This window comes from Halanaerocella petrolearia (genome assembly GCF_054657875.1).
The window spans coordinates 115,343-171,393 of record NZ_BAAHXW010000001.1; the positions used below are offsets into that span (position 1 = coordinate 115,343).

The following is a 56,051-nucleotide window of genomic DNA, read 5'->3' on the forward strand; positions in this document are numbered from 1 at the left end:
TTATGATAAGATGATCTCTTATCATAAGCAGCAAGAGGCTGAGGTTACAATTGCTACTAAAGAAGTTGCTTGGGAAGAAACATCTCAATTTGGTATTTTAAATGTTAATCAGGAAGGACAGGTAATTGATTTTATAGAAAAGCCAGAAAAACCAATAAGTAATTTGGCTTCTATGGGGGTTTATGTCTTTAATACAGATGTTTTATTAGAGAAACTAGATCTTTTTTCAAAGAAAGAGGACTTAGATTTTGGTTATCATATTATTCCTAATTTAATTAATGAAAATTATGTATCGGCTTATAAACATAATGGTTTTTGGCGTGATGTAGGAACTTTAAAGTCATTTTGGGAGACTAATTTAGATTTAACTGTGCCTGTACCAGATATGAATCTGTATAATCAAGATTGGAAGATTCATACTAGAAGTAAAGAAAAGCCACCAGTTAAGTTTGGCCCGCAAGGAGAAGTAAATGAAAGTTTAGTTTCTAATGGTTGTATTATTAATGGTAGAGTAGAAAATTCTGTTCTATCTCCTGGTGTAGTGGTAGAAGAAGGAGCCTTAGTTAGAGATTCAGTTATTTTTAGTAATACAATAATCAAAAAAGATGCTATTGTCTGTCAGGGGATAATTGACAAAAATGTAGTGATTGGTAATAATTCACATGTAGGTTTTGGTAATGATTTAACCCCCAACCATAAAGCACCTAAGAAACTACAGTGTGGTCTAAATGTAATCGGAAAAGGAGCTAAAATACCATCTAACACTCAAATAGGTCGTAACTGTAGAATATTCTCTAATGTTGATAGGGATGACTTTGCTGATTCAGTTATTAATAGTGGTAATACAGTAAAAAGTAGATAGGTTTGTTTTTATTTATAAAAAATAATATTGTAGTATAGAGAAAATCCCAGATAGATAGATCTCAAGTGGAGTCTACCTATCTGGGATTATTTTATTTCTTATTTGACTTTTAATAATTAGTATGTTATCTTTTATATTGCTTTAATATATTAAAGTATTAAACAGAAAGGGGATAATTATGAATTCGGTACTTATATCAGTTTCAACAATGATTCTACTTAGCCTAGCTAATCTAAATGTAATTTTAGCTCTATTAGTTGCTGCTATTGTAGGAGGGGTAACAGGAGGACTAACCTTAACTAAGACAATGAATACTTTGATTAGTGGTATGGGAGCCAACTCTGAAACCGCGCTAAGTTATATTTTATTAGGTGCTTTAGCGGTAGCAGTACAACAGACTGGGATAGTAACTTTATTAAGCAATAGTTTAAGCAAGATTGTAGGTGATAGAAAGAAATTTTTTGTATTGTTAATTGCTGCTTTTGCTTCTTTATCCCAAAATCTAATTCCAGTGCATATTGCTTTTATTCCTATTTTAATTCCACCATTACTGGAGTTATTTAATAAGTTAAAGATTGATCGGCGAGCAGTAGCTTCAGCGTTAACTTTTGGTCTGCAGGCGCCTTATATGGCGATTCCAGCAGGTTTTGGTCTTATATTCCATAAAATTATTCGTGATGAAATGGCTGCTAATGGGATGCAAGTTAGTCTAGGAGATATTGCAGGAGTAATCTGGATTCCAGTTTTAGGAATGGCTATTGGTTTATTAGTTGCTATTTTTGTTACTTATAATGATGATCGTGAATATGATTTTGAAGTTGATTTAGCTAAACAAGAAGTAGCAGCTACTAGCGAAGAAGATGTTAGTTGGAATTCAGAGCACTTATTTTCTTTAGTAGCTTTAGCTACAGCATTAGTTATTCAATTACAACTTGATTCTTTACCTTTAGGAGCATTGATAGGTCTAGGTATTATGGTTATAACTGGTAGTATTGATTGGCATAAGCTAGATGGCTTAATTGAGTCTGGTGTTAAAATGATGGGAGTTATTGCTTTTGTAATGTTAATAGCTGCTGGGTATGGTGATGTAATTAGAGCTACTGGTGGAGTAGATACTATTGTACAGTCAGTAACAGCTTTGATTGGTGGTAGTAAATTAGTAGGTGGCTTACTTATGTTAGTAGTAGGATTACTTGTTACTATGGGAATTGGTACTTCCTTTGGTACGATTCCAATTATTGCTGCTATTTATGTACCATTGGCCCAATCATTAGGCTTTAGTCCATTAGCTACAATTGTTTTAATTGGAACAGCAGGTGCTTTAGGAGATGCTGGTTCTCCAGCTTCTGATAGTACTCTTGGTCCAACTGCTGGACTAAATGCTGATGGACAACACGATCATATCTGGGATACTTGTGTACCAACTTTCTTACATTATAATATACCATTGATCTTATTTGCGTGGCTAGGAGCTTTAGTTTTATAGCTATTATTGTAAAGTAGCAGGATCTTTTCCTGCTACTTGTTTATTTTTTGTTAGTTGTTATTAACTGTGAGTCGTGAGCTAAATCAAAACCACAAAATAGCTCGTATATCTTAAAATGATGATTTTTATAAGATTTAGATGCAGTGGTTTGGAGTTAGCTCATAGCACATGGCAGACGACTTATAGCTTTATATTAATAATCTCTATTCTAAAACAGGAGTTTTAAGTTTTATACTGAAATATATAATAAGAAAGTCTGACGTCTAACAATGATTTGATTCTATCTTTTTGAATTAATTTTCTTTAAATTTTCATAAAATAAAAAGGTAGAATTATTAAAGGAGGAGTTTATTTATGCCAATTCATATTGAAGCAGAACCAGAAGAAGTAGCAGATATTGTTTTGTTACCAGGTAATCCTCAACGAGCAGAGTATATGGCACAGAAGTTTCTAGATGATCCTAAGTTGTATACTGATTATAGAGAGATGTATGGTTATACTGGAACTTTTAATGGAGTAGAGGTCTCTATCCAGACAACTGGAATGGGAGTTCCGTCAATTGGCATTATGTTAGAAGAGCTTAATATGTTAGGAGCTGAAACCTTAATTAGAGTTGGAACTTCTGGAGCTTTAAATGATGATTTAGAGCAAGCTGACTTAATTATTGGACAGTCTGCTGCTACAGTAGGTACGACAATTAATAAGTTAAGCCAAGATGTTACTTTAGCACCGCCTGCAGACTTTGAGTTGATTAAAAACTTATATGAAAGTGCTACTGATTTAGATATGCCAGCGCATGTTGGAGAGATTGTTACTTCTGATTACTTCTATGGTAAGACAGAGAAGTATACTGAAGAGTTAAAGCGATTAGCTGATCGTGGTGTTTTAGCTGTAGAGATGGAGACTGCTGCTTTATATAATATTGCAGCTAAATATGGATTAAGGGCAGCTACTGTACTTACAGTCTCTGATCATGTCTTCAATCAAGTTAGAGCAGATAAAGAGAAGATTCAACAAGGTGTTGACAGAATGACAGAGATGGTACTTGATACAGTAACTAAGTTGTATAGATAAAATAACTAGTAATGAGTAATCAGTGACAAGTAATAAGAAATTGAAGGGCCAGCTATAGAGCTGGTCTTCTTTTATGATTTTATAATCGTGAAAATTTTATCTAATCATCTAATTGTTGACAAGTCAAATAAAAAAATATATAATATTATTAAGATAAAATTTATTTATTTTACAACAAACATTGTATTATTTAAATATAATGATAAAGAGTAATTTATAGAGGTTAAGAATAATATTATAATTTATAAGGAGGTAAAATATATGCGACAAACAGGATTGATAGGTTTTATTGGACGTTGGATTTGGCTTTTAATAGTAACATTTTTAGTAGTAGGTTGGCAATATCCTATTATTGGAACTGCAGCACTGATCTGTATGTTGGCTCCAGTGATAGTAGCTACTTGGAAAGATGGTAGAGTTTGGTGTGGAGCTTTATGTCCCCGAGGGAGTTTTAATGATAATTTATTAGCTAAAATCAGCCGTAGTGCAAAAATTCCTAAGTTGTTTAAAACAGGCTACTTCCGAATATCTTTCTTTATTTTCTTAGTCTATAATTTTGTAGTAGGGATTATCAATGCTCAAGGAGATTTAGTTAAAATTGGATTTGTATTCTATAAGATTATATTTATCACAACAGTTATTACCGTTTTATTAGGTATTATTTTTCATGAAAGAACGTGGTGTTCTTTCTGTCCAATGGGTTCATTATCAGCTCTGGTTATTAAATTAAAGCGTAATCTAAGCAGGGTTAAAGATGAGATCAAGCAAAAACCTAAGAGAATCAAAGTAGATAAAGACAAATGTGTAAATTGTGACTTATGTACTAAAGAATGTCCTATGGGGCTAGAACCTTATGACTTTACTGGAGATAATGATAAGGATTTAGATTGTCTACACTGTGAAAAATGTGTCTATTCTTGTCCAGTAGATGCTTTAACAAGAGAATAAGATAAAATAGCTATTAGTTAGAATTCTGCTAATAGCTATTTTAGTTTAAATTTATTTTAAAGGAGGGATGAAGATGGTCTTTACTAAGATAAAAGAAGATCAATTTTCAAGAGAGGTATTAGAGACTAGTCAACCAGTTTTATTGGAGTTTTCTTATAATTACTGTTCAGCTTGTCAAGAAGTGAAAGATTTTTTAGCAACAGCTATAGATAATGATAATCTGAAACTGTTAGAATTAGATATCTCAGCCAGTAAAAAGATATCTCTTAAATATGATGTTAATCAAGCTCCAACTCTACTATTATTTCAAAATGGTAAGTTAGTAGCTAAACATATTGGTTATATTGATCAACATGAATTAAGTGAGTTATTAAATCATTTGTCTTTGTGGAGTAGAGTTAAGGAAAAAATTAAGAAAATTATAATAAACTAGATGATTATTAATTATTCCCTTTAATTTAGTTCATAATATATGATGAATAATGTAAGGGGGAGTTAGATTGAGAAACAAAGTTAGAATTCACTATGACAATGGAAATGAATTTATTAAACCCTACCTGTGGATTTGGACTTTAGGTACAGGAGGTAGAGAACTTGAAGTTTCTCCAACCGGTCAAGATAAATATGGAATTTATTATGATGTAGCAATTAATAGAAATGATTTCAATTTTAAATTTAAGGATGTTGGTGAAAGAGGAGTTGTTTGGGAAGATGATGAAAATAATAGAATCTATAATGCTGGATTAGGAAGAGAGATATGGTGTAAAGCTGGTATTCACAATGTCTATAGTGTCAAACCTGCCCAATCAGTAGGACATATTAGTGAAGTATATAATAAAATTCAAGAGTTAATACCAGAAAATAATTTTTATCTACCTCAAACTGATGTATCTGATTTTGAAATTTCTTCTTTGCTAGGGGCTCATAAGTTAACTGATGGCTCGATTAGTTTTGCTTTTTTTCATCCTAGAGCAGGAAAGGTTTATTTGAGTTCTAATCTTAATGACTTCCAGACGCCTAATCGCTGTCAAGATTGTACTTATAAAATAGAGGATAGACTAATTGAACTTGATTTATATCAAGGTTTCTATAATCAACCTAATATCTGGTGGGTTAGAATTCCAGCCGATGAGATTAAAGATGAAAAAGTTGAAGAAATAGAATATAAGTTTTATGTACAAGGTGGAACTGGAGGAAATGAAAGGTTAGTTTATGATCCTTATACTAGAGTATATAGTGATGATTCTGAGCTTAGTAACTGTGTTGTTGTAGATCCTACAAAATTTGAATGGACAGATGATAAGTGGACTACTCCTGATATAAGTCAATTGATTATTTATGAATTGAATGTGTATGGTTTTACTGATGGTGATTCTGATATTCCACTAGAGGAGCAAAGCACTTTTAAAGGGATAACTAGAAGGATAGAAGATGGATATTTTGATGATCTAGGTATCACTGCTTTAGCTTTAATGCCTACTTCAGAGGCCTGGAGCCATTTTGGTTTAGGTTATGACCCTTGTAGTTTTATGTCTGTAGAAAGGGATTTTGGTTCGCCTGATGATTTTAGAGAGTTAATCAATACAGCTCATGAACATGGTTTAGCTGTAATTATGGATCAGGTATTTAATCATACCTCCAATCAATTTAATCCTCTCTGGAATCTAATTGATGATGACTCCAATCCTGGAGGACTCTACTTTGCAGGCGAGACTAAATGGGGTAATAGATTAGATACTAGTCGAGATGAAGTCAATAATATGTTAATTGATTCTTGTAAGATGTTTATTGAAGAGTATCATGTTGATGGATTTCGTTTTGATGCCACTCATACTAATTATTTAGACCATAAACTATTATACCAGATTCAAGATAAGATTAGAAATTCTGGATTTAAGTCAGATGCTATTTTAATTGCTGAAAATCTACCTAATCAATCTGACTTGAATTTTGAAGGCTTTAATGGTTATGCCCAATGGGCTGATTTATTTCATGATAAACTGAAGGCTTTATTGCGAGAAGGTAGATTTAGAAGTTGGTGTGATGATAATACAGATAATTTAGGAGATATGTTCTACTTCTGTAAGAATCAATTTGCTGACCATACTAATAATGTAATTAATTATAGTGAAAGCCATGATGAACCAAGTATTAGATATGAAGTAGAGACTAATGATATTTTAGACTGCGATATTAAGGATCGAAAGGCTCGGTTAGCCATGCTGGCTACTATGACTGCTTTAGGACAGCCAATGATTTATATGGGCCAAGAATTTGGAGTTAACCGTGAGTCTAATGTAATAGATATTGACACAGTTACTCCTGATCCTAACTGTCCAGATTATGAGTATAATAGTTTTTATAATTGGACTCAACAGTTAATTAATCTACGTAAAAGATATGATGCCTTAAAGGTTTCAGGTAGTAATCCTGCTGAAACAGGCAACTTTAGGTGGATGGTTGGCCCATGGATGTCTAGAAAACAAGGAGCCAATAAAAAAGTAATTGGTTGGATTGGAAAAGTAGATAATGAACAGATACTAGTTATGATTAATTTTGAAAAAGAAGAAGTAGCAGTTGATCTGCATTTTGCAGATGCTGGATCTTGGGTGAAGTTGGCTGATATTGAACAGGTCAATGATCTACCACCTAATGGTACTAAAGATCCTACAGATAATGATACACTTAAAGTAGTAGATAATATTTTTTATGATTTTAAATTGCCTCCTTATAGTGGTTTTATTTATAAAGGGTTTTCTGGACGCAGTTAAGTGCGTCCTTCTTTATTTATATGTCTTCTTTTATTTAAGGCTAAAAGCAGGAACTTAACTATAAAAGTTTAAATAGATAAAAATGAAGGTTAGATTAAAGATGATGATAAAGGAGGCATGAATTTAGTAATGCAAGATAGAGAAGATTTAATTTTTGCTTTAGATATTGGGACTAGAACAATAGTAGGATTGATTTTAGAGCCTAGAGGAGAAGACTTTATAATTAAGGGCTCTGAAGTTATAGAACATAATAAGAGATCAATGTTAGATGGACAGATACATAATGTTATGGAAGTAGCCAATCAAGTTAAAAAGATTAAAGAAACGCTAGAAGATAGATATCAAGTTGAGCTGAGAAAAGTAGGAGTTGCAGCAGCAGGTAGAGCTTTAAAGACTATTCAAGCCCATTATGGAACTGAATTTAAGAGTAAAAAAGAAGTTACTGCAGAAGATATGAGAGTATTAGAGTTTGGGGCAGTACAGCAAGCTCAGAATAAATTACAGTCTCAAGAAGAAGAAAAGGCTAATAGTTATCATTTTGTAGGGTATACAGTCTTACAGAATAAACTAGATGAGATTAAAGTCAGTAATTTAATTGGACAGCGAGGTAAAGAGATTACAGTAGATGTAGTAGCAACTTTCTTGCCACGAATTGTAGTAGATTCATTATTAACAGTAATTAGAGAAGCTGATTTAGAGGTAGAACATCTGACTTTAGAACCAATTGCCGCCTCAAATTTGATTATTCCTCGCCAAATGCATGGTTTTAATTTAGCGTTAGTAGATATTGGAGCTGGAACATCAGATATTGCAGTTACTAAAGAAGGAGCAATTATTGGTTATGAAATGGTTCCTGTTGCTGGAGATGAAATAACAGAAGCTATTTGTGAAGAATATATGGTTGATTATCATACGGCAGAGAGGATAAAGAGAGGTCTATGGAATGAAGAAGAAATAGAAGCTAAAAATATCTTAGACCAGACTATTACTTTAAGAGCTAGTGATGTAGTCAAAGAGATTAAAGATAAGATTGGTAAGTTAGCTAGACTAATAAGTCAAGCCATTTTACAGTTAAATGGTAGTCAACCTCAAGCAGTAATGTGTATTGGGGGTGGAAGTCTGACTCCTTTGTTGAAACAGAAACTATCAGCTGAATTAGATCTACCTGAGGCAAGAATAGGAGTCAAAGATATAGATAATGTTGATGAAGTAAAGGGCCAAATTGAAGATTTATCTGGTAGCCAAGCCATTACCCCTTTAGGAATAGCAGTTAGTTGTTATCGTAATTTAAATCGGGCCAACTTCCTTGATGTAGAATTGAATGGTGACTTGATACACTTATTTACTTTGACTGAACCTAAAGTATCTGATGCTTTATTGGCAGCAGAGATTGATGTCAGTAACCTTAAAGCCAGTCCTGGCATGGCTTTAACAGTTGAAGTAGCAGGTGAACTGAAGGTAATTAAAGGTACAATGGGAACTAAAGGTGAGTTAAAAGTTAATGGTGAAGAAGCTGAAATTGATACTCAAATTGAGAATAGAGATCAGATTAGGGTTACTTTAGGTCAATCAGGAGAGTCTGGACAAGGAGTAGTTGCTGATGTAGTACCTGATTTTCCAATACGAAAGATAGAAGTCAATGGAGAGGAAGTGTCAGTTGAACCTCAATATCATATGAATGGAGAAGAGGTTTCTTTAGATACTGAACTTAAAGATCGGGCAGAGATTGAATATAAAGTTCCTCAAACTATTAAAGAGATAGTAACAGAAGTTTTAGAACTAGATATTAGTGATTTATCTAAAAATAAGATTACATATACTCTTAATGGGACAGAAGAAAGCTATAGTTGGCAAAATTATAATTTGCTATTAAATGATCAACCAGTAACTTGGGAAGTAGAAGTTAATGATGGAGATAAGATAGAGTTTAATACTGGTATAGGAGAAGAATTACAGATTAGAGATATTTTAGAAGATGATCTAGAAGAAAACTTATTAATTACCTTTAATAATCGTCAGATAGAAGTACCAGTTAAAAACTATCAATTATTAAAAAATGACCAACAAGCTAATAAAGAGGATTATATTCAACAAGGAGATAAAATTGAATACCAACCAGAAGGTATTAGGTTGAATCAATTATTAGAGTATATTAATTATCAAGTTCCAAAGTCTTTATTAGAAGGGAATCTAGTAATAGAGAAGAATGGTCAGACTGCTAAATTGACTGAAGTTCTAGCTGATGGCGATGAAGTAAAACTATATGTCTCTAAAGAAGGGAAAAATAAACTTATTTAATAAGGCATAACTAAAGGATGAATTAGGGAAGGGCTAAGGGAAGGAAGTTGGCCCTTAGCTATTCTTTCATAAAAAAGTCAAAATAAATGAAGGGTTTATCTGTTTTAACTATAAATATTAATATAGACACTATTATATAATAATACTAATTTTTATAAAAAATTTAAAATAAAAGAAGGAGTTAAGATTTTAGTCTATAAATATATAGATAGTACTATTAATTTTTTATAAGATAGTTTTTAATTTAATTATGTAATTTACCTCTATAACTTTATATTATCTATAACCTGGTAAATTTATTTTGTGCAATCGCTTGCATAATTAGAGATTGTATTTTCTTTGAAGGGGGTGGTAGTAGAAGTAGTAGCAACAGAATTAGAAATTCATTAATCATTAAATGGAATATTATTCATTAAATCAAGGAGGAGATAAGTGATGTTTAGAGGTAAAAAAATAACAAATTTTGCCCTTAGTCTGGTAGTAGTAGGTCTGGTTATGGCATTAGCAACTGGAGGAGCTTATGCAAAAGATGACTCTGATAAGTCTGTTGAAGAGAGGTTGGCCCAATTAGAAGAGAAGTTAGCTATGCAGCAAGATGGATTTGAGTATCATGGTTATGCTCGTTCAGGATATGCAGTATCTGCTAATGGTGGAGCAGCTAAACAACCCCTTGGACATCTTTTTGGTTCATTCCGTCTAGGAAATGAATATGGTACTTATGTTGAGCAAGTATTCTCTAACAAGTGGACTGCTAAAGATGGCTCGTGGATGAAGAATCAATTTCTTTTAGCTCATAGTAATGGAAGTGATTCAGTTTGGAATGATGGAGTTGCTCTTAGAGAAGCGTTTGTAGAAGGCGGTAACTTTGATTTCGCTCCAGAAGGTACTTCATTCTGGGCTGGACAGAGATTCTATGGTCGTGATGATATTCATATTACTGATTTCTATTGGCGTGATATGAGTGGTACTGGTGCAGGGATTAAAGGACTTAAGACAGATCTAGGAACAATGGATATTGCTTTCATTGGTCAGAGTAGTGGTGATGTTAAAACAGATTTAGGAGAGATTTCGCAACAGAATATTGACCTTCGTTTAAAAGGAGTAAAAGCCTTAGGTGGCTCTATAGATTTTGAAGTTACTCCATCTTGGTCAGCTGATAATAAGAAATATAATGGAAATGCTGATAATAAGAAATATAATGGAAATGCTGAAAGTGGTATTCAACTGGCAGCTATTCATAATAAAGGTGACTTCTATGGTGTGATGCCTGGCTTTACTAAGACAGCAATTCAGTATGGTAATGGATTAGGTGCTAGTTTAGGTAGATCTAATGGAATGGGTAATGATGAAGATGCTACAGCAACTAGAGTCTTAACTTATGGTGTTGGTAATCTAACTGATAAGACAGAAATTATGCCTCAGTTTGTTTATCAAGTAAGTGATGATGGATCTAGTGATACTACTACTATTGCAACTGGAGCTAGATTAGAACGTCATCATACTGAGAACTTTGCAATGCAGTATGAGTATGGTTTTGATTATGAAGATAAAGATAGTTATGATGATGCTAAGACAATTAATAAGTTTACAGTAGCTCCAACTATTACTTGGAAGAGTAGTTTCTGGTCTCGACCACAGCTACGAGTATTTGGTACTTATGCTACTGCTAGCGATGATAAGAGCTTTGGTAATGGATATGAAGCAGGAGATAGTGGTATGACTTATGGTTTCCAAATGGAAGTATGGTGGTAAAAAAATACAGACCCTATCTGAGAATAGGATCTGTAGAGTAAGTTAGACAATATAATGTTAAAGAGAAACCCCCTTAACATTGTTATAGATCTGAGAGAACCTTGGCCGAGGTTCTCTCTTTTTTATTATAACCAATAATTTTGCTGTTGTATAGTCTTTAAGTATTATATTTTAGATTTATAAAATTACTTTTCTTCTCTTGTGGATTTCTTCATCTTACTAAAAGTTTCTTTTAAGGTAATTGCTAACCAGATAACTGTTACTATAGTACCTATTAACTCAGCAATAGGAAAAGCAAACCATAAGGCATCTAAGCCATATAGCTGACCTAATAAATATGTAATTGGTAATAATAAGATTATCTGTCTTAAAAAGGAGATAGTCAAACTAGGAATTCCTTGTCCTAAAGCCTGAAAGGTAGCAGAGCCAATAATAGTTGGACCAATAATTGGAAAAGCTAGACTGATTCTTTGTAGAGCAATAGGTCCTATTTTTAGTAATTCAGGATTAGTATTGAATAGTTTAATCAATTCATCTGGGAATAACTGGAAAATTATAAAACCTACTATAGTAAAGACTCCTCCCATAAAAACACCTGATTTAATTGTTTCTTTCATTCGATTAGGATTGCCATGACCATAATTGTAGCCAACTATTGGCATATAACCTTGATTTAGACCAAAGACAGGCATGAAGACAAATGATTGTAGTCTAAAATAGATACCTACTACAGCAATTGCTGTAGTACTATAGTGGGCAACTATCTTATTAACTCCTGCTATCATAAAGCTAGCTAAAAACTGCATAACCATAGCAGGTAATCCTACCTGATAGATCTGTTTAATAATAGCAAAGTCAAATTTGAACTCTGACAGTTTTAAATCAATCTGATTATCTCCATAGAACAGAATATAAGCAATAAATGAACCACTAATCAATCTGGACAATACTGTAGCATATGCAGCTCCTGCTACTTCTAATTTAGGTAAGAATCCAATACCAAAGATGAAAAAGGGATCAAGTAAGATATTTAATAAAGCTCCAATCACCATAGTTAACATAGGGATGAAGGTATTTCCTTCTCCTCGTAAAATATTATTTGAAATAATAGGGAAGAATAAAGCCAAAGAACCAATTAAAATAATTCTAATATATTCTTCACCTAATGCAATTAAGGTGGAGTCAGAAGTAAATAGTCTAATTAGATCATCAGAGAATAATAATCCAACAATGGCAACTAAAATACCGTAAATGAAGGTGATAATAATAACATGTTCAGCAGCATTATTAGCTTTATGGGCTTGACCACGACCTAGTAATCTAGAAATCAAAGAACTAGTTCCTACTCCAGTTCCCACAGCAATAGCAATTAGGATCATTTGAATTGGAAAGGCTAAGGATAAAGCAGACAATGCTTCTTTACTGAGGCGTCCAATGTAAATACTATCTACTACATTATATAAAGCTTGTAAAAGCATACCTATAATTGATGGAATGGATAGTTTTAGCAGTAGTGGAGTGATTGCTTCAGTACCTAATCGTTCTGATCTTTTATTTTCTGTCATTTTAACCCTCCTAAAAAATTATGTATGCTATAAATTATCCTTTGCATAATTTAAGCAAACTATCAATTATTATATATAAGAGCAATTATTTAATCAAATTTCCTTTCTGTGAGATAAATCATATAAGAGTTAGAGAGAATTGTATATAATACAATTGTAGTGAAAGGAGAGGATAGTTATGAATGATAAAGAATTTGATAAAGAGGAGATGAAAGAGAAGTTTAAAGAAGAGTTAGGTTTTATCCCTCCAGGAGTTATGACAGGAGAAGTATTAGGAGATGACTTTCAACAGATTATATCTGATTATCATGAAATTGTGTGGCGTGATGAAGTAATTCCTTTAAAATATAAATATTTAATTGCTATATCCTCAGCTGTTTTTGCTGATAATGAAAAACGAGCCAAGTTAGAGATGCAAAAGGCAGTTAAGTATGGTGCTACTAAAGAGGAAATAATTGAAGTTTTACGACAGGTAGTCTGGTTAAATGGAGCTCCAACTTTAGTAAAGTTGGCCCCAATTATCTCTTTTATGAATAATATATTGGATAATAAATCGACCTCAGAGGGGGAATAAAGATGGAAACAGAAGAAGTAATAGATCTATTGAGAGAAGAGCATGATAATATTGAACGCGTTTTAGAAGTGATGCGTAAATTATCTGTAAAAATAATGGAGACAGGAGAAGTAGATTTTGAAGCTTTTGCTGATGCTATAGATGTTGTTAGAAATTATGCTGATGACCATCATCATGGTAAAGAGGAAGACATTTTATTTAATAAAATGTCTGAAGAGTTGGGAACTGATGTAGAAGAAGGGCCAATTGAAGCTATGTTGTCTGAACATGATCTAGGAAGATACTTTATTAATAACCTTGAAACTGCTTTAGATAAAGTTAGACAGGGAGATAATAAAGCTAAGGTAGATATTATAGCTAATGCTGTAGCTTATGCTGATTTTCTTGCTGGTCATATCTATAAGGAGAATAATATTATATATAGTTATGCTGAAGTAGAGTTAAGTTCAGAAGTCATGACTGAAATAGCAAAAGAGGCAGGTATAATAGAAAAGACAGCAAAAGAGAAGGAGTTTCAAGAAGATTATCTAAATCTAATTAATAGGTTAGAGGAGCAAGTAGCAGATATTGACTTATCATAAATGTTGAACTTTAGTAGAATAATAAATTATAAGGAGGAGTTATTGATGAAAGAAGAAGTTAAGAAAGTATTAGATCAAGTTAGACCATCATTGCAAGCCGATGGAGGAGATGTAGAGTTAGTTGAGGTTACTGATGAAGGAGTTGTCAAAGTTGAATTACAGGGTTCATGTGCAGGATGCCCTATGTCTCAAATGACTCTAAAGAATGGTATTGAGAAAAAGCTAAAAGAAGAATTGCCGGAAGTTAAGGAAGTACAATCTGTATAGTTAGGAAAGGAGAAGGGATAATCCCTTCTCCTTTTTTTATTTATTAGCTTAATCTACTTTCGATTTCCTTCTGAATATCAAAGGCATTCATTCCTCTAGCATTGATTACTTGTGCTTTAGTCTTAATATCAGACATATTCATCATGTTATTATCTTCTCCACTGACAACTACTGCATCAACATTCTGGAGGTTTTGGTTATCTAAATCAACTATATCATAACCATTTCCTTGTAATTCCTGAGTGACATTGGATAAGCCACCTTCAACTGCAATTTTACGATTCATTATTGTAGTCACCTCTCTTAGTTTACTACTTCTTTTATTTATTATTTTGGCTTTTAAATAGTTGAAAAATACATAGTAATTTTTTAATAATCATAAAATATTATTCTTATTTAATCTCCTTTTTAATTATTTACTATAATTATACAACAGGAAAAGACTAGAATAATCTAGAATAGATTAGTGGGAAGGTGGTAATATGAAAAATAAAATAATAATTTTAGTATGTATTCTAATTTCTATTTTAACTTCGAATATTTATGCTGCAGAAGATAGTATTGATTCTTGGTATTCAGAAATTAGTATTGGATTAGGTTCGACAAGTAGTAAAGTAGATATTGACAGTAAAAGAGTAATTCAGACAGATATAACTGATGATTATTGGGATCAATATTCTTTTGATTTTATTATGCCTCAAGCTGAGGAGAATAGAAATGATTTAACAGCTACAGTTTTATGGCCTATCATTAAAGGACCTGTTAAAGTGGGGGTAAGTGGTAGTTTTAATCAGCGAATGACAAGTGTTGGCCCATTTGTTGGTTATGAAGATAATAGATTTGAAGTTTCTGCTGCTTATAAACAGTTAAGATATGACTATAGTGCTACATTAACAGATACAGTTGAGGCAGCTTGGGAAGGAGATCCAGGATTATCTATTAATAATCAATCTTATGAGCCAGGAACTGAAGTAAAAGCAAGTATTGCAGATGAGCTAAAGACTGGAGGGATTAGTTTAAGAGGAACTTATAAGTTTAATGATAATGTTAAACTAGTTACTAGTTGGACTAGAACTAAAGAAACTACTATGTCACCTAAAGTAGAATATCAAATCAATGGAGAAGAGGTAACAAGTGATTTTAGCAAGAATGAACAGGTATCTAAAGTTAAAGTAGATAACTCATCAATAGTTTATTTTGGAATTGCATATAGTTTTTAATTAATTGACTCCGTTATGGAGTCAATTTTCTTTGTTTTTGAATTTTAATTTACACTTCCGTGATTTAAATCACAGAAGTGTACTGAAGATTTATTTATAATTTAAATTAGTGAATGAATATTCATTCACTTGATATTATTTAAAGTAGTTTAGGACATAATAAGTTAATGACTACTTAGAAAGGAGGGGAACAATGAGTAAAAAAGAATTAATTCGGATTAGTGCTATTAAAGTAATTGCTAATGAAGGTTATTATAATACGACAGTAAAGATGATAGCTAATCAAGCAGATATTGCAGTAGGAACAGTTTATAATTATTTTTCTAATAAGAAGGAAATTTTAAATTATATTTTCAAAGTAGAGTTTGATAAAAGAATTGAGTTATTAAAAAAGTTGAAAGAAAAAGATATTTCATTGAAAGAAAAGTTAGTTATCTTTTTAGATGATCATTTTGATGACTTGCAGTCTAATCCAGATGTAGCATCAGTTTTAGTACAAGAGAGTAGGCCACCTAGAAAGTATAGTTTAGAGGCAATTAATGATTTTATGGATAAATTACCTGACTTATTGGCTATAATGATAGATGCAGCCAAAGAGAAAGGGGAAATAAGAGAAGTAAATTCTCAATTAATTGCTAATTCTATCTTTTATACTATTCGTGGAGTAGCTATTAAGACAGCTCAAGATTCTGCTTATAGTTTTACACAAGCTAAAAAAGAATTAATCAATCAAATTTGGTTTGGACTAGAGAAGTAATTGCAAATTAATAAAATAAGGAGGAGTTAATAATGGAAATTATTAAAATGGATCAGATGGAAGGAAACAAAAGATGGGAAGGGATAACAGTTAAGAAGATACTCAAGAATGATGATACTCAGGTAATGAATTTAGTACTAGAGTCTGGAGATGAAGTCCCAGAACATTCGGTACCAGTTAATGTCTTCTTTTATATAGTGGAAGGTAAAGGAACATTGAGAATTGGAGACGACCAAAAAGTAGTAGAAACGAAAGATATTATTCCTTGTGCTCCAAATACTAAGATGTCACTTAAAGCAGATCAAGGTGAAGGCTTTGTTGTATTGAATGTTAAAACTCCTAGTTTATAAGTTAATAACCCCCCTTGGATAAATTTCAAGGGGGATTATTTATAAAATTAATTCTAAATATCATAGAGACTTTTTAATTTATCAACTTTAGCTTTGATTTCTTGAATATAATTTCCTTGTGTAGAAAAAAAGGTATAATTAGCTTCAATAATAGCTATAGTACCCTTGATACTTGATTTTAGATTTGTGACAGCTACCTTATAATCTGCTATAACAGTATCTTTTACTTTGTTTTTAATTTTAGTGGAGACTTTAAGAGCATTATTAGCATTTTCGGCTATTTCTAAAGGAACTTCAATTATCTCTTTTAGTCTTTTTTGATCGTTGAAATTAGTTTTTAAATTAGATTCAAAAGCTATTGTATCTTCTTCAATAGCCTGAAGTAGTTGTTTTTCTATTTTATTAAGTTCATTTTGATGTGACTTTATATTTTTTTCAAGGTTATCTTCACTAACTTGCCAGACTAACTTGAGTAAGGATACACCTAATAAGGCAGTAGTAGCAGTTGTTGCACCACCTGCTGGAACAGGAGTCTTTTGTTGCCCAATTTGTTGACTGAACTCCTTGATTGATTTATCAGTAATCATTTCTTCTTCCTTTCTATTAGGATGCTAATTTATTCTTTAGTCTAGGAAAAAGAATATTATTTTCAAGGTGAATATGTTGAAATAAATCTGATTCAAGATTTATTAGCCTATCATAAGTCGATCTAAAGGTGGTACAGACATCATCAGGTACTAAATATTGATCTGTAATTTCTCTAATTTCTTTTAGTATATCTCCAGCGCCATCATGTTCTCCTTCTAGTTGTTCAATTATATCTACTATTCTTTTTAAAGATACATTAGAAGATCCTTTTTCATATTCTTTAATTAAAGGGAATAACATTTCTTCTTCTGTAATTAAATGTTGTTCTAATTCTATTCTTAATTCATTAAATAATTTATGAACTTTAGATAGAGTATCTTTGTGTTTATTACCATGTACTCTTAGTATTTTTACTACTAATTTATTGAGCTTAGGTAGTTCATCGTATAAATAAGCATGATGATTATTTATAATATGTTCTGTAAGCTCGGTCAATGAACTTTTCTTCCAGTCGATTTCATTATTTAATTTTTCTTTAGTATCTTGGTAACTCTCTTCAAGTTGAGTCAATATCTCTTCTTCATCGAGTTCTTTTTCTACTATAGCAGCCTTTAATTCTCTATCTCCTCCACAGCAGAAATCGATATTATATTCTTTGAATATATCACTGGCTTTAGGAAACTTGGATACAATTTCTCCAATTTTTTCAGAAGAATTAAATTGTTGCTCCATTATCATCACTCCTTGTTAATTATGTTATTATTATTATAAACTAGAATAAGATAGAAATATATGATATTTATCACAGATAGTTAACAATTTATAAATTTAATTTATTAAAATAATAAAGAGGTGGCTAGCCACCTCTTTATACTCTGATTATAGTCCTAATTCATTTCGTTTCTTCATAATATGATCTTCAATTCCATCTGCTGCTTTTTGAGGATTATTCCCTAGAGCAACTTTACCTCCAGTTAAGTCTTCTAATTCGTCAGTTAATAGATTGACTAATCTTTCTCCTCCAGCAACTGGTGGAGTAGGAGATAGGTGAGTATATAATCCATAAGCAAGAGCAAACATAGCGTCTATAGTTGCTTTTTGTTCTAAATACTGTGGTGCTGTAACGGCTACAGGTAGTTGAGCAGTATCAACCTCTAAAAAGTTGGCTAATTCAGTAACTAACATAGAGATTCTTCCTGTATCAGTACAGGTACCAAAGCTAAGAACTGGTGGAATAGTAAGTTGGTCACAGACTGCTTTTAATCCATCTCCAGCATATTTTTCAGCTGCATCAGGAGCTGTTAAACCTGCTACTTCTAAACCATGATTACCACATCCACCACTAACAATTAGGATGTCTCTACTAACTAGTTCTTTAGCAAGGTTGACTGTCATATAATCATGAGGACCATTAGCTAAAGTTGTACAATTAATTAATCCTACTACTCCTTTAATATTTCCTGATTTTATGACATCTACTAATGGGTCTAATTTGCCTCCTAAGGCATTTAATACAGCTTCAGTAGAAAATCCAGTAACTGACTTTTGGATTCTATCAGGAACATGAGGAGTAATTTTATCTTTTCGTTGCTTGAAGTTTTCAATTCCCATATCAATTAGTTTATGAGCAATATTCTCGACTTCTGTTGGTTTATAGTCGAAGTTATCATCTACTCCTGGAATTCTAACTAGATCATTAACTGAGGTTAATTTAATTTGATATTTATCTGCATAAGGTTTCAAGTTAGGTGGAGAGCAGTTTTCATCCATAGCAAAGACATCTACTGCACCTGTAGCAAGAACTGGTTCAATAGCTAACCAGTTTCCAGTTAGACCACGGAAGACATTGTCCATTTCAAAGCGTTGTAGTAATTCTTGTCCTGTTTCAATAGATCCAATAACTCTAATACCTTTAGCACCTGCATCTTTAGCTTTCTGTTGGATTTGCGGATTACGAGCAGCGTAGATAGTTGCTGCACCAGTCCAAGGTTCATGACCATTAAACAATATATTAACGTAATCAGGGTCTAAGATTCCTAAGTCAGTATCAGCTTCATGAGGTTGAGGAGTTCCAAATAGAATATCTTGTACCATTTCTAATCCTAATTGGGCTCCATAAATAGTAGCAATTCCAGCTCGAAGAGCTTTTCTTGCCATAGAGAAGTGATCTCCATCAACATTAGTTAGACAGCTAGCAGTGGCATCTTTAATTTCATGCATTACCCCAGCTGGATAGATAGCTAAGTCTTTCCAGACTTTCTTTCTAGGTTCTGGTGCAAAGACCTCTACCATCTGAGGAGGTTCATCGTAATTGCTGCTTAATTGATCTATCAAGGCATCTCCTAGTTGGATTGCAATATCTTCTTTCTTTTGATTAGTATCAATACCAAGTGAGTCGGCCATCCAATTTAATTTTTCTTCGTCAGTAATACCAAAAGGTGTCTTTCCTTCTCCAGTTGATTTAAGAGTTCTGAAAGCATTATAGGCATGATGAGTATATGTACCAGTTCCCATGATGTTTCTTAGCAACATATTTCTCATGGCCATAGCATCAGGATCAATGCCACAGTCACCTAATTCAGCACCTGCTTTTTCAGAAATACGACAAGGACCATTAGTACATAACTGACAACTAACACCATCACTACAGAAACTACATCGTATTTTCTCTTGTGGATCAAAACGATCAAAAACATTACTCAATCCATCTTCATGAATCTTTTCGTACATCTCTTGTACTGTCTCGTGAACACTAACTTTTCCACCTGTTAGTTCTTCAATACCAGGTATTGCATCTGCCATTTGAAATCCTCCTTTATTATATCCCTTTGGTTCGCTTTATATAATTTGGATAGATTAAATTAAATATACATCAAATTCTGTTTTAAATAAACTGGGCAGGAAAGGAATTAAGATAATGTTAATATTAACAAGGTATCAATTGATAAGATTATATAAATAATAAGAGATAAATAGTATAAGGAGTGATATTGATGGCAGAGGTTAAGTTTTGTGAAAATAATTTTAACCATAGTGGAGTAAAAGGAATTAAGGATAGAGTAAAGAATGAATTAAATGCTAATGTAGATGTAGAACCTTGTTTAGGCCACTGTGGAGATTGTGCTGTAAGTCCTATTGCTGTAGTAGATGAAGAGTTAGTTCAGGCTGATACAGCAGATAAGTTATATACTAAAATCCAGAATAAAGTGCAACAGAAAGTAATGTCATGACTCAGAAATCTCATGTACATTGTACAGTAGATAATTGTCAATGGTGGCAGGAGCCTAATCTCTGTGTAGCAGAAAAATTGTTAGTTGTCAGTGATGATTTTGCTAATAAATTGTCTAATGAAGTAGATGTAGAAGATACTAATCAGATTATAGAAGAAGAAGGATTATCTCCAGTTAATGATTGTGCTCAAAGTTGTTGTAAAACCTTTGTAGCTCGTGATAGATACCAAGCAGGTAAAGGCGGAAGTGAGTATAACCAATAGAATAGGTTGTTATAAGGCTGGGGATTAATCCTCAGCCTTATTTTTAGTAATGAATAATTTTTTAGCTAGTTTTTTTCCTTCTTTACTTAAATAGAGTCTATTTATTGTAGTTTCTATATTATTTAATTGTTTTATATTACATTCTACAGGTAGATTGACTAACCAATCAGCATCATAGAGAATTTTAAATTCTAAACTAGTGATATTTCCTGGTGAATGATGGTGAGCAATAATCTCACAGACTTCATCAATTATTTCTTCTGTTATAGGGAAAGAATTTAGTATTTGGCGAGCAATAGTTGGCCCTTCTTGTTCTTGGTATTTTCCAGCTGTACTTTTATATTTTCTTTCTGCTTCATGAATTCCAATATCATGTAAGATAGCAGCATAAATAATAACTTCTTGATTAATATCTTTTCTATTATGGTTTTCAATTAATTGTTCAGCATAATTTATTACCTGTAAAGCATGATTGATTCTGTTGGTATCTGCTCCAAAGTAATTTTTCATTGCAGTAATTATTTTTTCTTTATACATTTTTCTCCTCCTTATAGTTTATTATATTTTATAAATAATTAAATGCAAATTAAAATTTAATTAAGTTATAATTCCTACCAATATGGTTGACATTAGTTTTACTTTGATATACAATATAAGTAAATATTCTTGAAATAATAAGCCCTAATCAGAGGAGAGGTTATAATGTTTGGAAAGCAGAAATTAGAATCAGAGCTTGAAGAGATAAAAGAAGAGAATAAAATTCTAAAGTCTGAATTAAAGGATAAGGAGAAAGAGTTGGCACGGCTAAGAAGTAAAAATAATAATATAGATCAGTTAAAAAATAGACTACATAATCTTAAAGAAAATGCTAAAGCAAGAATAGAAGAGATGAAGACAGAAGATGATTGGATTATAGATCAAGTTAACCAGATTAATAGTCAACTCGAAGATGTATTAGAAGAAAATGAAATTGGAGAAGAAATTATTAATGATATGAGATCTAATCTTAATGATTCACAATTGAGATTAGATAACTTTCATAAGACATTTAATCAATTGCAACAAGAGATAGGTGATATTACCCAATTTGCAGCAGAAATTAATGATATAGCAGACCAGACTAATCTATTGGCTTTAAATGCTTCTATTGAAGCGGCTAGAGCAAATGGCTCTTCAACTGCTGGAGGGGCTAACTCAGGGGCTGGATTTTCAGTAGTAGCAGAAGAGATCAAAGAATTAGCTACTCAGACTTCTGACCTATTAGAAAATATTACTTCTAGTACTCGCAATATTTATCAACTATTAGATGAATCAGAATCTGGGATTGGTAGACTTGTTTCTCATTTAGATGAGAATAAGGAAGTAGCTCAGAAACTACATATTCAATTCTCTAATATAGTAGATATAATAGATCAATCTTTTATTAAAGTAAATGAAATTAATGAGGCAGGAAGTCAACATTTAGATTTAGGAGATAATATTATTAATAATCTGGACAAAGCGGATTTAATACTGAAGAAAAGTATGAAAAAATAGAATAGTAAAAAAAGACTAGGACTATCCTAGTCTTTTTTATATGAATAATTGTTAAAAAAATCACTATGGTATCCTTTTGCTGTGAGGTTTATCACAATGAAGATGGATATATATGATATTATGTTATTGTGATAGTTATTACAAGCACGTAGATTGTATTTAAGTCTAAATTTTACTATTAAAGGAGGATTAATAAGATGGCAAAAGGGGATATTAGTTCTAAAGAGAATGTAGATGGTTCTTTATTAGCTAGATTAAATGATAAGAATCTTGTAGATTCTCTTTTTGCTTTTGTAGGAGCATTTATTGGCATTGGGATTATTACTTATTTGGCTTATCAGACAGAAAACTTTTCTTTGATTGCACCTCCTTTTGGTGCGGCAGCAGTCTTATTTTTTGCAGCTCCAGGAGCTCCTTTGGTAAGACCTAAGAATGCATTAGCAGGTCATTTGATGTCGGCTTTAGTAGGGACTATGGTTTATCATTTTTTAGGTCTAAACTGGTTTAGTATAGCTTTATCTGTATCTTTAGCTATTGGATTGATGGTTTTAACTGGAACTACACACCCACCTGGAGGAGCTACAGCTTTCTTAGCGGTTATGGCTGAGAAAGACTTTGCATTTTTAATTAACCCAATTTTAATTGGAACAATTATCCTATTCATAGTTTCAATGGCTACTAATTACTTTCACCCAGACAAGAGTTATCCAGCCAAATAATAGTCATTATATTTTTAGGAAGTGGTGAAATGAATGAAGAATTTTGGTACGGCAGTTATACTAGCTGGCGGTAAGAGTACCAGAATGGGCTTTGATAAACAATTATTAAAGGTTAATCAGACTAGGTTATTAGGGTTAGTAACTAGTAAATTAGAAGAAGAATTTGAAGAGATAATAATTGTTAGTAATTATCCAGAGTATTATTCTGATTTTAATTATAGAGTAGTGTCTGATGAGATACCTAACAGAGGCCCTCTAAGTGGTATCCATGTAGGATTAAAAAGAGCGAGTAGTAAGTATGTCTATTTTTTAGCTTGTGATATGCCCTATATAAATCTTGATTATATTAGATTTATGAAAGCAGAGGTTAAAGAGAAAGATATAGCTGCTTGTGTTACTGAAATAGAAGATAAAGTAGAGCCCTTTAATGCTTTTTATGCCCAAGATATAATTTCTGAGATAGAGGATTATTTATTGGCAGAAGGTAGGGCTCTTTATTCATTATTAGAGAGACTAGATTGTTATTATATTAATGAGGAACAGGCAAGAAGATTCAGTTCTAATTGGAATATGTTCTTGAATCTGAATACTAAAGAAGATTTGTTGAGATATTATAAAGCTATGATTAGTTGATTGGAAAGGAGTAGTTAAAGTAGATGGAGATAAAACAGTCAGTCTGTAACTATTGTTCTTTAGGATGTAATCTTAATTTTTATGTTGAGGATAACGAAATAAAAAAGGTAGTTCCTACTGAAGGTTATCCTGTAAATGATGGTTTCTCTTGTATAAAAGGATTAGAATTGGACGAACAATGTACTGAGCATGGTACCCAAAAATCACCTCTTATTAGAGATGAATCTGGTGAAATGAAAGAAATATCCTGGGATGAGGCTTTTGAGACATTTGTAACTAGAATGGAAGCGATTCAAGAAGAATATGGAGAAGAGAGTGCAGCCTTTATCAGCACAGGCCAAATTACTACTGAAGAGATGGCTCTGTTAGGTCATATAGGTAGAACTCATATGGGAATGAATGGTGATGGAAATACAAGACTCTGTATGGCTACTTCTGTTGTGGCCCATAAACAGAGTTTTGGATTTGATGCTCCACCATATACACTAAATGATTTAGAGTTGTCAGATACAATTATATTTATTGGGGCCAACCCAGTAGTTGCTCATCCAATCGTTTGGGATCGGGTACAGAAAAATAAAGATGCTAAAGTTATCTCAATTGATCCAAGAAAATCAGAGACAGCAAGTAATTCTGATATCTGGGTAGATATTAAACCAAAATCAGATCTTAGGTTACTATATACTCTAGCAAATGTGTTAATTGAGCGAGATTGGATTGATAAGGATTATATTGAGGAGTGTACTGAAGATTTTGCTGGCTTTAAAGAACATGTCCAAAAGTATACTTTAGAAAATGTAGAGGAAGAGGTAGGAATCTCTAGTCAGCAAGTATTAGAATTGGCTGAGACTATTTATCAAGGAGAGAGAGTTTCTTTCTGGTGGACTATGGGAATCAATCAAGGACATCAAGCAGTTAGAACAGCTCAAGCTATTATAAATTTAGCCGTTATGACTGGCAATATAGGACGAGAAGGAACTGGGGCAAATTCTTTAACAGGGCAGTGTAATGCTATGGGATCAAGAGTTTATAGTAATACAGCAGGTCTATATGGTGGCAGAAGTTACAATAATCCTGCTGACAGAGAAAAGGTAGCTGACATATTAGATATTGATCCAGAGATGATACCATAGAAAGGTACTATACCATATAATGAGATTATAGATGGTATCAATGAAGGAGAGATTAAAGCCCTCTGGATAATTGCAACCAACCCAAGACATTCTTGGACAAATAATGAAGAGTTTAGAAGAGCAGTTGATAATCTAGATTTCTTTGTTGTACAAGACTTATATCCTGATACAGAGACTTCAGAACTTTGTGATCTATTTTTACCTGCTGTTCCATCGATTAAAAAAGAAGGAACTTTAATCAATACTGAACGTCGTGTATCAGCAGTAACTCCTGTACTTGATAAAGAAGAGGGAGAATTAACTGATTATGATATCTTTTATGGGATAGGACAAGCTTTAGATACTACTGATTCTTTAGAGAAATGGAAGACACCTAGAAATGCCTTTGAGTTAATGAAACAGTGTAGTGAAGGTATGCCTTGTGATATGACAGGAATAGATTATGATGAACTTGTTGGTTCTAAAGGAATTCAATGGCCTTTTAAAGAAGGAGATAAGTTAGAAAGTAACCAGCGTAGATTATATGAAGATGGAGAATACTTTACAGAAAGTGGGAAGGTAAAGTTTATCTATGAAGATATAGCTGAGAAACCAGAACTTCAGACTGAAGATTTTCCTTATATCTTTAATTCGGGGAGAGGAACTGTAGGACAGTGGCATACTGAGACAAGAAATCGAGAGATGGAATTAGTAGAAATGAGTACTTTATCAGATGCTTATGTATATATTAATCCAAAGTTGGCCCGAGAGTTAGATATATTAGAAAATGAAAAGATCTTAATTTCATCTACTAATGGTCAACAGAGAAAGTTTACAGCAAAGTTAAGTGATACTGTTCAGAAGGATCAATTATATGCTCCAATTCACTATATTGAAACAAATGCCTTAACACCATCTGTATTTGATCCTTATTCTAAAGAACCTGCCTATAAATATGTATGTGTTAATGTTGAAAAGATTGAAGAATAGGAGGGAATACATTGAAGAGGATAAACATAGATAGAGATAAATGTATAGGATGTCTTACTTGTGCTACAGCATGTAGAGTATCTCATAATTCTAAGGATTCGAGAACAAGAATTACTGTAGATAGTCAAGAGAAGTATGCCCCTATATTCTGTAGACATTGTGATCAGCCAGAATGTGTCTATACTTGTATGAAGGGAGCTATGACTAAAGATCCAGATACAGGTATTGTAGAATATGATGAATCTCGTTGTGCCAATTGTTTCATGTGTATTATGGCTTGTCCATATGGAGTATTAAAGGCAGATAGTGAAGAGCATCAAGAGATTATGAAGTGCAATATGTGTCAACATACAGAAAGTAGTACCCCTCAATGTGTAGAAAAGTGTCCAATGGAAGCAATTACTTTAGAGGAGGTAGAGGAATAATGAGATATGTTGTAATTGGTGCATCTGCTTCAGGTATTAATGGGGCTAAGACCCTTAGACAACTTGACCAGGATGCAGAAATAATATTGGTTTCTAAGGATGAATATGTTTATTCAAGATGTATACTACACCACTATATTGAAGGTGAGCGAAATGTAGAAGAGCTTGATTTTAGTGAAGAAGATTACTTTAAAAAGTATAATATAAAGTGGAAAAAAGGAGTAGTAGTAACTGAATTAAATGATACAGAATATACTTTACGACTCTCTAATGGTGAAAGTTTAGATTATGATAAGGTACTTATAGCAAGTGGAGCCTCTTCCTTTATACCTCCAATTAAGAACTTAAGGGAAACTAATGATGTAGTTGGACTTAGAAATTTAGCAGATGCCAGAAAGATAAAAGAAATTGCTCCTAATATAGATAATGTAGTTGTTTTAGGAGCAGGACTGGTAGGAATTGATGCTTTAACAGGGTTGTTAGATTTTGATTTAGATATCAGCTTAGTGGAAATGGAAGATAGGATTTTAAAGCAACAGCTTGATGATTATACAGCTGATAAGTATCAGGAATTATTTGAGAAAGAAGGAGTTGATCTAAAGTTAGAGGTTAGAGCAGAAGAGCTAGTAACTGATGAAAGAAATAATCCTCAATACTTAATCTTAAATAGTGGAGAAAAGATTCCTTGTGAACTTGTGATAGTAGCAACAGGTGTTAGACCAAATATTGATTTCTTAAATAATAGTGGATTAGAAACTGATCAGTCAGGTCTGATTATTGATAAGAAAGGCCAAACAAATAAAGAAGATGTCTATGGTGCTGGTGATGTAACAGGAGATAATCCAATCTGGCCTACAGCAGTTAAAGAAGGTATTATAGCAGCTAATAATATGATCGGTAATGAAATGATAATGACTGATTTCTTAGGTAGTAAGAATACTATGAACTTTTTAAACCTTCCTACAATGTCTGTTGGGATGGTAGAAGCGCCAGATGAAACTTATAATGAAGAGATAAAAGTTGCAGATGGTAATTATAAAAAAATCATCCATAAGAATGGAAAGATTTATGGTGCTGTAATTCAAGGAGATCTATCTTATGCAGGAGTATTAACTCAGTTGATTAAAGAGGAGATAGATATCTCCAGAGTTAAGAAACCATTATTTGAAATAGATTATGCAGACTTTTTCGATATTAAAAGTAATTTGGAATATACTTATTGATATTAAGCAACGCTTAATATCAATAGTTGACAGTGTATAGTTTACAATTTACAGTTAAAAATTCAACAATCTATTATTTTATAAAGATTTTTGGGATTAGTGATCTTGAATTTAACTGTACACTGTTTACCGTCAACTGTTAACTGAATATTGTTTCGTCTTCGAGCCTTACTACCTACGGATTAAGTTCTAGGGTAGATAGAGCCGTTAGGGGTTATAGAGAAATCTTTGGCCCTCCCGACTTTGGAAAGAAGGCAGTCAAGGGCCAACTCTGTCTTTTTTGCAGAGTTGGCTTTTTTTAGGTAAAGAGTATAGTTTATCAATAAGGGGTGGGAGATAATTAAGAGATTAGTAATTATATCTTTAATATTAACTGTTTTAGTTACTGGATGCTCGTATATTAATAATAGAAAAAATAAAAAGACTATTAGAGTTATGGCTGCTGCTAGTTTAACAGAAGTATTTAATGATTTAAAAAAAGAATTTGAAACAAAGTACAATAGTAAGTTAGAAATTAATTATGCTGGAAGTCAAGCTTTATATAGTCAGATTAAAGCTGGAGTAGGAGCAGATATATTTGCATCTGCTAATATTAAGTATATCAGGCAGTTAGATGAAACTGATCTAGTAATTAATCCAACTATCTTTGCCCATAATAAGTTAGTTATAGCTGTCTCGAAAAGAAATAATGATATCCATGGCATGAGTGATTTGGTACAAGATGGGGTAAAGCTTGTAATTGCAGATGAATCTGTACCAGTAGGTAGATATACGAAACAGATGTTAGATAAACAAGTTAATAATCCTAAGTTATCATCAGATTATAAAGAGAGTTTTTTAGATGCTGTTGTATCTAAAGAGTTAGATGTAAAGAGTGTAATGGCCAAAGTAGAGTTAGGAGAAGTAGATGCAGGTGTTGGTTATAAGACGGATGTTAATGCTAGTAATCTAGAACAAGTGAGAGTGATCGATATTGCAGATCAATATAATGTAATTGCCACCTATCCAATAGCGTTATTAAAGGGGATTAGTTTACAAGATAAAGAAATTGCTAATAAGTTTTTAGATTATCTCTATTCTAAAGAGGGAAGAAGAATACTAACAGAACATGGATTTGTCGCAGAGAGTAGGTAATAATATGGTTGAAGATTTGATTTATAAAAACTATAATCAGAAAATAAGTGCTACTTCTTTAACAGAAAGTAAACAAAGGATAGATAAAACTAAGATATTAATATCAATTATTGCTTTATTTAATATAGCCTTTATTCTATTAGTAATTACTTCCTTGTTTTTAAAGTCTTCAGTAAGTGATATTCTATTAGTAGTTCAAAATATAACTACATTAAATGCAGTTAGAGTAACAATTACTTCATTAGTCTCTTCAGCAACTGTAACAATGGTGATTGGAGTTCCTTTGGCTTATGTAATGGTTCATAATAATAGGATCGGTAGAGTAATCAATATAATCTTAAATATCCCCTTGGTGATGCCACCTACTGTTGCAGGATTAGCTCTATTAATGACCTTTGGTAGAAGAGGAGCCTTAGAGAGTATAGTTACTAAGTTGAATTTTGATATTCCATTTAGTTTTATAGCCTTAGTAATAGTTCAGATATTTGTTATGTTACCACTCTTTACTCAGTCATTAAAGAGTGGTTTTGCAGCAATTAAGCAAGATATTAGAGAAGCTGCTATAGTCTCTGGTGCAGGAGAGAAAGAATTACTAGTTCATATCTATTTACCATTAAGCATTAGGTCATTTCTAACAGGAATTATTATGGCCTGTTTGCGAGCAGCAGGAGAGTTTGGGGCTACAATTATGTTTGCCGGGAATTTATCAGGTAAGACCCAGACACTCTCTACAGCAATTTATACTCTTTCGCAAAGGAGTTTAGATCAATCTATCTCTTTAGCAGTTCTGCTTATTGTAATCTTTTTAATTCCATTATTGATTATAGAGTTAAAATTGAAGAAATAAATAATAGTGATGAATTATAGAAGTTGGAGGTGTTAGTATGTCAGATTTATTTAATTTAGTAGAGGTTGTAGAAGTTTTTGAAATATTAGAAGAGAAGATAGATTACACTTTAGGTAGTGAAAAAATAAAGGTTACACAGGCTAGAGAGAGAACTTTAGCTACAGATATTAAGAGTAAGGTTGATCTTCCTCCTTTTTCTCGTTCCACAATGGATGGTTATGCTGTTAGGGCTGAAGATACTTTTGGTGCTTCAGAATTCTTACCTATTTTTCTTGATTTAGTTGGTGAAGTAGAGATGGGAGAAGAAACTCAACAGGAGGTTAAGTCAGGTCAGGCAATTAAAATAGCAACTGGTGGTATGTTACCTGCTGGAGCTGATGCAGTAGTAATGGTAGAGTATACAGAAGAGTTAGGCACTCAAGAGATAGAAGTCACTAAAGCAGTAGCTCCAGGAGAGAATATAGTAACTAAAGGTGAGGATATTAGCTCAGGAGATACTTTATTAGAAACAGGAAAATTACTACGTCCTCAAGATATTGGTGCTTTAACTGGGATTGGAGTTACTGAAGTAGAAGTCTTTGCTCAACCAGAGGTAACTGTCTTTTCGACAGGTGATGAATTAATAGCGCCTGATAAAGAACCTAAATTAGGGCAGATTAGAGATATTAATTCTTATTCAATAGGAACTTTAGTAGAAGAATCAGGTGCTGTTACAACTTACGGTGGTATTATTCCAGATAAAAAGGATCAATTAAGAGATCAATTAGCTGCTGAGATTGATAACAGTGATTTAGTTATCTTATCTGGTGGTAGCTCAGTAGGAGTTAAAGATTTAACTGTTGACGTTTTCAATCAATTAGGTCAGCCAGGGGTATTAATCCATGGAGTCTCGATTAAGCCTGGTAAACCAACTATTTTAGCTTTAGTTGATGAAACTCCAGTAATCGGTCTACCTGGTCATCCTGCTTCTGCTTTAGTAGTAGGAGAGATGATAGTTAAACCACTACTACAGAGGTTAGCAGGAAGAGAAGGACAAAGTCGATTTAATCAAGTAGTAGCTAAGGTAAATCGCAATATAATCTCGACTAAAGGAAGAGAAGAGTATATTCGAGTCAGTTTAACTGAAAAAGAGGGCCAACTATGGGCCAACCCTATCTTAGGTAAATCTAGCTTAATTACTACTTTAGTCAAGGCAGATGGATTAGTGAAAGTAGGAGTTGGTCAAGAAGGGATTGCAGAAGGTACAGAAGTAGAGGTGCTGACTTTCTGATATATTGCGACATTGTCGCAATATATCAAGTTGACAGTTGACAATTTACAGTTAAATTCAAGACCATTAACCGTTAACTGTTAACTGTACACTGTCAATTATAAAAAGAAAGGAGTTACAAATGCCACGGGATATCTATTTAGATAATGTATCAGTAGAAGAAGCTAAAGAGAGATGGCAAGAGATTTTGACTATAGAGCCAACTACAGAAGAGATAGATATTAGAGAAGCAGTGGGCAGTAAGTTGGCCCAGCCAGTTAGAGCAGAGATGTTTGCTCCTGCTTATTATGCTGCTGCTATGGATGGAATTGCTCTAGAAGCTAATCAGACAGTAGGTGCTAGTCAGACCAATCCTATCTCTTTACAAGAAGGTAGAGATTATCAATTAATTGATACAGGAGATGCTGTTCCTGATAGATTTAATGCAGTAGTGATGATTGAAAAAGTTAATCAGATTGATAAAGGAGTAGTAGAGATAGAAGAAGCAGTTACTCCAGGCCAACATATTAGATCAATTGGAGAGAGTTTAACTAAAGGACAACTGATTCTACCAGCTGAAACTGAAGTTGGCCCTTATGATATTGGTTCAGTATTAGAGGGAGGAGTATCAAAAGTTACAGTCTACTGTCAGCCTCAAGTTAATATTATTCCTACTGGTAGTGAATTGATTGAACCTGGTACTACTCCCCAATCTGGTCAGATTATAGAGTATAATTCTCAGGTAATTAAAAATTTAGTTGCTAACTGGGGAGGAAGAGCAGTTAGAGAAGATATTGTAGCAGATGATTATCAACAGATAAAAAAATCAGCTAAGCAAGCAGTTAAAGATAGTGATTTAGTTGTTATTACAGCTGGTTCTTCGGCAGGAAGAGAGGATTATACGGCTCAAGTTATTGCTGAGTTAGGAGAAGTAGTAGTTCATGGTGTCAGTATCAAGCCTGGAGGACCAGTTATCTTAGGAGATATAGATCAGACACCAGTAATTGGCGTTCCTGGTTATCCAGTAGCATCTGCTCTTAACTTTAGATTATTTGCTAGACCATTGTTATATCAATTATCAGGTCGCACTATTCCTGAAGATAAAGAAGTAACAGCTTTATTAAATAAAAGAATAGTTTCCAAACTTGGTTTTAGAGAGTTTGTCCGAGTTAAGTTAACTAAATTAGATAACCAAGTAGTAGCAGTTCCCTTAGCTAGAGCATCAGGAGTAATGGGTTCTTTAGTAGAAGCAGATGGCTTAGTAACTATCTCTGAATATAGTGAGGGACGCCAAAAGAAAGAAGAAGTAACTGTAGATTTGTTCACTAACCAATCTAAGCCGGATAAAACATTGGTGATTAATGGTAGTAATGATCAGAGCTTAGATCTGCTTAAAAATAAGTTGGCCCAGCAAGGAGTTGATTTATTGACTCAGCCAACTAATAATCTAGCTGGTTTAACTACTTTACGTAGAGGAGAGTCTCATTTAGCTATTATTAATTTATTAGATACAAAGGGCCAATATAGACAGCCTGATTTAGATAGATACTTTCCTAGAGAGGATGTAAAACTAGTCAATCTAGCTTATCGGCAACAAGGTCTAATAGTTGGCCCAGATAATCCAAAAGATATTACAGAAGTTACTGATTTAGTAGATGATGATCTTATATTCATCAATCGCCAGCAAGGGTCTGGAGCTAGGATTTTAATTGATAATAAGTTGGCCCAAGCAGGTATTAATCCAGAAGAAGTAACGGGTTATCAGCAAGTTAAGCAAGATCATTTAACGCTAGCAGCTACTATAGCTCAAGGAGGATCAGATGTAGGAGTAGGTACTTTGGCTGCTGCCGAAGTCTTTGGGTTAGATTTTATTTCGTTAGGAAAAGAGAGAGTTGATTTAGTGATACCTAAAAAATACTGGGCTGATGATAGAATTGAAGAACTATTAAATATAATACGTAGCTCAGATTTTAAAGAAGAAATAGCCCAGTTAGCTGGTTATGATACTTCAGAGACAGGGCAGGTGTTGACAGATGGGCCAACTAGTTGATAGTTATCAACGTAAAATAGATTATTTAAGATTATCAATAACTGATAGATGTAATCTACGCTGCCGCTATTGTATGCCCCCAGAAGGAGTAGACTATATCGATCATAATCAGATTCTAAGTTATGAAGATATAGTTAAGGTTGTTAAAGTAGGAGCTAAGTTAGGGATAAGAAAGGTGAGAGTAACTGGTGGAGAGCCTTTAGTCAGAAAAGGTGCTGTTGATTTAATTAAGATGTTGAATAATATTAGTGGAATTAAAGAAGTCGCTTTAACAACTAATGGTCTTCTGTTAACTGATTATGTTTCAGAATTGGTAGCAGCAGGATTGGAACGAGTCAATATTAGTTTAGATACTCTACAGCGAGATAAGTTTAAAGAGGTGACTTGCTTTGATCAACTACAGCAGGTAATAAGAGGGATTAAAGCGGCTATAAATGCAGGTTTAACTCCAGTTAAGATTAATGTAGTAGTCATGCAAGGCATAAATGATGATGAATTATTTGATTTTATTGCTCTGACTAGACAGTTACCTGTTCATATTAGATTTATTGAGTTTATGCCAACTGGTAGTAAAAATAATGAACAAGAGGAATACTATATAGGAATTGATCAGTTAAAAGAAGAGATCAAAAAGAAAGAGAAACTATTACCGACTCAGTTTCAGCAAGGTAATGGTCCAGCATATTATTATCAAGTTCCAGATAGTCTAGGAACAATTGGTTTTATTAGTCCTATTAGTAACTCTTTCTGTAGTAGTTGTAATCGTTTAAGGTTGACTTCAACTGGAGAGTTAAGGGCTTGCTTATGTAATGAACAAGAAGTTAAGTTACAAGATAAATTAGAACAGGGAGAAACTGAGTTAAAGAGGGCTTTTCAGTTAGCCGTTAGAAAAAAAGGAGAGGAACATTCTTTAGAGCAGGATGATTTTCAGAAGAATATGTCACAGATAGGAGGCTAATAATGGGAAATTTAAGTCATTTTGATGAAGAAGGAAGGTCAAGAATGGTTGATGTTAGTGATAAAGGAGAGACAAAAAGGATAGCGATAGCTAAAGGTGAAGTTAGAGTTAAGGCTAAGACTTTAGAGTTGATTACAGCAGACAAAATAGAAAAAGGAGATGTCTTAGAGATAGCTAGAGTAGCAGGAATTATGGGAGTTAAGAAGACACCAGATTTAATTCCTATGTGTCATCCCTTATTAATCAATGGAGTTGATCTTAAGTTTAATATATTTAAAGAGGAACAAAAAATTGAGATTGTGGCTACTGCCAAAACAACAGGTAAGACAGGAGTAGAGATGGAGGCTTTAACTGCTGTTTCTACAGCAGGTTTAACAATTTATGATATGTGTAAGGCAGTAGATAAAGAGATTGAGATAGGAGAGATTAAGCTGTTAAAGAAGACTGGAGGTAAGAGTGGAACTTATTTAGCTGATGAGCTGATAGGTAAGGTAGTAGCTATCTGTCTTAGTCAGGAGAAAGGAGTTGCTAAAGAAGAGATATCAGAAGTTGAGTTTAAAGAAGATCATGGTCTAGTAGGAGATGCTCATGCTGGTGATTGGCATCGACAGGTTAGCTTATTGGCTCAAGAAGATATTGCTTATATGGAAGAGCAAGGAATGGAGTTAGAGGCTGGAGCCTTTGGTGAAAATCTAATTACTAAAGGGCTAGATTTACAAGGTTTAGCTAAAGGAACAAAGTTGAAGTTAGGTTCTAATATAGTCTTAGAAGTAACTCAAAAAGGTAAAGAATGCCATGATAGATGTGCTATTTATGAGACAGTAGGTGACTGTATTATGCCACAGCGAGGTATTTTTACTAAGGTATTACAGGGTGGTAAATTAGAATCTAATGACAGAATTGAGGTGTTGATTAATGATTAAAGTAGGTATTCTAACATTAAGTGATACAGGAGCAACAGGAGAGAGAAAAGATGAAAGTGGAAAGAGAATCGAAGAGATTATTGGTCAGATTGATGGAGAGGTTGCTTATTATCAAGTATTACCTGATGAGCAAGAGATTATTGTAAGAGAGTTAAAGAATATGACTGATCAATTAAAGTTAGAGTTGATTTTAACGACTGGTGGCACAGGGTTGGCCCCTAGAGATGTAACACCAGAAGCTACTATAGAGGTAATAGACAAGGAAGTGCCAGGTATAGCAGAAGCAATTAGAGCAGAAAGTCTAGCTAAGACACCTAAAGCTATGTTATCACGGGCTGTAGCAGGAGTGAGAAATGAATCGTTAATCATCAACCTACCAGGTAGTCCTAAAGCTGTAGAGGAATGTCTAGAAGTAGTATTACCAGTCTTAACTCATGCTGTTGAATTAATCAAAGATCAAGTAGAAGACTGTGCAAGGGGTTAAGTTTTGAGTCATGAGCTATGAGCTGTGTGCTATAAGTAAATTCAAAAACTTTATACATTCAAAATTAAATTTACTCATGACTCATAGCACGCGACACATTATAAAGGAGGAAGTAAAATGATACCAGTAATTTCGATTGTTGGTTGGTCTAATTCAGGTAAGACGACATTTATTACTGAGTTAATTCCTGCCTTAAAAGCAAGAGGTTATAAAGTAGCAACAATTAAGCATGATGCTCATAAGTTTCAAATAGATAAGACAGGTAAAGATAGTTGGCAGCATCGAGAAGCTGGGGCAGAAACAGTTATCCTTTCTTCATCAGATAAGGTAGCTATGATTAAAGAAGTAGTAGAAGAACCTAGTGTAGAAACTCTAGTGCAACAATATATAGATTCAGACTTTGATTTAGTAATTGCAGAAGGGTATAAGACAGGGGCTACTCCTAAAGTAGAAATTTTCAGGCCAGGTTTATATGACCAACCTGCTGTAGATGAAGAGAATTTACTACTTAGAGTCATAAATGATTCTACTATAGAGGGATTGTTGGCCCAGGTTGAGAGAGTCTGTAAAGTGATTGAGAAAAAAGTACTATAATTAAATATTAATATATAGTTACACTTTGTAATTGACAATTGACAGTTGACAGTTAAAATCAAAACCAATTAAAGTCTAATTCTTAAGATTTATTTATCTTATTAAAACTATTTGTTTATTTTTAAGAATTTTAGATTTAAACAAGAAAAACAATGCAACCTTTTATTAGAAATAGCAGTTAATATATGAATTAAAAGTTTTAGATATAATTTGGTAGTATTTTGGTGGTAGGAAGCATAAGTTGTTTTTCTAAAAAAATTTTAATTACTTTTGAATTAAATTTTTAAGCTATTTTTGATAAGAAGTGTTACTTTATATCAATTAATATCAAATGATCTAATGACTTAAATAAAAAAAGAAGAAAAGTGATATTTATCACAACGCGCTTTTAGCAGATGTGTTATGATGTATTCGTGATTGAGAGAACAATCACTTACATAATTCTGAACTTATTTTTTTATTTAATATAGTGTTTGTTTTCACGATCACTTTTACAAAAACGAAAGGGGAGATTTAAATGTTTACGACAACAATTGATAAGGTGGCAGCATCAGCTAAAGAAAGTGTTGATTTTATGAACAAGGATTTATTAAAGTATTTTATAGTATCAATGATGGCAGGTGCTTTTGTAGGTCTAGGAATTATGTTGATCTTTTCTATTGGAGCTCCTTTAAAAGCAGCAGGTTCGCCTATGATTAAGACAGTGATGGGAGTATCTTTTGGAGTTGCATTAACTTTAGTTATCTTTGCTGGATCTGAATTATTTACAGGAAATAATTTATTTATGACAGTTGGTCTATTATCAGGTGAAGTCAGTTTAAAGGATGTATTAAAGTTATCCTTCTGGTGTTATTTAGGTAATTTAGTTGGTTCACTTGCTATGGCTTGGTTATTATATAATACAGGTTTAATCTCAAGTGGAGTAACAGCTGATTTTATCTTAAAAGCAACAGCAGGTAAGATGAATGCTCCAGTATCTCAATTATTCTTTAGAGGTATATTATGTAATATGTTAGTTTGTCTGGCTATTTGGATGGGAATTAAGGCTAAAAATGAAGTTTCTAAATTAATCTTAATCTTTTGGTGTCTATTTGCTTTTATTGGTAGTGGCTTTGAGCATAGTATTGCTAATATGACTCTATTGGCTATGGGACTATTTATTCCACATCCAGAGACTATTACAGTTATGGGCTATGTGAGAAACTTAATTCCTGTAACGCTAGGAAATATAATTGGTGGAGGACTATTAATTGGTGCTATATATTGGTATGTTTCTGATAATTCTGTAACTGCTAAACAAGATATTAAAAAAGCAGCTTAGTGAATGTGATATTTATCACCTTTAGTAGATTTAAAATATGATATGATAGGTAGCGAATGGTTTTTAGACGTCTTTGATTGATAAATTCGCAATAAATAATAAGAGTTCAGCCCTTTAGGTTGGACTCTTATTATTATTTAATTTTATAAAGTAACGAAAGGGCAGGTGAAAAGGAATATGTCATACAGATTAACTACAGCAGAGTTTGATAGTTTGTTAGCTGATTTACAGGATGAGTATAAGGTTTATGGGCCAACTAGAAAGAAGGATAAAGGAACTTTTTCTGATACTGATCTATTTATTTATGACCAAGTATCGACTTTAGATGAACTAGAATTTGATGTAAAGACTAAGTATTCTCCTAAAGAGATTGTTTTCCCAATCACACAGACATTATTCTACTTTAATGAAGGTGAGTATAAAGAACCAGAGGTAGATGATGAACAGATTGTTATCTTTTTGAGACCTTGTGAAATTAATGCCTTTAAACGATTGGATAAAATCTTTTTAGAGAATGGGCCAGAAGAAGATATCTATTATAAAAGGTTAAGAGAAAAGGTTAAATTTGTAGCAGTAGAATGTACAGAAGGCTTTGATTCTTGTTTCTGTGTTTCTATGGGAACTAATGAGGTTGATGACTATGCAGCCTTTATTAGAGTGAAAGAGGATGAAATTCTATGTGAAGTTAAAGACGATTCTTTAGCTGGTTTATTTACTGAGCAAGAGGAAGTAGACTTTACTCCACAGTTTATTCAAGAGAATAAACAAGAGGTTGTTGAAGTGCCTGCTTTAGAAGATATTAATAATGACTTATTTGAGTCAGATATTTGGAAAGAATATAGTAAACGTTGTATTGCTTGTGGTCGTTGTAACACTGTCTGTCCAACTTGTAGTTGCTGGACAATGCAGGATATCTTCTATAAAGAGAATGAAGATGTAGGAGAAAGAAGAAGAAGATGGGCTGGATGCCATGTTGATGGCTATACTGAAATGGCTGGTGGCCATAGCTTTAGAGAAGAGTATGGTGACCGAATGAGATTTAAGACACTTCATAAAATTTATGACTTCCGTAAGCGATTTGGAATGGATATGTGTGTAGGCTGTGGTCGTTGTGAAGATGTTTGTCCTAAGTATATCTCCTTTACAGATGCAATTAGAAAGATAAATCAGGCAATTGAGGAGGGAAAAGAGGATGAGTAAGAATCCTTATTTACCAGAACATGCTGAGATTATAGATATTCGTTCAGAAAGTCAAGTTGATTATACTTATCGGTTAGCAATAGATTTAGATGTACAAAATGGCCAGTTTGTAGAGGTTTCAATTCCTAAAGTAGGAGAATGTCCTATTTCAGTCAGTGATTTTGGTGATGATTATATTGATTTAACAATTCGCCATGTCGGTAAAGTAACTAATCAGATTGGAGATTTAGAAGTTGGAGATGAACTTGGTATTCGAGGACCTTATGGTAATGGTTTTCCTCTGGACAAGTACCAAGATAAAGATTTAGTTATTTCAGCTGGTGGAACTGGTTTAGCACCAGTTAAGAGTATTATAAATCATTTTTATAGAAATCCAGAGCAGGTAGATTCTTTAACTCTATTACTTGGTTTCAAGAGTCCAGATGATATATTATTTAGTGATGAGATTGAAAAATGGAAAGCAGCAGATCATATTGATGTAATCTTGACTGTTGATGAAGGTGATGAAGACTGGACTGGTAATGAAGGTCTAATTACTGGTTTTGTGGAAGAAGTTGATTTTACTGACTTAGATAATATGGAAGTAGTAGTCGTTGGCCCACCAATAATGATGAAGTTTACTACCCAAGAATTTATGAAGCATGATATTACCCAAGAACAGATCTGGGTATCTTTTGAACGGAAGATGTCTTGTGGAATAGGAAAATGTGGTCACTGTAAGATGGATGATACTTATATTTGTGTAGAAGGACCAGTCTTTAACTATACTAAAGCTCAAAATTTAATTGACTAAGGAGGGAAATAGTATGGGATTAAATGTTAAAGAGTTTAAGAAGAATGCTTTTCGGATTACTAAAGAACGAGATGTTACAGCATTACGTGTACGAGTGCCAGGTGGTCATTTAGAGGCTAAATATCTGACTATACTACAAGAGATTGCCCAAGAATATGGTAATGGTGACCTGCACATTACTACTCGACAAGGTTTTGAAATCCTTGGTATTCCAATGGATAAAGTAGAAGAAGTTAATAAGAAGGTAGCTCCATTGATTGAAGGTATGGAGAAGGATATTGGTGTCGAAGTAGGTAACCCTGAAGATGGTTATCCAGCAGCAGGAACGCGTAATGTATCAGCTTGTATTGGAAATAAAGTCTGTCGTCGGGCCAAGTATAATACGACTCGGTTTGCTAAACGAATTGAAAAGAATATCTTTCCTAATGACTTTCATGTGAAGATTGCTTTAACTGGCTGTCTTAATGATTGTATCAAGGCCCATATGCAGGACTTTGGTATTGTCGGTATGGATCGTCCAGAGTATGAAGCTTATCGTTGTATTAGTTGTGGTGCTTGTGTAGATAACTGTCAGCAGAGAGCAACTGGGGCTTTAGAATTTGAAAACTATAAGGTAGTACGAGATGAGGATAAATGTATCGGTTGTGGTGAATGTATTGGCAAGTGTCCTACCAATGCTTGGACGAGAGATACAAGCAAAAAGTATTATAAACTGTTAATTATGGGTCGAACAGGAAAGAGAAACCCTCGTTTAGCTAAGCCATTCTTAGAGTGGGTAACTGAAGATGCAATTATAGATATTATTAATAATACCTATGAATATATTGATAGGTATATTGATCGTAGTCTACCTAAAGAACATGTAGGGTATATTGTAGACCGAACTGGATTCCAGGTCTTTAAAGAAGAGGTATTAGAAGGAGTAGAGTTGAATCCAGAGTGTAAAGTTGCCGAACACATTCAGTGGGGTGGCTATAAGACAAATAGAAATAATAACTTTGAACAGGTAGGAGAATAAATAATCAATGCTCGAGGGTGATAGTGCTCTCGGGCATTTTTTAGATTTTAAAGTGTTGTATTATCGAGATAATACTTCACTTTTTAATAAAAAGTTAATTTAAAATATTTAAATTCAAAGGCCATTTCGGAACTGCCTATCGGCCTTCTTCCGAGTAGCTTTTATCTAGGGCTATAAAAGCTACCAAAAGATCCCTTTGAAAAACAAGTTATACTTCCTACTATTAAAAAGCTAATAGATTGTATTAAATACTCTCAATTCATATATTAACTACTATTTTTAATAAAAGGTCGCATTGTTTTTCTTATTTAATTAACAACATCTTCTTTGTTTTGATGGTTTAAGGATTATTATGAGAATTTTCTGTCTGGACGAAGCGGAATTTAATAGATTAATTTTTGAAAAACAATTGAAATTGATTTTATTACTATAAGTTTAGATTTAATTATTTAGTTAACTGAGTAAGTTTAAAATTCTCTAAGATCTTTTGGACACTTTTATATCATGATAAAAGTGTCACGAAAAAAGGCTGTTCTTAGCCTTTTCGTAAAATATTTTAAATTTAAAGTTTTGATGTCAATTTTTTAAAAGTGAAACAATATCTCGATATAACTTTAATATGATTATTTATTCTGTTAGGGTATATTATATATAGTGTAAGGTTAGGTGATAATAATGGATAGAATTAAATCGCTATTACTAAACTTGGATAACTTTAGTCAGTTTGAAGAAAAAGTGATAGATTCTTTGTCTCAAAAATCATTAGTTAAAAAGTATCACCAAGAAGAGATTTTATTCTTTGATAGAGAAATAGTAGAAGAGATTTATATTATAGCTAGTGGTAGAGTTAAGATTTCTAAGTTTACTCCTGGAGGGAAAGAAAAGATTATTCACATTTTAACAGCTGGTGAAATAATTAATGAGATCACCTTAGATGGTAAATCTAGTTCAGTTACAGCAGAAGTTATTGAAGAAGGAGAAATAATTTCAATTAAGATGGATTCTTTACAGCAGATTATGAAAGATGATTTTGCTTTAACTTTACATATTTTAAACTCTGCTAACCTAAAATTAAGACAAGCTTATCGCCAAATTAGAAATCTTGGTTTAAAGAAGTCTGGAGCTAGAATTGCTAGCCGATTATGGAAGTTGGCCCGTGATTATGGAAAAGATAGTCAAGAGGGGATTGAGATAGACTTAAATTTAAGCCAGCGAGAGCTAGCTTTAATGATTGGCATCAGTCGAGAAACTGTAAGTCGGTTCTTAAGTAAGTTGAGTAATGAAGAAGTTATTGAGGTAGGTAAGAATAAAATCACTATTTTAGATCTAGAGGAATTAAGTAATTGGACTTAGATATTAGAAACTATCTTTCTTTGTGATATAAATCAAAGAAAGATAGTTATAATTATGTCATAATATCTTAAAATAAAGATAAATAGATTTTTTATTTAATAAAATTAAGGAGTGAGAGAATGAGTCTAGTATTAGGTAAAATTCATTATTGGTTATATAGTCAGGTTAAGACAGTTGAGGAGAGAGAAGTAGAGGTAGTATCAGCTTTTAAAGAGAATTATAATGTTTCAGAAATGGAAAAGTTAGTTATTAAAGTAAGAGAAGAGTATGGAGCATTAAAAGAAGATGATTCTTTAGAAGAATTAATTGGAGATAGTCAGATTCATCCTTGGTTAGAAGGTGCTATTACAACTGCTCAGACTAGAGAAGCTGCTATTGTTAAAGAATTAATGAGCCAATATGATGATAAGGAGTTATTATTAGAGATATATAAAGCAAATGGTGAAAAGATGGCAACAAAAGTTGTTGAGAAACAAGATGATGATAGTTTAGAGGCAGCTTTTGAATTATTAAAGAATACTTTATTACAGAGAATGCCTTGTGATAGATTATCGGCTGTAGTTGATAATAATCCAGATAAGATAGTTTGGCGCCATGATATTAAGTTGCATACAGAGTTTTGGGAAGAAGTAGGTGTATCAATTGAGTTGATGCATGAATTATATACTAACTGGATTAAAGGATTTATGGCAACTATTAACCCTGAGATTAAACATCAACGTAATATTAGTCAAGATCAATATGAAGATATCTTTACTTTATAAAGTTAGTTTTTTTATAAGTTCATAAGTAGATTGGGGGGATAAAATGCCTAAACCACCAATACCAGAAGGTGCTAATATACAACAGATTAAGAATGGTAAGATGACATACTCTATTACCCCCCATCTAAGTGGGGGATTGACTAATGCTAAAACTTTAAAGAATCTAGCTGATGTAGCAGAGAAGTATGATTGTACAGTAAAGGTTACTTCAGGTCAACAGATAAAGTTAATGGGACTAGAATTAGATCAAGTAGAGGCTGCCTGGGCTGATTTGGATATGGAGCCTAAGAGCAAGTCAGGATTAAAATGTAAAGGAGTTCGTTTCTGTCCTGGGCCAAATTTCTGCAAACGAGGTAAAGTAGATTCAGCCAAGTTAGGAATGGCTTTAGAAAATAAATATCTAGGAATGGAGTTACCATCTCGAATGAAGATGGGAGTCAGTGGTTGTCACTTCTCCTGTACTGCTCCAGCAATTAGAGATATTGGAATTGTTGGGACAGAAGAAGGTTTCGAGCTAAGAGTTGGAGGCTCAGGAGGGTCTGAACCTAAATTAGCTAAACCATTAGCCAATAGACTCAATCACGATGAGACTTTAGCATTAGTTGAAAAGATAATAAACTTCTATAAACAAGAAGGTAGAGTTAAAGAGAGATTAGGTAAGATGATAGAACGGATTAGTTGGCAGAGATTTAAAAGTGGAATAATGGATGAAGAAATTATTGAAATTATAGAAGAAAGTAAGTTTACAGTTAAAGACAGAGAGAAGAATTTTAATTCTAAATGCCAACATGGTTAAGATTCTGTTCGAAGGGAGGAAAAAATGAAGTTTTATCAGCAGTTTAGCCAGTATTATGATTATATATTTCCTTTTAAAGAACCAAAGCTTAATTTCTTTAAAGAACTTTTGTCAGAGGAAGGTAGAGTTTTAGATGTAGCTACAGGTACAGGAACTTATGCTTTAGCATTGGCTAAAGAAGGTTATCAAGTAACAGGAATTGATTTAAGTCAAGCAATGATTGAACAGGCTAAAGAGAAAGCTGCTCAAGATGAGTTAGAAGTTGAGTTTCAAGTAGCAGATATGAGAGAAGTTGATAATTTATACTCAACTAGTGAGTTTGATTTAATCAGCTGTATTGGAAATTCTTTGGTTCATCTTGAAGGAATAGAAGAGATTACAGATGTGTTGAATAAAATGTATAAGCTATTAAATGAAAATGGTAAACTAGCTTTACAGATTGTAAATTATAATCGTATATTATCTAAAAAAGTAACTAGTCTACCTACAATTAATAATCAGCAAGCTAGAGTTAAATTAACTAGAGATTATGAGTTTAAAGTAGGTAAAGTTGATTTTATAACAGAATTAGAAACACCTGACGGTAAATTTAACAATTCAGTCCTACTATATCCTTTAGAAACTAAGGAGTTAAGAGGTGCATTAGAAGAAGTAGGCTTTAGAGATATAAATTTCTATGGAGGTTTTGATTTTAGAGAATATGAACCTGCTGTTTCTTTTCCTTTAGTCGTTGAGGCCAGTAAATAAATATTTGATAAGTTAGTCAACTCGTCCCTTGAGGGCGAGTTTTTTTATTTTCATCACAAATATCAGTTTTTAATATTAAATTAAAATAATTTCTATATCTTTTCTACATCATAACATGTATTATTACAGGGGAATAGTTTTAATTCTTAAAGATGTATATTGCACAAGTTTTATTGCCAGACATATTATGTATTGAAAAAAATAATAATGTCAACTATATTTAATTAGATTTAATAAGTAAGGAAGGGGTAGATGATGAATCCCGAAAAAAGGTATCAGACCAATAAAAAGGTTACCTTAATTACTTTACTGACTAACTTTATTTTATCAGTGATAAAGATTTTAATTGGAGTTTTCTTCTTTAGCCAAGCAATTATAGCTGATGGAATTCACTCTATTTCAGATGTCTTATCAACAGCTACAGTCTGGATTGCTATTAGAGTCTCTCGCAAACCAGCTGATCGAGATCATCCCTATGGTCATGGGAGAGCAGAGACAATTGCTGCTAAATTAATTGGAACTATCTTATTTTTAACTGGAGTATTATTGGTTAAAGATACATTAGTAAAGGTTTGGAGTGGGCAGATAAAGAAACCGGGATTGGTTACCATTTGGATAGCTATATTATCTGTTCTAATTAAAGAAATAATGTATCAGTACACTTATCGTAAAGGCCAACAACTAAATAATAAGGCTTTAATTGCTGATGCTCATCACCATCGTTCAGATGCTTTATCATCAATAGCTGCTTTAGTTGGTATTATAGGTGCTAGATTAGGTTATCCAGTCTTAGATCCGCTAGCTGGATTAGTAGTTGCAGTCATGATATTAAAGATGGGTTTTAATATCTTTAGAGACGCTATTGATGATCTAATGGATAAAGTTGATATTGAGCTATACCAGAAGGTATATTCATTGGTTGTAGACCAAGCTAATAGATATAATATATCTGATTTAAAGGTTAGAACTTATGGCTCTGAAATCTTTATTGATCTACGAATTATTGTTGCTAGTGATATTTCAGTAATTGAGGGGCATAAGATTGCCAGGCAGATAGAAGAAAAGGTTAGTCAACAGATGGTTGATGTTAATGAAGTCTTGATTCATGTTGATCCTAAAAATGCCCACAGTGATAAAGTATACAGTCGAGTTGAGTCATCTTAAGATGACTCTTTTATTATTAAATTTTAAAGTATCTGATCTATATTTTTTTATGTAAGAAGGGTAAAATAAGAAGTTATAAAGACTATATATAATAGTAGGCAGGAATATATTAATCTATCTTGAAGTCTATTCTATGGTAATTAGTTATAAACTATAAATCTAGAGGTAAAAACTTTTATATAAAGAGGTGTTAAGATGGAGAAACAACTTTTAAAGCAGAGCTCTTATTTTGCAGCTTTGACAGATGAAGAGTTAGCCAAAATAAAAGATATTATGTTTACCCGTAAGTATCAAAAAGGTGAATTTATCTTTTTTGAAGGTGAAGAGGGAGAAGGACTATTCTTTATTGAATCAGGTAAAGTCAAGTTGACTAAAATGATTGAAAGTGGCAAAGAACAGATCTTAAACTTATTCAAGACAGGAGATATGTTTGCTGAGGTTGTCTTATTCGATCAAGGAGAATACCCAGCTACAGCAGTGGCTATAGAAGATTCAAAGATTGGAGTCATCAGTAAAGAAGATATGGAAGATATAATGAGAAAATATCCTGAGATTACAATTAAAATGCTTAGGGTAATGAGTAAACGTTTACGTAGAGCTCAGATGAGAGTTAGAAACTTGGGACTTAAGAATACTAAAAGTAGAACTGCTAGTATCTTAGTCCATTTGGCCCAAGAGCATGGCTGGGATAATCAACAGAAGACTAGTATTAGCTTATCACTGAGCCAACAGGACTTAGCTGGTTTAATTGGTTCCTCACGAGAGACCATATCTAGAGTTTTAAGTAAGTTTAAGAAAGAAGATATAGTTAATGTTTCTCGTCAAAAGATAGTAATTAAGGATCTCAGTGGTCTTAAAGAAATAATTTAGTATTAGGAGGATTTAGATTATGTTAGCTAGTGTTGATCTATTATTCTTAATAGCCAATCTGATATTAGTGGCAGTTATTAAATCGTTACAGCCTAGATTACGTAAAACCCTACTATTAAAAGATAGTAGAGATAGTGTTATCTTTTCGATTGATAAAGATAAATTAATCTGGTTAGTATTAGGTTTTGGAGTTTATATTTGGGGGATGGAATTTTTAATTCTAAATTCTAAATTGGCTTTACGAATAGTTACTCCTGTTTTGATGGAGCTAGTTATATTTTCTGCTTTAATCCCTACTAATTTAGGTTATCCTAAATTAGGTAAGGGGATTTCTCTGTTTAGTTTAGTTTTATTTGTTATTAGTGTAATATATTTTACATAATCCCTTTAGAATAGATTAATAATATAGATAGGGGGTTATAATTATGTTAGATGCTGAAAATGCAATTGTAGCTTTACAGCTAGATGAACGTGGCGATTTTGCACCTGAGATGCAAGAAGTCTTGACTAAGTATGGAGATAATATTAAGACTAGAATAGGACTACATAATTATAGTGATGACCAAGGGTTGATTTTGTTACAGTTCAGTGGTCAATCTAATGCTCTAACTGAATTTGAAGAAGAGGTAAATAATATCAAGTCATTAAGTTATAAGGCTATGAATCTAAGTTTTCAATAAGCTAAAAGGCAGTAGCTCTAAAGAGCTAGTGCCTTTTTTATTATCTAAATTTTTTAATCCCATTTTTAGAAGTAAAGATAAGTTTATTGTCGAGTCTAGTTAGTTGGGCGGACTGGCAGATATTCCAAAGAGCAGATAAAGAGATATTAGAACCAACAATAATATTCTGTTTTGTCACTTGAGGAGAATCAAAGTCTATTCCAATTTCAGGGTCAAAGGCCTTATTGGCTTTAGCTGTTAAGGATAAATTATCTTTAGTAAACTGAAATATATCTAATAATTCTAATAAGTCTTGGCTATCTTGATTGATTTTATTAAGTTGTAGGTTGTCTTCAACAAACTTTAAACTGAGTTGTGATTTAGTAGATTTATGGTTTAAGACAGCAGTTATTTGGCGTAATAAATGTTTAGAATAAGGAAAGAAGGTTTCTATTCCTTGCAGAAGTTTCTGAGAATAATTTGTCTGTAACCAAGATTTAATATCTAGTTGTTGGTTTAATTCATCAGTTACTAGATTATTATATTTACTATATCTAGTAATATATTGAAGTAGTTTTTTACTAGAAAAAGAAGTGAAATTAATCTGTTCTAAATAGGATAATAGATCTTCTTTATTCTTTCTTTGTTTGATTTGACTGAGGATTAAAAGTAAATAATGATAAAAAGTTAGTTGTACTGGTTGATTAATCTTGATTTTGGAGTTAGTAGTAGAATTAGATATAGGTAAAGGTCTTAATTTAGGTTTGATCTTAGGTTGAGTCATTTTTTCTGTAACTTTTTGTTTCCACTTATTGGTCATGATTGATTTAATATCTTGAGGTAAATAGTAGAAGTTATCTTTTTCATAAATTAATCCTGACTGTTTTAGTTGGTAACAAGTTTCTGGGTCAGCTGTTTTTTTATTAATTAGTTCAGTATTGATTAATTGTTTAAGCATTTTTTTAGCTGCTGGGTCTAACTGTTTAGTTATCTTCTGTAAATAGTTTCTATCTAATAGTTTTCGTTTTAATTTGTCGGTAATCCATAACTTAGAAAAGTTATTTTCATAACAGATATGATGTTGTCGGGCCAACTGATTTAACTGTTTGTTTGAGATTTCAGCTAGAAAGTCAGATAACTGCATTTTTTCCCTCCTTAGATTAAGTCTTATTAATAAGTATGCTTACTATACTAAAACCATGACTTTGGTTTCAATATTTTCCCAGTATTTTTTCTTATCTGATACATAAGTATAGATTGATGTGAAGAATAAAAGGAGGGGTAGAGTGACTGATCAGGATTTTGATGTAAATGAACTAGCTGATATGCTAGGAGTTAATCAGGAACTAATTGATAAATTAGGAGCAGGTGATCTTTCTGAAGAGAAACAGGAATTACTAGAATCTGTCTTTAACCTCTACTTAACCAATCCAACAGAATTCAATAATTTTTTAGATGAAAGTGGTCTAAGTGATTTATTGACTGAGTTGGATAATGTTGATAGTACTAATGCCCAAAACGAAGAAGAATTAGCAGAGTTGGTTGATAATCTCCAACAGCAGTTAGATAATAAGGATGTAGACCTTGATCTAGATGTATAAAGATTAGTTAAGTTTACATGATTTTAACCGGGCCAAAGTTGGCCTGGTTTTTTATTTATCTCTAATTTGTTTATAGCCTTCTTTAGTTCTTTTTCTTACTTCATCAGGATCTTCTATCCAGTCTACCCAACTAGTATCAGTAATAACTTGTCTGAGAAACTGAGTCCAAGCACCTTCTTCTTTAATCTCACTCCATGGTCCAGGCTGACTCTCTTCTAATAATCCTTGGCGGCAGGCTTGAAAGTTGGTCCAGAGAATAGCTAGTACTGTTGAATCAAGCTCGGGAGTAGAAGTACCAGCTTCTATTTCGACTGAAATATCATCAGGGTCAATCGGTTCATCAGACAAGGCCTTGAGATAGGTCTGGCAAGAGATTGTTGTAGTATACTCTTTTCCCACTTTATCTCCTCGCTTTCCTTGATATAAAGCTAAGCTTTATATCAATAGTTGACAGTGTACAATTTACAGTTTACAGTGGTTTACACAGACAGTCCTACGGACTGCTAGGAAAATCAAAACCTTTATACTTTATTGTATATTAAATGATTATGAGGTTTTGATTGTAGATTTTTAACTGTCCATTGTCATGTACACTGATATAAAGTTGCTAAGCTACTTTATATCATTTATTGACAGTAACATCATCAACCTCAGTCTCAATACTCAATTCAAATTGAACTCCTAATGTTTCTTCAAGAGAAGTAATTTGATCTGATGTGGACTTATCAGGTTGTTGCTTAGTTGTTTCAGTCTGCTGTAGTTGGTTATAAGCAGCAATACTACGCTGTCTAATCTCATCTGGATCTTGAATCCAGGTAGTCCAGTCATCAGTCAGTATAGTATCTAAGAACTGAATCCACTCTTTAACTTCTTGATCAGATAAATGACTATTTCCTTGTGAATCTTCCCAGGGGGTAGGTTCGTCTTCTGTTATTAAGTCTCGTTCCTGAGCTTGGAAATAGGCCCAGAGGATAGAGAGAGGAATCATATTTGCTTCATCGGAAGTAGTCCCTTCAGCCTCTACTTCGACTGAAATATCATCTGGTTCAATTGGTTCATCAGATAAAGCCTTCAGATAGGTCTCACCTGATATTACTGTTGTAAACTCATTAGACATCTTCTAACCTCCTATCTTATGTAGTAGGGGTGTGGATTTTTCTACACCCCTAAGTTAATGGTTAGCAGTCAGTATCACAGACTGGTCCTCTATCTTCAATCTTCTTAATATCACATTTAGCAGTAATTTTTAAGTTGTATTTGATACAGATTAATCTTTCAAGAGGTATTTTTCTTGTTTTGCGGCAGGCTGGTTTGCCTTTTCCTTTACTCATAGTTGACACCTCCTTTTTTGTTATAATATGCATGATTGAGAGGTTGTGTTACTGTCTTATGGGAATTATTGTTAGTTAAAATAATAAAACCCCTAAGGAATATTCCCTAGGGGTAATAAATATTACTAAATACTTAATTCACTTTTATCCGCAAATTTAACTTTTATGGTCCGACTACTGGAATCAAAGTCAATGTTCCTGTAAAAGTCACAATTGCTTTATTTTCTTCACAGATATCAAATTCTACATCATCCCATGTGATATCAACTTCTACATGATTACATGGACAACTACAGGTACAATTGCGAGCAATAATATTATCAACACAGACATGATTATTACAACAGACAATTACAGGATTCTCACTTCCAGGTCGATTTATCCGGTTTCCAGCATCATCTACTGGAACAGCAAGTACTCCATACTCAACACATCCTACTGCTCTTCCAACACATACTCTATTTACACAACCAATATCACTTACTGCATCAACTACTTCTACACAACAACGTAATTTATTTAAAGTAAAGTTTTCTTCATCAGTTGCTAATTCAAGATCGTCAACTGGACCATCTTCTATATCTGTAAAGAAATTCTCAGGAAGAACTTTAACACAGCAGATCTCTATTTCAGTTTCAGTATCCAATTCATCTTCTAATACTTGATCTACTGGACAATCACAAGCTGGATCACAATTAGCTTGTTGGATCTTAACTTCTTCAGTTTCCATTACTTCTTCTTCCTCAGCCATAGCATAGTCACCTCCTTTCTCAGTCTTGTTTGTTATTAATTCTTCTTTAATAAAGTCTTTCAACTCAAATTTTAACTCTTCTAACCCAGTCTCCTGAGCTTCTACTAACTCTTTAATTAATTCTTCATTATTCATCACCTGATCTATTAGTTCATCAGTAGCCAGCAATTCTTCTTCGTCAGTTGGCTCTGAATCAGCAATTATCTCTTGGCCGTCATTATCTGTTGATTCAGATTCAGTCACTGATGCCTCTACATCTTCAACAACTACTTCCTGCCCATTCTCAGCCAATTCTTCTTCAAAATAATCCATTACCAGACTTTCCTCCTTTCTTCTTTCGTCTATATTTACTAATTGGTGTAGATAATTTCTAGTCTGTCTCAATTCCTTTTGATCCATATAAAATAGATTCACCAGAACACTAACCAGTATCTCTAAATCCATTTATAATCCCCTTTCTTAATCTAGCATGATTATAGTTTCTCATACATAGATTATTCAGAAGGAGATTTAAACAGAATTCAATATGATAGTATATAATGTTAATTATTTTATTTATTGGTTTATTTGTTATTATGATATGAAAAGGAAGTCAAAGCGTGATTATATTTTTTTAAATAGACTTTATTTTCTTTCATCACTTTATAATATGAACTTTTCTAACTAGTAGTGAACTAGATTAACCGCAACTTTTAACATAACTTAAAGATTATTCATGTCATATTCTTACCTATAATAGATTAAATTTTAATAGAGGCTCTCTAAAATTATATAGAGGCTTAGAAGGAGGATGAAACATGGGGCATAGTCAGGGGATTACCTTTCTAGAACAGATTAGAAGACAATCAGGTGAATTTATAAAGGTAATTATTAAATCAGGAGCTGATTGTTGCCAACAGCAAGGGATCTTATGTAATGTAGAAGATGATTTTTTAGTCTTGATTGATGGTAATTCTAGAATTCAGATACCTATCAAGGCTATTGTAGCTATAAAACGGAAAGTCAATGGTACCCAAGGAAAGGATAACAACAGTTATTATAGATAAGAAGGAGGGAGGAGTAGCCTATGGCAGAAAATAATAACCTATCTTTAGAAGAAATCAGTTCTACTATTAATGGTACTCAATTAACAGATGAAGAGATTGATTTTCTCTTACAGCGATTAGATGAGTTAAAAACTAATAATTCAGTAGGGCAGGTTGAAAGAGAGTTAATCGATTTTTTAGTTGAGCAACTGAATAGATTACAACAGAGCAGTCAAGAAGAAGAGCAAAGACAATCAGAAGAGAATGCTGTCCTAGAGAACTTTGGTAGTAGAGAAGAATCTAATCTGAAATCTTTATTACAGAATAAATTAGGAGAGTTTATAGTTCTTAATCTAATGACAGGTGGAGGTTGTTGTGTAGTAGAAGGGGTTTTATGTAAGATAGAAAGGGATTTTATTACTTTAATTGACCATAGGGAGTTAATTGAGGTTAAACTAGAGGTTATTGCTGCTATTAGAGAAACTCCGAACTCTTTTACTGATTATCATTCTTCTGCAAGTAAGAGTGAGCAAGCTCAAAAGAATTATCAAGACCAGTATTATTTAGAACAAAAGAAACGGATAGAAAGAGAATTAGGGCAAGAAGTAACTGAAGATAATTCAACTCCAAAAAAAGAAGATGACTATAGTAATCAAGATAAAGAATTTAAGGTTAATAAACGAAAAAAGAGTTATACTCAATTAGAAGATGGAAAGGAGAGATGATCCTCTCCTTAGTTTAGTAGGCAGGCTGGCAATATCTTTTTTTAGGAACTACACAAAGACAGGTTAAAATACATTGACTAATCTTTCGTCTATTAACTAGCTGTAAGATGACATCTTCAACTCGAATCTTTAGGTCATCAACCTTTGTTTTAGGTGGTAATTTAATAAAGTTACAGAAGGGAAAAGAAAATTCAGCAGCATGGACTGACTGTTGTGGAGTATCAGCTACATAAAACTTCTTTTCTATAATCAGACCTTGCACTATTACCTTTGGTCCTTCTGGTGCCTGGATTATTTTTTTGTTAGTAATTTTAGGCTTAATAAGAATTTTAGCCAATTGTTCTATATCTGGTTTTTGATCGGGAATAAGTAGAGTCTCTTCTTTTAGAAACTCTTTACAGATGCTTTCTGAAGGTAGTGAGTTAAAGTTATCATCAACAGTAACTAATTCAAATAAATTATCTTCTTCAGAGAAGTCCCCCACTTTAGCTACCTCCTTTCCAGAATACTATTATATTTATATTCAAAGCTATAGGGATTGTTCTTAAAAATATGTGATTATCTATTGAGTAGAGGAGGCAATAGAGATGTCTGGGCCAACAACAGAAGAAACTAAAGAAGTAACAATTAATCTAATAGAATCTATTATAGATCAGTATAAAGCTTTGGCCCATCTTTTAAATACTGAAGTAGCAAAATTGAAAGAGGTTAGTCGGTTATCTCTTTCTTTAGACCAGATAATAATCTTCCATCAGGAATTAGTTTCTATTATTAAGAGTATTACACAGATCCACCTAATACTCCACTTTAAATTAGAGTCTATTTTGAAGGAACAGAAGATAGATCTAATAGAATTAGATGCTTTAGAGGTAATTATATTTTTAGAAGTAGTAATAGATAATTTCTTACAGGTTGAAACTCAATTTATAGAACAGGTTAAGAAAAATTACAAGTTATCTAGAAGGAAGTTGCTTAGTCTAGAAAGAAGTTTAAAGTTGATTATTAAATCTGGAGAGAGAATGAAGGAGTCTTTACAAGCCGAAATAGATGAACTAGAATTATATCTGTAGTCAACTCCTACTAGGGAGTTTTTGTTTTTTTGTAACATTTCTTTAAGGGTAAGAATATCATATATTAGGGGAGAATAACTTTTATTATTTAGGAGGGATTAAGAATGTCAATGCCCGAGATTCCAGATAAGAGTCAAGAAACTGCTTTAATAGATTTATTAGAGTCTATTGCTTTAGAGGAGGCGGCATTGGCCCATCTTATAAATGCCGAGGCAGATAAGATAGAAAAGTTTATTAACGATTGTAAAGTAACACCTAATGAGATAATTGACTTCCAGCAAGAAGTCTCTAAAGTGCTCAAGACAACAATAAAAAAAGAGATGTTGCTTCAGTTTAAATTAGAAGATGTATTAGAGGCTCAAAAAAAAGAAGTAGTAGATTATTCTGAGGAAGATACTGAAGATGATCAATATCAGAGTAAATTAGAAAATGATAAGTGGGATGAGGAAGGTTATTATCAAGGCGATTATTATGAAGGTCACCTAGATGATTGATTTTATTTCTATAAGTGGGAAATAATTTATGTAACATTTAAGTTTAGCTTACCATAGTATATATCGAATTATTACTTAACCCATTTAAAAGGAGTTGGTAGAGGTGACAATGCCAGAAGTACCAGAGAGAGAACAAGAAGAATCTTTGACTGATTTACTAGAGTCAATTGCTTTAGAAGAGACAGCCTTGGCCCACTTTATGAATGCAGAAGCAGAAAAGATTCAAGCAGTAGCTACAATGATGGAAGAGGAAGATATTGATATGGAGGATGTGCTTGAATTTCAGGATAGTATATCTAAGTCAATGAGAACACCCATTAAGAAAGAAATACTACTGCAATTTAAGTTAGAAGATGTATTAGAGGCTAAGAAAGAGTTGGAAGACTGTTAACAATAATCTGAATATTAATTAAAACTCTCATCTCTTATGGAGGTGGGAGTTTTTAATTTGTAGTAAGGCTTGACTAAATTCTTCTGCTGAATCATACTGACTATCTTTATCTGGATGAATGCCTTTGTATAATTATCCTTTAGTCCTTCTAAACCTTCTATTGTTCTTTTTGAAACAGTTCCCTGAATTAGATAAATGCACATTAGTGTAGTCTCGTATAAATCTTTATTCTTATAATCGGGATGAGTTTCTGAACAATTTATTGCTTTTGCTAAGCTAAAATCAATTATCTTAAGCGTGCTAAGATTATCATCTTTAATTAATATATTCTTAGGGAGGATATCATAATGTAAGAATCCTATCTGATGAAGGTGTTCTAACCTTTTTAATAAATTTAAGATAATAAGAATTGCCTTATTTTGACTTCGTTTTTTGCTCGGAAACTGAAAATTACTGTCTCCAATCTTACCTCCAGGTCAGTATTCCATGACAATATAGGCTTTATCTTCTACTATAAAGAAATCATATAATTGAGGTAAGAAAGGGTGAACTCTATATTTCTTCATCACACTAGTTTCATGTTGGGCCAGTTTAATATCATATAATTCTTTGATAGCCACTTTAGATTTAGAATTAAGTTCTTTCGCCAAATAGACTACTCCAAATCTGCCATTTCCTAAAGGACTCAAATCAAGCTGATAATTTTTTAAGATTCTATTTTCCACCGTTTCCACAGGACTGTATTAAAGTTAAGTATCCTATTTTAAGTCAGCCTAAAGAATTCTTAACTTATTGAATTATCCTAGTACTTCATCTGATCCAATTGCTTATCACTCTCATATTCATTGTTGGCATACTAATGATATTTTCTCTAAGTTTGAATTTGAAACAGGGAGTTATAATGATATATCTACTGAGAATTTAGATATTGATAGAGTGAAAAATTATTGTTTATATATGGCTTTACAATCAAAAGAATAAATGGGTAGACCCTCTATCCATTTATTCTTGTAATAAAGGTTCTAATTGATTATACCAGATCCATTCTGGACTATATCGTTGCCTAACCTGAGTCTTAGAATGAATAACTTGATTTTTTCGCATAGAATTGAAGATGATTTCTGCATGTTCTTGATAATAGTCTTCTTCCGAAGGGTGATAATCTTCTATAGTATCAAAGCCAAAGTTTCGGGCATCCCAGCGCATAAAGTAAGCATTTAACTTCTTACCTAACTCCTCTAAAGCAGGAACAGCCTGATTTAGAACGAGAAAGTTACCTCTGCTAGCTGCTTCTAAGACGGTTAAGCCAAAGGATTCAGAATAAGAAGGACAGACAAAGAGATTAGAGAGAGTAAAGAGCTCTAGAACAGCTTGGCGGGGAATACCATTGGGATATCCTAAATCCGAGGTAAAGAAGAGGTCATCTTGAGCAAGACCAAATTTACCCCCTGTCTCTTTAATAATTACTTTATATAATTCAGGTTTAATATCAGTAGATTTAAAATCACAGAAGACTACTTTGATACTTTGTTCATTCTTCTTCTTCATTGCCCCTGCAAAGGCAGCAACCTTTTCAAACTTCTTACCAGTTGTCAATCTACCAGGATAGACTATGAGGATATCAGGAGATAATAAGTCTGTTTCTTCTGTAATTAACTGAGTTTCTTGACTCATATCTTCTAGTAAATTTAAACTATTATTAACAACTCGACATCTACCTTCAGGTAGGTTATATTGATTGGCTAGAGCAGGAATTCCTGAGTAGGTAGGATAGACATAGGTAGTATTAGGCATTGGTGTATAACGAGCAGAAAAGGGCCACTTAGGGTTAGTAGGGCGATTAACAGGAAAGGAATGAGTAAAGGCAATGAATTTAACTTCTGGTAGTTTTTCTTGGGCTTTACGCAGGGCTACATTATGAATTAGATGCCAACCTTGATAGTGGATATCATGCATAATACAGAAATCTACATCAGATAATTTAGTTACTAAGTCCTCGGCAATTACTTCTGCTTCTTCAAAAAAGGTATCATGTATTTCACCTTCTGGTTGAGAGTAATCATGCCAATGAATTTGTTGGTCCTGATAGGTGTTTTTGACTTTGGCCCATTGGACTCTATCATCTAGATAGATACCATTGCGAGCATCATCAGGACAATCTTCACTAACTAATATTTTAGTTTCTATATCATTATTAAGTAGCATCTTTAATTGCTCTGCTACTACATTGACTAAAGAATAGTTACGGTCAAGACCATTGAACATAGTTAAAATAGCTACTTTCATTAGTTATACCTCCTTTTTAATATATAAATTAACTTATTTATATTCTATTGATAGTTAAATAGGTAATATTATAGGTTTTATTTGGTATATAAACTTGTTTATTACTATTTAACAAGATAAATGTAACAAATAATTTTATTACTCATATTATATAGTAAAATCTTTGAAAGGAGGAATAAAAATGTCAATGCCAGAGATTCCAGATAGAGAGGAAGAGGAAGCTTTAGCT

Annotated in this window: 62 protein-coding genes, 2 pseudogenes and 1 riboswitch (2 of these 65 running past the window's edge); of the genes and pseudogenes, 50 read left to right on the plus strand and 14 right to left on the minus strand. The window is 32.9% G+C overall.

Annotated features, from left to right (window positions below):
* The 8 genes from ACYQ39_RS00590 to ACYQ39_RS00625 all read left to right on the plus strand — a co-directional run.
* A protein-coding gene (locus tag ACYQ39_RS00590; protein ID WP_459839933.1) for a glucose-1-phosphate adenylyltransferase crosses the window boundary here: on the plus strand, nt 1-862 show its 3' portion. Its footprint begins 395 nt before the window's first position; 862 of the gene's 1,257 nt are visible here — the last part of the coding sequence; the start codon falls outside the window, past its left edge; its stop codon occupies nt 860-862.
* A 178-nt stretch (nt 863-1,040) separates the two neighbouring features.
* Nucleotides 1,041-2,348 (plus strand): Na+/H+ antiporter family protein, encoded by a 1,308-nt coding sequence (locus ACYQ39_RS00595; RefSeq protein WP_459839934.1) that lies wholly within the window; start codon nt 1,041-1,043, stop codon nt 2,346-2,348.
* Between the two features lie 354 nt (nt 2,349-2,702).
* Nucleotides 2,703-3,422: a DeoD-type purine-nucleoside phosphorylase gene (locus ACYQ39_RS00600; protein ID WP_459839935.1), complete on the plus strand. Its 720-nt coding sequence runs from the start codon at nt 2,703-2,705 to the stop codon at nt 3,420-3,422.
* A gap of 261 nt (nt 3,423-3,683) precedes the next feature.
* Nucleotides 3,684-4,370 carry a 4Fe-4S binding protein gene (locus tag ACYQ39_RS00605; protein ID WP_459839936.1) on the plus strand — a complete coding sequence of 229 codons (687 nt, stop codon included), beginning with the start codon at nt 3,684-3,686 and terminating at the stop codon, nt 4,368-4,370.
* A gap of 67 nt (nt 4,371-4,437) precedes the next feature.
* Complete coding sequence (locus ACYQ39_RS00610) at nt 4,438-4,803, plus strand: thioredoxin family protein (RefSeq protein WP_459839937.1); 366 nt, start codon at nt 4,438-4,440, stop codon at nt 4,801-4,803.
* A 67-nt stretch (nt 4,804-4,870) separates the two neighbouring features.
* Nucleotides 4,871-7,141 carry an alpha-amylase family glycosyl hydrolase gene (locus ACYQ39_RS00615; RefSeq protein WP_459839938.1) on the plus strand — a complete coding sequence of 757 codons (2,271 nt, stop codon included), beginning with the start codon at nt 4,871-4,873 and terminating at the stop codon, nt 7,139-7,141.
* Nucleotides 7,142-7,258: 117 nt separating this feature from the next.
* Nucleotides 7,259-9,439 carry a cell division FtsA domain-containing protein gene (locus ACYQ39_RS00620; protein WP_459839939.1) on the plus strand — a complete coding sequence of 727 codons (2,181 nt, stop codon included), beginning with the start codon at nt 7,259-7,261 and terminating at the stop codon, nt 9,437-9,439.
* 435 nt (nt 9,440-9,874) lie between these two features.
* Nucleotides 9,875-11,191, plus strand: coding sequence for a carbohydrate porin (locus tag ACYQ39_RS00625; RefSeq protein ID WP_459841597.1), 1,317 nt, complete (start codon nt 9,875-9,877; stop codon nt 11,189-11,191).
* 185 nt (nt 11,192-11,376) lie between these two features.
* On the opposite strand, the gene ACYQ39_RS00630 is transcribed toward ACYQ39_RS00625, so the two are convergent.
* Complete coding sequence (locus ACYQ39_RS00630) at nt 11,377-12,756, minus strand: MATE family efflux transporter (protein ID WP_459839940.1); 1,380 nt, start codon at nt 12,754-12,756, stop codon at nt 11,377-11,379.
* 178 nt (nt 12,757-12,934) lie between these two features.
* On the opposite strand from ACYQ39_RS00630, the gene ACYQ39_RS00635 reads away from it, so the two are divergent.
* From ACYQ39_RS00635 to ACYQ39_RS00645, 3 genes are read left to right on the plus strand one after another with little or no spacing between them, the layout of a single operon-like run.
* Complete coding sequence (locus tag ACYQ39_RS00635) at nt 12,935-13,330, plus strand: carboxymuconolactone decarboxylase family protein (protein WP_459839941.1); 396 nt, start codon at nt 12,935-12,937, stop codon at nt 13,328-13,330.
* A gap of 2 nt (nt 13,331-13,332) precedes the next feature.
* On the plus strand, nt 13,333-13,911 hold the full coding sequence (locus ACYQ39_RS00640) for a hemerythrin domain-containing protein (protein WP_459839942.1): 579 nt from the start codon (nt 13,333-13,335) through the stop codon (nt 13,909-13,911).
* Nucleotides 13,912-13,956: 45 nt separating this feature from the next.
* The gene (locus ACYQ39_RS00645) at nt 13,957-14,178 is read left to right on the plus strand and encodes a NifU family protein (protein ID WP_459839943.1); all 222 of its coding nucleotides are present in this window, start codon (nt 13,957-13,959) and stop codon (nt 14,176-14,178) included.
* Between the two features lie 43 nt (nt 14,179-14,221).
* On the opposite strand, the gene ACYQ39_RS00650 is transcribed toward ACYQ39_RS00645, so the two are convergent.
* A complete protein-coding gene (locus ACYQ39_RS00650) occupies nt 14,222-14,464 on the minus strand; it encodes a YkuS family protein (protein ID WP_459839944.1) in 243 nt (80 codons plus the stop codon).
* Nucleotides 14,465-14,660: 196 nt separating this feature from the next.
* On the opposite strand from ACYQ39_RS00650, the gene ACYQ39_RS00655 reads away from it, so the two are divergent.
* The 3 genes from ACYQ39_RS00655 to ACYQ39_RS00665 all read left to right on the plus strand — a co-directional run bounded on the left by ACYQ39_RS00655 (nt 14,661) and on the right by ACYQ39_RS00665 (nt 16,505).
* Complete coding sequence (locus tag ACYQ39_RS00655) at nt 14,661-15,398, plus strand: hypothetical protein (protein ID WP_459839945.1); 738 nt, start codon at nt 14,661-14,663, stop codon at nt 15,396-15,398.
* Between the two features lie 193 nt (nt 15,399-15,591).
* Nucleotides 15,592-16,155 carry a TetR/AcrR family transcriptional regulator gene (locus tag ACYQ39_RS00660; protein WP_459839946.1) on the plus strand — a complete coding sequence of 188 codons (564 nt, stop codon included), beginning with the start codon at nt 15,592-15,594 and terminating at the stop codon, nt 16,153-16,155.
* A 32-nt stretch (nt 16,156-16,187) separates the two neighbouring features.
* Nucleotides 16,188-16,505: a cupin domain-containing protein gene (locus ACYQ39_RS00665; RefSeq protein WP_459839947.1), complete on the plus strand. Its 318-nt coding sequence runs from the start codon at nt 16,188-16,190 to the stop codon at nt 16,503-16,505.
* A gap of 53 nt (nt 16,506-16,558) precedes the next feature.
* Here ACYQ39_RS00665 and ACYQ39_RS00670 read toward each other — a convergent pair whose 3' ends face one another.
* The 3 genes from ACYQ39_RS00670 to cooS form a co-directional block, all read right to left on the minus strand.
* The gene (locus ACYQ39_RS00670) at nt 16,559-17,092 is read right to left on the minus strand and encodes a cyclodeaminase/cyclohydrolase family protein (protein WP_459839948.1); all 534 of its coding nucleotides are present in this window, start codon (nt 17,090-17,092) and stop codon (nt 16,559-16,561) included.
* Between the two features lie 16 nt (nt 17,093-17,108).
* Nucleotides 17,109-17,825, minus strand: a complete 717-nt coding sequence (gene ric, locus ACYQ39_RS00675) for an iron-sulfur cluster repair di-iron protein (RefSeq protein WP_459839949.1) — start codon at nt 17,823-17,825, stop codon at nt 17,109-17,111.
* A 147-nt stretch (nt 17,826-17,972) separates the two neighbouring features.
* Nucleotides 17,973-19,895, minus strand: coding sequence for an anaerobic carbon-monoxide dehydrogenase catalytic subunit (gene cooS / locus ACYQ39_RS00680; RefSeq protein WP_459839950.1), 1,923 nt, complete (start codon nt 19,893-19,895; stop codon nt 17,973-17,975).
* Nucleotides 19,896-20,086: 191 nt separating this feature from the next.
* Between cooS and ACYQ39_RS00685 the strand changes: the two genes are divergently transcribed.
* Together ACYQ39_RS00685 and ACYQ39_RS00690 are read left to right on the plus strand one after the other, a co-directional pair.
* Complete coding sequence (locus tag ACYQ39_RS00685) at nt 20,087-20,323, plus strand: DUF1450 domain-containing protein (protein WP_459839951.1); 237 nt, start codon at nt 20,087-20,089, stop codon at nt 20,321-20,323.
* A complete protein-coding gene (locus ACYQ39_RS00690; RefSeq protein WP_459839952.1) occupies nt 20,320-20,586 on the plus strand; it encodes a DUF1540 domain-containing protein in 267 nt (88 codons plus the stop codon). The genes ACYQ39_RS00685 and ACYQ39_RS00690 overlap by 4 nt, the downstream gene beginning before the upstream one ends.
* Nucleotides 20,587-20,610: 24 nt before the next feature.
* Here ACYQ39_RS00690 and ACYQ39_RS00695 read toward each other — a convergent pair whose 3' ends face one another.
* The gene (locus ACYQ39_RS00695) at nt 20,611-21,123 is read right to left on the minus strand and encodes an HD domain-containing protein (RefSeq protein ID WP_459839953.1); all 513 of its coding nucleotides are present in this window, start codon (nt 21,121-21,123) and stop codon (nt 20,611-20,613) included.
* Between the two features lie 165 nt (nt 21,124-21,288).
* Here ACYQ39_RS00695 and ACYQ39_RS00700 point away from each other — a divergent pair, with 165 nt between their 5' ends.
* The 26 genes and pseudogenes from ACYQ39_RS00700 (at nt 21,289) to ACYQ39_RS00825 (ending at nt 46,169) form a co-directional block, all read left to right on the plus strand.
* Nucleotides 21,289-22,122: a methyl-accepting chemotaxis protein gene (locus ACYQ39_RS00700; RefSeq protein ID WP_459839954.1), complete on the plus strand. Its 834-nt coding sequence runs from the start codon at nt 21,289-21,291 to the stop codon at nt 22,120-22,122.
* A 197-nt stretch (nt 22,123-22,319) separates the two neighbouring features.
* Nucleotides 22,320-22,841, plus strand: a complete 522-nt coding sequence (locus ACYQ39_RS00705; RefSeq protein WP_459839955.1) for an HPP family protein — start codon at nt 22,320-22,322, stop codon at nt 22,839-22,841.
* Between the two features lie 33 nt (nt 22,842-22,874).
* Complete coding sequence (gene mobA, locus ACYQ39_RS00710) at nt 22,875-23,474, plus strand: molybdenum cofactor guanylyltransferase (RefSeq protein WP_459839956.1); 600 nt, start codon at nt 22,875-22,877, stop codon at nt 23,472-23,474.
* A 23-nt stretch (nt 23,475-23,497) separates the two neighbouring features.
* Nucleotides 23,498-25,576, plus strand: a pseudogene (locus ACYQ39_RS00715) (molybdopterin oxidoreductase family protein).
* A gap of 11 nt (nt 25,577-25,587) precedes the next feature.
* Nucleotides 25,588-26,001: a 4Fe-4S dicluster domain-containing protein gene (locus ACYQ39_RS00720; RefSeq protein WP_459839957.1), complete on the plus strand. Its 414-nt coding sequence runs from the start codon at nt 25,588-25,590 to the stop codon at nt 25,999-26,001.
* The gene (locus tag ACYQ39_RS00725) at nt 26,001-27,224 is read left to right on the plus strand and encodes an NAD(P)/FAD-dependent oxidoreductase (protein ID WP_459839958.1); all 1,224 of its coding nucleotides are present in this window, start codon (nt 26,001-26,003) and stop codon (nt 27,222-27,224) included. The genes ACYQ39_RS00720 and ACYQ39_RS00725 overlap by 1 nt, the downstream gene beginning before the upstream one ends.
* Before the next feature lie 147 nt (nt 27,225-27,371).
* A riboswitch (molybdenum cofactor riboswitch) is annotated at nt 27,372-27,494 on the plus strand.
* A gap of 165 nt (nt 27,495-27,659) precedes the next feature.
* Nucleotides 27,660-28,358: a molybdate ABC transporter substrate-binding protein gene (modA, locus tag ACYQ39_RS00730; protein WP_459839959.1), complete on the plus strand. Its 699-nt coding sequence runs from the start codon at nt 27,660-27,662 to the stop codon at nt 28,356-28,358.
* Between the two features lie 4 nt (nt 28,359-28,362).
* On the plus strand, nt 28,363-29,205 hold the full coding sequence (locus ACYQ39_RS00735; protein ID WP_459839960.1) for a molybdate ABC transporter permease subunit: 843 nt from the start codon (nt 28,363-28,365) through the stop codon (nt 29,203-29,205).
* A 37-nt stretch (nt 29,206-29,242) separates the two neighbouring features.
* Nucleotides 29,243-30,475: a molybdopterin molybdotransferase MoeA gene (locus tag ACYQ39_RS00740; protein ID WP_459839961.1), complete on the plus strand. Its 1,233-nt coding sequence runs from the start codon at nt 29,243-29,245 to the stop codon at nt 30,473-30,475.
* 121 nt (nt 30,476-30,596) lie between these two features.
* Nucleotides 30,597-32,504 carry a molybdopterin biosynthesis protein gene (locus ACYQ39_RS00745; protein WP_459839962.1) on the plus strand — a complete coding sequence of 636 codons (1,908 nt, stop codon included), beginning with the start codon at nt 30,597-30,599 and terminating at the stop codon, nt 32,502-32,504.
* Nucleotides 32,488-33,462 carry a GTP 3',8-cyclase MoaA gene (gene moaA / locus ACYQ39_RS00750; protein ID WP_459839963.1) on the plus strand — a complete coding sequence of 325 codons (975 nt, stop codon included), beginning with the start codon at nt 32,488-32,490 and terminating at the stop codon, nt 33,460-33,462. Before ACYQ39_RS00745 ends, moaA begins: the two co-directional genes overlap by 17 nt.
* 2 nt (nt 33,463-33,464) lie before the next feature.
* Nucleotides 33,465-34,385 (plus strand): cyclic pyranopterin monophosphate synthase MoaC, encoded by a 921-nt coding sequence (moaC, locus tag ACYQ39_RS00755; protein WP_459839964.1) that lies wholly within the window; start codon nt 33,465-33,467, stop codon nt 34,383-34,385.
* The gene (locus tag ACYQ39_RS00760) at nt 34,378-34,869 is read left to right on the plus strand and encodes a MogA/MoaB family molybdenum cofactor biosynthesis protein (protein ID WP_459839965.1); all 492 of its coding nucleotides are present in this window, start codon (nt 34,378-34,380) and stop codon (nt 34,867-34,869) included. Before moaC ends, ACYQ39_RS00760 begins: the two co-directional genes overlap by 8 nt.
* A gap of 117 nt (nt 34,870-34,986) precedes the next feature.
* Nucleotides 34,987-35,463, plus strand: a complete 477-nt coding sequence (mobB, locus tag ACYQ39_RS00765) for a molybdopterin-guanine dinucleotide biosynthesis protein B (RefSeq protein WP_459839966.1) — start codon at nt 34,987-34,989, stop codon at nt 35,461-35,463.
* 517 nt (nt 35,464-35,980) lie between these two features.
* Complete coding sequence (locus ACYQ39_RS00770; protein ID WP_459839967.1) at nt 35,981-36,784, plus strand: formate/nitrite transporter family protein; 804 nt, start codon at nt 35,981-35,983, stop codon at nt 36,782-36,784.
* A gap of 177 nt (nt 36,785-36,961) precedes the next feature.
* Nucleotides 36,962-37,984 (plus strand): anaerobic sulfite reductase subunit AsrA, encoded by a 1,023-nt coding sequence (gene asrA, locus ACYQ39_RS00775; protein ID WP_459839968.1) that lies wholly within the window; start codon nt 36,962-36,964, stop codon nt 37,982-37,984.
* Complete coding sequence (gene asrB / locus ACYQ39_RS00780) at nt 37,977-38,777, plus strand: anaerobic sulfite reductase subunit AsrB (RefSeq protein ID WP_459839969.1); 801 nt, start codon at nt 37,977-37,979, stop codon at nt 38,775-38,777. Before asrA ends, asrB begins: the two co-directional genes overlap by 8 nt.
* Before the next feature lie 13 nt (nt 38,778-38,790).
* Nucleotides 38,791-39,795, plus strand: coding sequence for a sulfite reductase subunit C (asrC, locus tag ACYQ39_RS00785; protein WP_459839970.1), 1,005 nt, complete (start codon nt 38,791-38,793; stop codon nt 39,793-39,795).
* Nucleotides 39,796-40,470: 675 nt separating this feature from the next.
* Nucleotides 40,471-41,148, plus strand: a complete 678-nt coding sequence (locus ACYQ39_RS00790) for a Crp/Fnr family transcriptional regulator (RefSeq protein WP_459839971.1) — start codon at nt 40,471-40,473, stop codon at nt 41,146-41,148.
* Nucleotides 41,149-41,267: 119 nt separating this feature from the next.
* A complete protein-coding gene (locus tag ACYQ39_RS00795) occupies nt 41,268-41,912 on the plus strand; it encodes a hypothetical protein (RefSeq protein WP_459839972.1) in 645 nt (214 codons plus the stop codon).
* Nucleotides 41,913-41,955: 43 nt separating this feature from the next.
* Entirely contained in the window at nt 41,956-42,708 is a 753-nt protein-coding gene (locus ACYQ39_RS00800) for a nitrite/sulfite reductase domain-containing protein (protein WP_459839973.1), read from the plus strand.
* 24 nt (nt 42,709-42,732) lie between these two features.
* Nucleotides 42,733-43,455 carry a class I SAM-dependent methyltransferase gene (locus ACYQ39_RS00805; protein ID WP_459839974.1) on the plus strand — a complete coding sequence of 241 codons (723 nt, stop codon included), beginning with the start codon at nt 42,733-42,735 and terminating at the stop codon, nt 43,453-43,455.
* A 252-nt stretch (nt 43,456-43,707) separates the two neighbouring features.
* On the plus strand, nt 43,708-44,619 hold the full coding sequence (locus ACYQ39_RS00810) for a cation diffusion facilitator family transporter (protein ID WP_459839975.1): 912 nt from the start codon (nt 43,708-43,710) through the stop codon (nt 44,617-44,619).
* A 195-nt stretch (nt 44,620-44,814) separates the two neighbouring features.
* A complete protein-coding gene (locus ACYQ39_RS00815; protein WP_459839976.1) occupies nt 44,815-45,489 on the plus strand; it encodes a Crp/Fnr family transcriptional regulator in 675 nt (224 codons plus the stop codon).
* A 19-nt stretch (nt 45,490-45,508) separates the two neighbouring features.
* Nucleotides 45,509-45,871 (plus strand): hypothetical protein, encoded by a 363-nt coding sequence (locus tag ACYQ39_RS00820; RefSeq protein ID WP_459839977.1) that lies wholly within the window; start codon nt 45,509-45,511, stop codon nt 45,869-45,871.
* A gap of 43 nt (nt 45,872-45,914) precedes the next feature.
* Nucleotides 45,915-46,169, plus strand: coding sequence for a hypothetical protein (locus ACYQ39_RS00825; protein ID WP_459839978.1), 255 nt, complete (start codon nt 45,915-45,917; stop codon nt 46,167-46,169).
* Nucleotides 46,170-46,209: 40 nt separating this feature from the next.
* On the opposite strand, the gene ACYQ39_RS00830 is transcribed toward ACYQ39_RS00825, so the two are convergent.
* Complete coding sequence (locus ACYQ39_RS00830; protein WP_459839979.1) at nt 46,210-47,292, minus strand: hypothetical protein; 1,083 nt, start codon at nt 47,290-47,292, stop codon at nt 46,210-46,212.
* A gap of 142 nt (nt 47,293-47,434) precedes the next feature.
* Between ACYQ39_RS00830 and ACYQ39_RS00835 the strand changes: the two genes are divergently transcribed.
* Complete coding sequence (locus ACYQ39_RS00835; RefSeq protein ID WP_459839980.1) at nt 47,435-47,749, plus strand: hypothetical protein; 315 nt, start codon at nt 47,435-47,437, stop codon at nt 47,747-47,749.
* 51 nt (nt 47,750-47,800) lie between these two features.
* Here ACYQ39_RS00835 and ACYQ39_RS00840 read toward each other — a convergent pair whose 3' ends face one another.
* From ACYQ39_RS00840 to ACYQ39_RS00855, 4 genes are all read right to left on the minus strand, one after another.
* Entirely contained in the window at nt 47,801-48,148 is a 348-nt protein-coding gene (locus ACYQ39_RS00840) for a hypothetical protein (protein ID WP_459839981.1), read from the minus strand.
* Nucleotides 48,149-48,371: 223 nt separating this feature from the next.
* Nucleotides 48,372-48,866, minus strand: a complete 495-nt coding sequence (locus ACYQ39_RS00845) for a hypothetical protein (RefSeq protein ID WP_459839982.1) — start codon at nt 48,864-48,866, stop codon at nt 48,372-48,374.
* 61 nt (nt 48,867-48,927) lie between these two features.
* Nucleotides 48,928-49,080, minus strand: a complete 153-nt coding sequence (locus ACYQ39_RS00850) for a hypothetical protein (protein ID WP_459839983.1) — start codon at nt 49,078-49,080, stop codon at nt 48,928-48,930.
* A 163-nt stretch (nt 49,081-49,243) separates the two neighbouring features.
* Nucleotides 49,244-50,275, minus strand: coding sequence for a hypothetical protein (locus ACYQ39_RS00855; protein ID WP_459839984.1), 1,032 nt, complete (start codon nt 50,273-50,275; stop codon nt 49,244-49,246).
* Between the two features lie 353 nt (nt 50,276-50,628).
* Here ACYQ39_RS00855 and ACYQ39_RS00860 point away from each other — a divergent pair, with 353 nt between their 5' ends.
* A complete protein-coding gene (locus ACYQ39_RS00860) occupies nt 50,629-50,877 on the plus strand; it encodes a hypothetical protein (protein WP_459839985.1) in 249 nt (82 codons plus the stop codon).
* A 20-nt stretch (nt 50,878-50,897) separates the two neighbouring features.
* Nucleotides 50,898-51,581 carry a hypothetical protein gene (locus ACYQ39_RS00865; protein WP_459839986.1) on the plus strand — a complete coding sequence of 228 codons (684 nt, stop codon included), beginning with the start codon at nt 50,898-50,900 and terminating at the stop codon, nt 51,579-51,581.
* A 13-nt stretch (nt 51,582-51,594) separates the two neighbouring features.
* On the opposite strand, the gene ACYQ39_RS00870 is transcribed toward ACYQ39_RS00865, so the two are convergent.
* The gene (locus ACYQ39_RS00870) at nt 51,595-52,065 is read right to left on the minus strand and encodes an SPOCS domain-containing protein (RefSeq protein ID WP_459839987.1); all 471 of its coding nucleotides are present in this window, start codon (nt 52,063-52,065) and stop codon (nt 51,595-51,597) included.
* A 103-nt stretch (nt 52,066-52,168) separates the two neighbouring features.
* On the opposite strand from ACYQ39_RS00870, the gene ACYQ39_RS00875 reads away from it, so the two are divergent.
* The 3 genes from ACYQ39_RS00875 to ACYQ39_RS00885 all read left to right on the plus strand — a co-directional run bounded on the left by ACYQ39_RS00875 (nt 52,169) and on the right by ACYQ39_RS00885 (nt 53,536).
* Entirely contained in the window at nt 52,169-52,651 is a 483-nt protein-coding gene (locus tag ACYQ39_RS00875) for an alpha-helical endospore appendage domain-containing protein (protein WP_459839988.1), read from the plus strand.
* Between the two features lie 104 nt (nt 52,652-52,755).
* Nucleotides 52,756-53,145 (plus strand): alpha-helical endospore appendage domain-containing protein, encoded by a 390-nt coding sequence (locus ACYQ39_RS00880; protein WP_459839989.1) that lies wholly within the window; start codon nt 52,756-52,758, stop codon nt 53,143-53,145.
* 109 nt (nt 53,146-53,254) lie between these two features.
* Nucleotides 53,255-53,536 (plus strand): alpha-helical endospore appendage domain-containing protein, encoded by a 282-nt coding sequence (locus ACYQ39_RS00885; protein ID WP_459841599.1) that lies wholly within the window; start codon nt 53,255-53,257, stop codon nt 53,534-53,536.
* Nucleotides 53,537-53,550: 14 nt separating this feature from the next.
* Here ACYQ39_RS00885 and ACYQ39_RS00890 read toward each other — a convergent pair.
* Nucleotides 53,551-54,270 (minus strand): annotated as a pseudogene (locus ACYQ39_RS00890) (protein kinase domain-containing protein).
* A 58-nt stretch (nt 54,271-54,328) separates the two neighbouring features.
* Between ACYQ39_RS00890 and ACYQ39_RS00895 the strand changes: the two are divergent.
* On the plus strand, nt 54,329-54,517 hold the full coding sequence (locus ACYQ39_RS00895; protein ID WP_459839990.1) for a DUF7164 domain-containing protein: 189 nt from the start codon (nt 54,329-54,331) through the stop codon (nt 54,515-54,517).
* Between the two features lie 21 nt (nt 54,518-54,538).
* Here ACYQ39_RS00895 and ACYQ39_RS00900 read toward each other — a convergent pair whose 3' ends face one another.
* Complete coding sequence (locus tag ACYQ39_RS00900) at nt 54,539-55,822, minus strand: glycosyltransferase (RefSeq protein ID WP_459839991.1); 1,284 nt, start codon at nt 55,820-55,822, stop codon at nt 54,539-54,541.
* A gap of 181 nt (nt 55,823-56,003) precedes the next feature.
* Here ACYQ39_RS00900 and ACYQ39_RS00905 point away from each other — a divergent pair, with 181 nt between their 5' ends.
* On the plus strand, nt 56,004-56,051 hold the start of the coding sequence (locus tag ACYQ39_RS00905) for an alpha-helical endospore appendage domain-containing protein (RefSeq protein WP_459839992.1). 807 nt of this gene lie beyond the right edge of the window; only the first 48 of its 855 coding nucleotides appear in the window; it begins with the start codon at nt 56,004-56,006; its stop codon lies off the right edge, out of view.

Excerpts from the sequence above, each read along its gene's own strand:
- ACYQ39_RS00830 (WP_459839979.1), bottom strand. The coding sequence starts at position 47,292 with ATGCAGTTATCTGACTTTCTAGCTGAAATCTCAAACAAACAGTTAAAT.
- ACYQ39_RS00660 (WP_459839946.1), top strand. The coding sequence starts at position 15,592 with ATGAGTAAAAAAGAATTAATTCGGATTAGTGCTATTAAAGTAATTGCT.
- ACYQ39_RS00825 (WP_459839978.1), top strand. The coding sequence starts at position 45,915 with ATGTTAGATGCTGAAAATGCAATTGTAGCTTTACAGCTAGATGAACGT.
- ACYQ39_RS00625 (WP_459841597.1), top strand. The coding sequence starts at position 9,875 with ATGTTTAGAGGTAAAAAAATAACAAATTTTGCCCTTAGTCTGGTAGTA.
- ACYQ39_RS00685 (WP_459839951.1), top strand. The coding sequence starts at position 20,087 with ATGGCAGAGGTTAAGTTTTGTGAAAATAATTTTAACCATAGTGGAGTA.
- ACYQ39_RS00770 (WP_459839967.1), top strand. The coding sequence starts at position 35,981 with ATGTTTACGACAACAATTGATAAGGTGGCAGCATCAGCTAAAGAAAGT.
- ric (WP_459839949.1), bottom strand. The coding sequence starts at position 17,825 with ATGGAGCAACAATTTAATTCTTCTGAAAAAATTGGAGAAATTGTATCC.
- ACYQ39_RS00640 (WP_459839942.1), top strand. The coding sequence starts at position 13,333 with ATGGAAACAGAAGAAGTAATAGATCTATTGAGAGAAGAGCATGATAAT.
- ACYQ39_RS00630 (WP_459839940.1), bottom strand. The coding sequence starts at position 12,756 with ATGACAGAAAATAAAAGATCAGAACGATTAGGTACTGAAGCAATCACT.
- ACYQ39_RS00600 (WP_459839935.1), top strand. The coding sequence starts at position 2,703 with ATGCCAATTCATATTGAAGCAGAACCAGAAGAAGTAGCAGATATTGTT.
- ACYQ39_RS00900 (WP_459839991.1), bottom strand. The coding sequence starts at position 55,822 with ATGAAAGTAGCTATTTTAACTATGTTCAATGGTCTTGACCGTAACTAT.
- ACYQ39_RS00610 (WP_459839937.1), top strand. The coding sequence starts at position 4,438 with ATGAAGATGGTCTTTACTAAGATAAAAGAAGATCAATTTTCAAGAGAG.
- ACYQ39_RS00665 (WP_459839947.1), top strand. The coding sequence starts at position 16,188 with ATGGAAATTATTAAAATGGATCAGATGGAAGGAAACAAAAGATGGGAA.
- asrA (WP_459839968.1), top strand. The coding sequence starts at position 36,962 with ATGTCATACAGATTAACTACAGCAGAGTTTGATAGTTTGTTAGCTGAT.
- ACYQ39_RS00735 (WP_459839960.1), top strand. The coding sequence starts at position 28,363 with ATGGTTGAAGATTTGATTTATAAAAACTATAATCAGAAAATAAGTGCT.
- ACYQ39_RS00645 (WP_459839943.1), top strand. The coding sequence starts at position 13,957 with ATGAAAGAAGAAGTTAAGAAAGTATTAGATCAAGTTAGACCATCATTG.
- modA (WP_459839959.1), top strand. The coding sequence starts at position 27,660 with ATGGCTGCTGCTAGTTTAACAGAAGTATTTAATGATTTAAAAAAAGAA.
- ACYQ39_RS00650 (WP_459839944.1), bottom strand. The coding sequence starts at position 14,464 with ATGAATCGTAAAATTGCAGTTGAAGGTGGCTTATCCAATGTCACTCAG.
- ACYQ39_RS00655 (WP_459839945.1), top strand. The coding sequence starts at position 14,661 with ATGAAAAATAAAATAATAATTTTAGTATGTATTCTAATTTCTATTTTA.
- asrB (WP_459839969.1), top strand. The coding sequence starts at position 37,977 with ATGAGTAAGAATCCTTATTTACCAGAACATGCTGAGATTATAGATATT.
- mobB (WP_459839966.1), top strand. The coding sequence starts at position 34,987 with ATGATACCAGTAATTTCGATTGTTGGTTGGTCTAATTCAGGTAAGACG.
- ACYQ39_RS00820 (WP_459839977.1), top strand. The coding sequence starts at position 45,509 with ATGTTAGCTAGTGTTGATCTATTATTCTTAATAGCCAATCTGATATTA.
- ACYQ39_RS00595 (WP_459839934.1), top strand. The coding sequence starts at position 1,041 with ATGAATTCGGTACTTATATCAGTTTCAACAATGATTCTACTTAGCCTA.
- ACYQ39_RS00605 (WP_459839936.1), top strand. The coding sequence starts at position 3,684 with ATGCGACAAACAGGATTGATAGGTTTTATTGGACGTTGGATTTGGCTT.
- moaA (WP_459839963.1), top strand. The coding sequence starts at position 32,488 with ATGGGCCAACTAGTTGATAGTTATCAACGTAAAATAGATTATTTAAGA.
- ACYQ39_RS00740 (WP_459839961.1), top strand. The coding sequence starts at position 29,243 with ATGTCAGATTTATTTAATTTAGTAGAGGTTGTAGAAGTTTTTGAAATA.
- ACYQ39_RS00855 (WP_459839984.1), bottom strand. The coding sequence starts at position 50,275 with ATGGATTTAGAGATACTGGTTAGTGTTCTGGTGAATCTATTTTATATG.
- ACYQ39_RS00635 (WP_459839941.1), top strand. The coding sequence starts at position 12,935 with ATGAATGATAAAGAATTTGATAAAGAGGAGATGAAAGAGAAGTTTAAA.
- ACYQ39_RS00850 (WP_459839983.1), bottom strand. The coding sequence starts at position 49,080 with ATGAGTAAAGGAAAAGGCAAACCAGCCTGCCGCAAAACAAGAAAAATA.
- ACYQ39_RS00865 (WP_459839986.1), top strand. The coding sequence starts at position 50,898 with ATGGCAGAAAATAATAACCTATCTTTAGAAGAAATCAGTTCTACTATT.
- ACYQ39_RS00810 (WP_459839975.1), top strand. The coding sequence starts at position 43,708 with ATGATGAATCCCGAAAAAAGGTATCAGACCAATAAAAAGGTTACCTTA.
- ACYQ39_RS00700 (WP_459839954.1), top strand. The coding sequence starts at position 21,289 with ATGTTTGGAAAGCAGAAATTAGAATCAGAGCTTGAAGAGATAAAAGAA.
- ACYQ39_RS00860 (WP_459839985.1), top strand. The coding sequence starts at position 50,629 with ATGGGGCATAGTCAGGGGATTACCTTTCTAGAACAGATTAGAAGACAA.
- ACYQ39_RS00880 (WP_459839989.1), top strand. The coding sequence starts at position 52,756 with ATGTCAATGCCCGAGATTCCAGATAAGAGTCAAGAAACTGCTTTAATA.
- ACYQ39_RS00875 (WP_459839988.1), top strand. The coding sequence starts at position 52,169 with ATGTCTGGGCCAACAACAGAAGAAACTAAAGAAGTAACAATTAATCTA.
- ACYQ39_RS00705 (WP_459839955.1), top strand. The coding sequence starts at position 22,320 with ATGGCAAAAGGGGATATTAGTTCTAAAGAGAATGTAGATGGTTCTTTA.
- ACYQ39_RS00670 (WP_459839948.1), bottom strand. The coding sequence starts at position 17,092 with ATGATTACTGATAAATCAATCAAGGAGTTCAGTCAACAAATTGGGCAA.
- ACYQ39_RS00800 (WP_459839973.1), top strand. The coding sequence starts at position 41,956 with ATGCCTAAACCACCAATACCAGAAGGTGCTAATATACAACAGATTAAG.
- moaC (WP_459839964.1), top strand. The coding sequence starts at position 33,465 with ATGGGAAATTTAAGTCATTTTGATGAAGAAGGAAGGTCAAGAATGGTT.
- ACYQ39_RS00885 (WP_459841599.1), top strand. The coding sequence starts at position 53,255 with ATGCCAGAAGTACCAGAGAGAGAACAAGAAGAATCTTTGACTGATTTA.
- ACYQ39_RS00795 (WP_459839972.1), top strand. The coding sequence starts at position 41,268 with ATGAGTCTAGTATTAGGTAAAATTCATTATTGGTTATATAGTCAGGTT.
- ACYQ39_RS00845 (WP_459839982.1), bottom strand. The coding sequence starts at position 48,866 with ATGTCTAATGAGTTTACAACAGTAATATCAGGTGAGACCTATCTGAAG.
- ACYQ39_RS00790 (WP_459839971.1), top strand. The coding sequence starts at position 40,471 with ATGGATAGAATTAAATCGCTATTACTAAACTTGGATAACTTTAGTCAG.
- ACYQ39_RS00815 (WP_459839976.1), top strand. The coding sequence starts at position 44,815 with ATGGAGAAACAACTTTTAAAGCAGAGCTCTTATTTTGCAGCTTTGACA.
- mobA (WP_459839956.1), top strand. The coding sequence starts at position 22,875 with ATGAAGAATTTTGGTACGGCAGTTATACTAGCTGGCGGTAAGAGTACC.
- ACYQ39_RS00620 (WP_459839939.1), top strand. The coding sequence starts at position 7,259 with ATGAATTTAGTAATGCAAGATAGAGAAGATTTAATTTTTGCTTTAGAT.
- ACYQ39_RS00760 (WP_459839965.1), top strand. The coding sequence starts at position 34,378 with ATGATTAAAGTAGGTATTCTAACATTAAGTGATACAGGAGCAACAGGA.
- cooS (WP_459839950.1), bottom strand. The coding sequence starts at position 19,895 with ATGGCAGATGCAATACCTGGTATTGAAGAACTAACAGGTGGAAAAGTT.
- asrC (WP_459839970.1), top strand. The coding sequence starts at position 38,791 with ATGGGATTAAATGTTAAAGAGTTTAAGAAGAATGCTTTTCGGATTACT.
- ACYQ39_RS00805 (WP_459839974.1), top strand. The coding sequence starts at position 42,733 with ATGAAGTTTTATCAGCAGTTTAGCCAGTATTATGATTATATATTTCCT.
- ACYQ39_RS00745 (WP_459839962.1), top strand. The coding sequence starts at position 30,597 with ATGCCACGGGATATCTATTTAGATAATGTATCAGTAGAAGAAGCTAAA.
- ACYQ39_RS00725 (WP_459839958.1), top strand. The coding sequence starts at position 26,001 with ATGAGATATGTTGTAATTGGTGCATCTGCTTCAGGTATTAATGGGGCT.
- ACYQ39_RS00695 (WP_459839953.1), bottom strand. The coding sequence starts at position 21,123 with ATGTATAAAGAAAAAATAATTACTGCAATGAAAAATTACTTTGGAGCA.
- ACYQ39_RS00690 (WP_459839952.1), top strand. The coding sequence starts at position 20,320 with ATGACTCAGAAATCTCATGTACATTGTACAGTAGATAATTGTCAATGG.